Genomic DNA, 42319 nt, shown 5'->3' with positions numbered 1-42319 from the left:
TCCAGCCAGCATCTTGAATCACAAATCCGACCAAACGGGAATCCATTCCGATTCAGTTAGGCCGTGAACCGCTCTAGCTCGTCGTCCGCCCGACCAGCACCGCGGCGCGGTAGGCCGGCGTGCCGTACCAAGCCATTTGGTCCAAAGCCGCCGCCGTGACCGGGAGGTCGAAGACGTCCATCGCCTGTTCGAGCCGATCGGGCTCGATCCATGGATCGTTGATGAAATAGATTCCGTCGCCGTGGCCGTGGACGAGCACCCGGTGGGGGGCAGGTATAGCCCATCATCCGCGCCTGATCGATCAGCACCAGCGCCAAGAAACCGCGATCGAGCGCTTGGCCGATCTCTTCGATGGCAAGCACGCGGGCCTCATTGGTTTTGAAAAATAACGACTTTTATGGAAGTCAGTTGGCGGAGAGAGCGGGATTCGAACCCGCGTTACGGTCTCCCGTAAACACACTTTCCAGGCGTGCGCCTTCAACCACTCGGCCACCTCTCCGTCTCAGCATTTCGCGCGGCCGGTTTCGCCGCGCGGGTTGGGAGATGCGTCTCCCTTGGGGATTCCGGCCCCGGAAACTCCGCGCCGTGGGTGCCGTCAACCAGCCGATACCCTTTCCCGCACCTGAGCCGTCAAAGCAACAGGCGCGGGGCTCATCTAGTCGATCCGACGTCGAATGCCAAGTCATAACGGCACTCTATTCGCTTTGCCGGCCCAGATGGTTTTACGATGCCGCCGGCGCGAGGCTTTGATGCGGTGCCGGCTCCGCCGCAAGAGACCGGTGGCGTCTGTCCCCGCGCGATCGGCGAACGTCGGTCGAGCTTCAAATTCGCGTGTCGCAATTGCGAACTAGGCAAGCGCGCATTATCTCTCTGTTCGAAACAGATATTGGAAGTCCGCTAAAGTTTTGGGGAGGAAGGGTCTGCATGCTTCGCTTTCTTTTCCGTCTTGCGGCAATGGTTGCGCTTTCAGTCTCCGTCATCATGGCGGTGCTCGACGTAACACGCTCGGTGGCGGCCTCCGCGCTGGTCATGACCCCGCTCAACACAAGCTGGCTGGCCGTCTCGCCGGATACACGAATCGCTTTTGAAAGCTTCGTGCGCGGCAAAGCCGGTCCGCTGTTGTGGGACGGCGTCATCGGTTGGGTGCTCAACCAGCCCGGCTTCGCAGTGTTCGCGCTGCTTGCCTTCATCTTTTACATGATCGGCTACAGGCGGCAGCGGCTGACCGGACGGTTCGCCCAGACCTGATGACTTTCCAGTGTCTCCAAACAAAGAGAAAGCCTCAAACAACGAGAAAGGGAGACCGCGCATGTTTTTTCTCAGCGACTTGCTGAACAAGAAACTCAATCTGCCGAAGCCTGCCGAGGCGCTGCCGGGTCGTGCGAAACCTATCGCGACGGCATCCGAACATTTTGTCTCGAAACGGCCGCTCAAGGGGCCCTATCCCGAGGGACTGGAGACGGCGATGTTCGGGCTGGGCTGCTTCTGGGGCGCCGAGCGCATGTTCTGGCAGGTCGAGGACGTGTGGGTCACAGCCGTCGGCTATGCCGGTGGCGTCACCCCCAACCCGACCTACCAGGAAACCTGCACCGGTCTTACCGGCCATGCCGAAGTCGTACTCGTCGTCTACGACCCCAAGATGGTGTCCTATGCGCAGCTTCTCAAGCTGTTTTGGGAAAGCCACGACCCGACGCAAGGCATGCGCCAGGGCAACGATGTCGGCACCACCTACCGCTCGGCGATCTACACGTTCGGTGATGCGCAATACCAGGCGGCGATCACCTCGCGCGATGCCTATGAGGCCTCGTTGCGTGGTGCCGGCCGCGGCAAGATCACCACCGAGATCGCGCCGGCACCTGAATTCTACTACGCCGAGGAAGACCACCAGCAATATCTGGCGAAGAATCCCTATGGCTATTGCAACCTGCAGGGCACCGGCGTCGCCTGCGCCATTCCGGCTGCCGTTTCCGCTTGAGGCCTTTGGCGAGACGATGATCCGTGGCGCCGAAATGCGGCACCACACTTTTCCAAAAGGTCAAAATTCCGCGTGAATTTTGTTTCGGGCCGTGCCAGATTGGCCCGAAGCGGGAGGAAGACACTCCTGTCTGATATCGCATGCTTGCCGGAGAACCGGGCAGGCATGCGGTGCATAACGGAAAAATAACCGACAGGGTGTGGATCACATGAAACGTATCGTTCTCGGCCTGCTGGCCGCAACTGCGATGGTTCTTCCGGCCTTCGCCGCGGATATTCAGCCCGCGCTTCTCTACGATCTCGGCGGCAAGTTCGACAAGTCGTTCAACGAAGCGTCCTATAATGGCGCCGAAAAGTTCAAGGCCGAAACCGGCATTGCCTATGTGGAATTCGAGGTCAGCAACGCGACCCAACGCGAGCAGGCGCTGCGCCGTTTCGCCGAGGATGGCCGCAATCCGATCGCCATGGCGGGTTTCTCCTGGGCGGATGCGCTGGAGAAGATCGCCGTCGAGTTTCCCGACACCAAATTCGCCATCATCGACATGGTCGTCGACAAGCCCAATGTCCGCTCTGTCGTCTACAAGGAGCAGGAAGGCTCCTACCTCGTCGGCGTGATGGCGGCTATGGCCTCGAAGTCGAAGAAGGTCGGCTTCATCGGCGGCATGGATATTCCGCTGATCCGCAGATTCGGCTGCGGCTATGTCGGCGGCGCCAAGGCAGCCGGCGCGACCGATGTCATCCAGAACATGACCGGCGACACGCCGGCAGCCTGGAACGATCCGGCCAAGGGCGGCGAGATCGCCAAGACGCAGATCGACCAGGGCGCCGACGTGATCTACGCGGCGGCAGGTGGAACCGGAGTTGGCGTGCTGCAGGCGGCGGCGGATGCCGGCAAGCTCGGCATCGGCGTCGATTCCAACCAGAACGGACTGCAGCCCGGCAAGGTGCTGACCTCCATGGTCAAGCGCGTCGACGTTGCCGTCTACAACACCTTCATGGACGCCAAGAACGACAAGTTCACCGGCGGCATCAACGATCTCGGCCTCAAGGAAGGCGGCGTCGACTACGCGATGGACGACAACAACAAGGCGCTTGTCGACGACGCGATGAAGGCGGCGGTCGAAAAGGCCAAGGCCGACATCATCGCCGGCACCGTCAAAGTGCACGACTACATGTCGGACAATGCCTGCCCGTATTGATCGACCGACGTCGCTGACATGATCGAAGCCGCCGGGTGAAACCCGGCGGTTTTGCTTATCGGTAAGCTCACCAGTGCGGCGGCTTGGTCACCGGCACATCGGGCGCTGCCTGTTCCTCCAGCGCTAGGAAGCGATCGGTCAGTGCATCGAGCTTGCGCTGCATGCGCTCGATCACCTTCCATTGCTCGGCGATCTGGCCGGATAGCTCCTCGATGGTTTTCTCCTGCTCGGCGGCGCGGATTTCCAGCGTCGTCAGCCGGTCGGCGGGCATGATCATTTGAAAATCCTTGGACTTGCAAAGTGCGACATTAGAGCGACGTGCGTCCACTTGGACGCACAAAGTACGCTCTAAGACTCTTAAATCTTCGCATCGTGCTTTCCGAAAATTGAATCCGGTTTTCCGGCCGATGCGACAGCGAATGTGAAGGCTGCGGCCACGTTCGAAATTGACAAGCGCGCGGGGATTTGTCGAGAGTGAACGCTGCTCCGGCCAATTGGCACAGACGGGGCGTCATGCTAGGCGTTTTGACCAAGCGATAAAAAAATAAGAGTGGGACAGGCTGCATGGCGCAAGCCGCAATCGAGCTGATCGGCATCAACAAGAGTTTTGGCGCCGTTCGCGCCAACCGCGACATCAATCTGGAGATCGTGCGCGGCACCATCCACGGCATCGTCGGCGAGAACGGCGCCGGCAAGTCGACGCTGATGTCGATCCTCTACGGTTTCTATCAGGCCGACAGCGGCGAGATCCGCGTCGGCGGCAAGCCGGCGTCGATCAAGTCGCCAAACGACGCCATAGCGCTCGGCATCGGCATGGTTCATCAGCATTTCATGCTGGTCGACAATTTCACAGTCCTGGAAAACGTCATTCTCGGCGCCGAAAGCGATGCGCTGCTGAAGAAGAGCATCGCCAAGGCGCGGTCGGAACTGGAACGGCTCGAGCGCGAATACGGGCTGGAGGTCGATCCCGATGCGATCATCGAGGAGTTGCCGGTCGGCCTGCAGCAGCGTGTCGAAATCCTCAAGGCGCTGTATCGCGGCGCCGAGATCCTGATCCTCGACGAGCCGACGGGCGTGCTAACGCCCGCAGAAGCCGACCATCTGTTTCGCATCCTCAAGCAGCTGAAGGAGCAGGGTAAGACGATCGTGCTGATCACCCATAAGCTGCGCGAGATCATGGCGATTACCGATACGGTGTCGGTCATGCGTCAAGGCACGATGGTGGCGACCAGGGAGACTAGGAAGACGACAGTCGAAGAACTGGCCGAGCTGATGGTCGGACGCCGCGTGCTGCTCAGGGTCGAGAAGGGCGAGGCGGAAGCCGGCGGCGTCAAACTCGCGGTGAAGAACCTGACGGTGAAGGATTCCCGCGGTGTCACCATGGTCGACGATATCTCCTTCGATGTGCGCGCCGGCGAGATCGTCGGCATAGCCGGCGTTGCCGGCAACGGGCAATCGGAAATGCTCGAGGCGATTTCCGGCATCAGGCGCGCCGTCTCGGGCTCCGTCATGCTCGACGGCAAGCCGATCGATCTCACCGGGGCCGCCGATCCCGGCGAACTGCGCGACCGTGGTCTCGCCCATGTGCCGGAGGACCGTCATCACGTCGGGCTGGTGCTGGCCTTCGAGGAGAACGAGAATTCGATCCTCGGCTATCACGACGATCCGCGCTACCTCCGGGGGCCGTTTCTCAACATCGACGCCATCCGCGACGACGCCAAGGACAAAATTACTAAATACGACATCCGCCCGGCGGACTGCCGGCTCAAGACCGCCAATTTCTCGGGCGGCAACCAGCAGAAGATCGTGCTGGCGCGGGAAATGGAACAGGATCCGGGCGTACTGATCGTCGGCCAGCCGACGCGCGGCGTTGATGTCGGCGCCATAGAATTCATCCACAAGCGGCTCATCGCTATGCGCGACCAGGGCAAGGCGGTGCTGGTGGTGTCGGTCGAGCTCGACGAGATCCGTTCGCTCTCCGACCGCATCCTGGTGATGTTTGCCGGCCGCATCGTCGGCGAGCGCGGACCGGAGGCGACCGAAGGCGAGCTTGGATTGCTGATGGCCGGCGTCGAGCACCGGGAGGCAGCGGAATGAGCACGCCTTACGCCAAGCTGCCGGCCTGGGCGGATTACGGGCTGATCCCGGTGATCAATCTCGCCGTTGCCTTCGTCGTCGCCGGCTTCGTCGTGCTTCTGGTTGGCGAAAATCCGTTCCGCGCGGCCGCCGTCCTGGTCGAGGGCGCCTTCGGCCGTGGGCAAGGCATTGCGTTCACGCTTTTCTACGCCACCACCTTCATCTTCAGCGGGCTTTCGGTGGCGGTTGCGGCGCATTGCGGCCTGTTCAACATCGGTGGCGAGGGCCAGGGCTATATCGCCGGTCTCGGCATCGGCATCGTCTGCCTGGCCTTCGACAGCGTGCTGCCATGGTGGCTCACCTTCCCGCTGGCGATCATCGCTTCCGCGGCAATGGGGGCGCTGTGGGCGCTGATCCCGGCCTATCTGCAAGCCAAGCGCGGCTCGCACATCGTCATCACCACCATCATGTTCAATTTCATCGCTGCCAGCGTCATGGTCTACGCACTGGTCGGGTTCTTGAAGCCGGCCAATTCGATGGCGCCGCAGACGCGTACCTTCCTCGATGGCGCGCAACTGCCGAAGCTCAACTGGGTCATCGAGCTGTTCGGCGCCAAGATACGCTCGGCGCCGTTCAACATCAGCTTCCTGCTGGCGCTGGCCATGGCCTTTCTGGTCTGGGTGCTGATCTGGCGCACCAGGCTCGGTTACGAGATGCGCACCTACGGCCACAGCTCGAAAGCGGCGCGCTATGCCGGCATTTCGGAGACCCGTATCATCATCATAGCCATGATGATTTCGGGCGCGCTGGCCGGCATGATGGCCCTCAACCCGACAATGGGCGACCAGCACAATGTCGCGCTCGAATTCGTTTCGGGCGCCGGTTTCGTCGGCATCGCCGTGGCGCTGATGGGGCGCCTGCACCCGGTCGGAATCGTGCTGGCGGCAATCCTGTTCGGCATGCTCTATCAGGGCGGCGCCGAGCTTGCCTTCGAGATGCCGGCGATCAGCCGCGACATGATCGTCATCATCCAGGGCCTGGTCATCCTGTTCGCCGGCGCGCTCGAGCACATGTTCCGGCCCTATGTCCAAGCGCTGTTCGCTTCGCTCAGCCCGAGATCTGTCGGCATGGAAGCGATCAAGGGGAAGGGTGCTTGAGATGGATTTGTTCAACGCCATCATCCAGGTTCTGGACTCGACCATCCGCCTGTCGGTGCCCTTGCTGCTCGCTTGCCTCGCCGGCCTCTATTCGGAGCGGGCCGGTATTTTCGACATAGGCCTCGAGGGCAAGATGCTGGTCGGCGCCTTCGCCGGTGCTGCGGCCGCATCCGTCTTTCACTCCGCCCTGATCGGCCTTAGCATGGCCATCCTCATCTCGGTCGCCTTCGCGCTGGTCCACGGCTTCGCCTCGATCACCCATCGTGGCAACCAGATTGTCTCCGGCGTGGCGATCAATTTCATCGCCGCCGGATCGACGATCATGCTCGGCCAGGCCTGGTTCAGCCAAGGTGGTCGTACGCCAGCTTTGGCCTCGGACGAGCGGTTCGGGGCGATCGTCTGGCCCGGTGCGGACGCGCTCAGGGGCGTGCCGATCCTCGGTCCGATATATTCGGAATTGATCTCCGGCCATTCCGTGCTGGTCTATGTCGCGTTCCTCGCCGTGCCGTTCACCTGGTGGGTGCTGTTTCGCACCCGCTTCGGCTTGCGGATGCGCGCGGTCGGCGAGAACCCGGCCGCGGTCGACACCGCCGGCATCTCGGTCGCCTGGCTGCGCTACCGAGCGCTGATCTGCACCGGTGTGCTCACCGGCATTGCCGGCGCCTATCTGTCGATGGTGCAGAACGGCGGCTTCGTCAAAGACATGACCGCCGGCAAGGGCTACATCGCGCTGGCCGCGCTGATCTTCGCCAAGTGGAAGCCGGTCAACGCCATGTTCGCCTGCCTGTTGTTCGGCTTCCTCGACGCGCTGTCGATCCGCCTGCAGGGCACGCCGCTGCCGGTGATCGGCAAGGTGCCGGTACAGCTCATGCAGGCGCTGCCCTATATTCTCACCGTCATCCTGCTCGCCGGCTTCATCGGCAAGGCGATCCCGCCGCGCGCCGGCGGCGTGCCCTATGTCAAGGAACGCTAGGCATGGCCGCGAAAAGTGGAAGCCGGTTTTCGGACCGGGCCATGCGAAAAGGAAAATAAATGTCGCATGATCTGTTCGAAGCGGCCAAGGCCGCCATGGCCAAGGCCTATGCGCCCTATTCGAAGTTCCCGGTCGGGGCGGCACTGCGCACCGACGACGGCCGCGTCTTTGCCGGCGCCAATATTGAGGTCGCGTCCTATCCGGAAGGCTGGTGCGCCGAAACCACTGCGCTCGGCCACTACATCATGGGCGGCGGGGGCAGGATCACGGAGATCGCGGTGATCGCCGAGCGCATGTCGAAATGCACGCCCTGTGGCGGCTGCCGGCAGCGGCTGGCCGAATTCTGCCGGCCGGAAACCAAAGTCTATCTTTGCGACAATGGCGGCGTGGTCGAGACCGTAACTATGGGCGAGATGCTGCCCTACGGCTTCCAGGGCGATATTCTGAAATGAAGGAAGCGCTAGATCGTCTCGTCGAAAGGCTGGACGGGCTGGCGCCCGCCACCGCGCTGGTGCTGGGGTCGGGCCTTGGCGGGCTCGTCGACCAGGTTGAGGACGCTGTCCGCATTTCCTATGCCGAATTGCCGGGCTTTCCCAGAGGCGGCGTCACCGGCCATGCCGGCGAGGTGGTGGCGGGACGTTTTGCCGATACACCAGTGCTGATGCTGTCCGGCCGCGCGCATTATTACGAGCATGGAAACGCGGCGGCGATGCGGCCGGCGCTGGAGGTGCTCGCCGGCCTCGGCATCTCGAACCTGGTCCTCACCAATGCCGCTGGCTCGGTCGATCCGGACATGGGGCCGGGCTCGGTGATGCTGATCACCGACCACATCAATTTCTCGGGTTCCAACCCGCTGATCGGCGAGCCGAGCGACCGTCGCTTCGTCGGCCTGACCGAAGCCTATGATGCCGGCCTTCGCGCGGCGATCGAGACGGCCGCGAAGGCTACGGCTACCGCGCTGCACAAGGGTGTCTATATGTGGTTTTCCGGGCCGTGCTTCGAGACGCCCGCCGAGATCCGCATGGCGCGCGTCATGGGGGCCAACGCCGTTGGCATGTCGACGGTGCCGGAGGTCATTCTCGCCCGCTTCCTCGGCCTGCGCGTCGCCGCCTGCTCGGTCATCACCAACCTTGCCGCAGGGATGACCGGGGCGGAGCTTTCGCACCAGGAGACCAAGGACATGGCGCCGGTCGGCGGCGCGCGGCTGGCGACCATTCTGCAGCGTGCGTTCCAGGACGGGTTGCCGGAGAGTAAGGTCCTGGCCTGATGCTTCCCCAGGAAATCATCCGCAGCAAGCGCGACGGCCACAAGCTGTCGGTGCAGGAGATCGCCAGCTTCATTGAAGGCGTGACATCAGGCACCGTCTCGGACGGGCAGGTCGGGGCCTTCGCCATGGCGGTGTTCTTCAACGGCATGAGTCGCGACGAGGCGGTGGCGCTGACGCTGGCCATGCGCGATTCCGGCGATGTGCTCGACTGGTCGGACCTGCCGGGCCCGGTCACCGACAAGCATTCGACAGGCGGCGTCGGCGACAATGTCTCGCTGATGGTGGCGCCGATTGTAGCCGCCTGCGGCGCCTATGTGCCGATGATTTCCGGCCGCGGCCTCGGCCATACCGGCGGCACGCTCGACAAGATGGATGCCATATCAGGCTTTATCAGCCAGCCGGATGTTGCGCGTTTCCGCAAGGTGGTGCTCGAAACCGGCTGCGCCATCATCGGCCAGACCGCCGATCTCGCGCCCGCCGACCGCAAGCTCTATGCGATCCGCGACGTGTCGGGAACCGTCGAATCGGTGCCGCTGATCACCGCCTCGATCCTGTCGAAGAAGCTCGCTGCCGGCCTGCAGTCGCTGGTGCTCGACGTGAAGGTTGGCAACGGCGCCTTCATGGAGAAGTCGCGCGATGCAACGACACTGGCGAACAGCCTGGTCGACGTCGCCAATGGTGCAGGCCTGAAAACCTCGGCGCTGGTCACCGGCATGAACGAGCCGCTGGCATCGGCTGCCGGCAACGCGGTCGAGGTGCAAAATGCCGTCGATTTTCTCACCGGCCGCTTCCGCGATCGACGCCTGGAGGATGTGACGCTGGCGTTGGCCGCCGAGATGCTGCAGCGGGCCGGACTGGTCTCGTCCAACCAGGATGGCATACGGCGCGCCGCCGAGACGCTTGCCGGCGGCCGCGCGGCGGCCGTCTTCGCGCGCATGGTGGCGGCGCTCGGCGGTCCGGCCGATTTCGTCGAGAATCCGGAAAAATACCTGCCGAAGGCGGCGACCGAGTTTGCGGTCAAGGCGACCGAAAACGGCTTTGTCACCGGCATCGCCACCCGCGACATCGGGCTTGCCGTCGTCGGCCTTGGCGGCGGGCGCATCCGGCCGGACGACAGGATCGACCATGCGGTCGGCATCACCCGGCTGTTGCCGGTCGGTGCGGAGGTGCGGCACGGCGAGGCGCTGGCGCTGGTCCATGCCCGCAATGTCTCCGATGCCGAGGCGGCCGCGGCCGCCGTGCTGTCGGCCTACACGATCGGCGCTTCGAAGCCGCCCGCGGAAAAAACCGTCATCCGGCGGATCCTGCCGCGCGGATGATCACTGGACGAGCAGCAGCGCGCCGTTCTCGACCTGGTATTTTTCAAGCCGCTGGAGAAAACTCAGGCCGATCAAATTGGTGCGCAGTGCTTTGTCGTCGAGCACCACCGCCTGGACGCCGTCGACCGTGATCTTGCCGATCTGCAGCCGATCGATAGTCACCACGGCAGCCTTGATCGCCCCGTTGGCGGTGTTGACCGTGTGGCGGAAGTCCGACGCGTTCAGTGAAATGCCGATCCTGCGCGCCGTCGAAGAGTTGATGGCGACCAGCGTCGCGCCAGTGTCGATCATGCCGTCGACCTGACGGCCGTTGAGCTTGAACGCCGACGTGAAATGCCCGCGGGCGTCGGCGGTGACGACGACCTTGCGGCCGAGCGGCTGCGGCGTTGCCGGCCTATCGCGAACCGCAACCAGATCCAGCTCCGTTTGCGGTTCGGCGGTGGGCCTCGCCCCGACCGCCGATTTCAACAGGTTGTCGAGTATCTGGGGATTCGACTGATAGACGATCGGGATCGACGTCGATGTTCCGGCGAGCACGCCAAGGATGAGAAGCTTGCGCAGCATGGACCGGCCTTCGTGAAGGCCCATACCTATCGCGACATGGTGTTTGCCGCTTTAACAGATGCGGAAAGCGGCCGTTTGCGTAAACGATCGGTAAACGAGCGGCACGGTCACTTCGTTCCGTACATGCGATCGCCGGCGTCGCCGAGGCCGGGCATGATATAGCCCTTCTCGTTGAGCTGGCGGTCGATGGAAGCGGTGAACACCGGGACATCGGGATGCGCCTGGGTGAAGCGCGCAAGGCCCTCTGGTGCCGCCAGCAGACAGAGGAAGCGGATGTTGGTGGCACCGCGCCCTTTCAGCTTGTCGATCGCCGCGATCGCCGAATTGGCGGTCGCCAGCATCGGGTCGACGACGATCACCAACCGGTCGGCGAGATCGCTTGGCGCCTTGAAGAAATACTCGACCGCTTCCAGCGTTTCATGGTCGCGGTAGAGGCCGATATGGGCGACACGCGCCGCCGGCACCAGGTCGAGCAGGCCTTCGAGCAAGCCGTTGCCGGCGCGCAGCACCGAGGCGAAGACCAGCTTCTTGCCCTCCAGCGTTGGCGCTTCCATCGTCTCGATCGGCGTTTCGATCGTCGTCGTCGTCAGTTCGAGGTTGCGGGTGACCTCGTAGCCGAGCAGCAGCGAAATCTCCCGCAACAACCGCCGGAAGCCGGCCGTCGAGGTTTCCTTCTTGCGCATGATGGTCAGCTTGTGCTGGACAAGCGGGTGGTCGACGACGGTGACGCCCTTCATGGTGTTCTCCTAGCTGCGCAGGTGAATGGTGAATAGTGAATAGTGAATAGGTTTGCGAGTCCTTGGTTCAGCGGAAAAACCGCGGTTGACGGACCGAGGCGCCGAGTTCACCATTCACCATTCACCATTCACCATTCACCATTCACCATTCACCTGCCCTTGACGTCGAGGCGGGCGAGAAGCGTTGTCCTGGTCTTCTTATCGACGAAGGCGGCCTCGATTGCGGTTCTGGTGACGGCGGCGAGCGCCTTGTCGTCCATCGAAAAATGCTCTGCGGCAATGTCGTATTCGCGCTTCAGCGACGTCCAGAAATAGGGCGGGTCGTCGGAGTTTAGCGTCACCTTGCAGCCCGCCGCCTGCAGTGCCGGAAAAGGGTGATCGGCGAAACTGTCGAAGACCTTCAGCGCGATGTTGGAGCCGGGACAACATTCGAGCACGACGCCTTCGTCGGCGATGCGCCTGACAAGATCGAGGTTTTCGATGGCGCGCACGCCATGGCCGATGCGGGAGGGGCGGATGTGGTCGAGTGCGGCCTTGACGCTCTCCCAGCCCATCAGTTCGCCGGCGTGGACGGTGATGCCGAGGCCGGCTTCGCGCGCGATTTCGAAGGCCCTGACATAGTCCTCCAGATCGCCCATCCGCTCGTCGCCGGCGACGCCGAAGCCGGTGACCAGCGGATGCCCGCAACGGGTCGCAAAGCGCGCCGCCTGCTCGATCGAATAGACGCCGGCGTTGCGCACGCCGGTGACGATCATGCGGCCCTCGATGCCGGTCTTGGCCTTGGCGCGCGCCATGCCTTCGCCGAGCGCGTCCGTATAGGCCTTAGGCGACAGGCCGGCCTTTCCGGCGTGATCCGGCGAGGTGAAGATCTCGGAATAGATGGCGCCGTCGCGGGCGAGGCTGGTCAGGTAATGATCGGCCAGCCTTGCATAGTCCTCTTCCGTACGGAACAGGTCGGAGGAGAAGTCATAGGCAGCGAGAAACGAGGTGAAATCGTGCCAGACGAAAGAGCCATCCTGAATGTAAGGCGAGGTGTCCTTGCCGTATTTCTGCGCCTGGCGGATGACGAGTTCGGGCGCCGCTGCCCCTTCGATATGGCAGTGCAGTTCCGCTTTCAAAGGCATGCAATCATCCCGTCAGGTCAACCCGGGTCGTGGAACCATAACGTGATTCCACACCCGCGAAGCGCGGCCGAACACCGCGCCTTAAACAATAGCGTCGGCACCATCGATCGGCTATGGTCCCGCCGGTTTTATGGCGGATCAAAAATAATGTCGGTTGAGAGAACCACGGCCGTTGGCGGCATGGAGACCTCCTATGGTTTCAAGCGTGTAGGGGCAGGCGAGAAGCAGTCCCTGGTCAATGACGTTTTCCACAAGGTCGCGAACCGCTACGATCTGATGAATGATCTGATGTCGGCCGGGCTCCACCGGCTGTGGAAGGACGCCATGGTCACATGGCTCAATCCACCGAAACGACCGGGCTGGAGCGTTCTCGACGTTGCTGGCGGCACCGGCGACATCGCCTTCCGCATCGTCGAGGCGAGCGGCAGGAATGCTCAAGCCACCGTTCTCGACATCAACGGCTCGATGCTCACCGTCGGCCGCGACCGGGCCGAGAAAAAGGGCCTGGCTGACAATACTGATTTCGTCGAAGCCAATGCCGAGGAGTTGCCTTTCGCAGACGCCACATTCGACGCCTACACGATCGCATTTGGCATTCGCAACGTGCCGCGCATCGATGTGGCGCTTGCCGAAGCCTATCGCGTGCTGAAGCCCGGCGGGCGCTTCCTCTGCCTTGAATTTTCCGAGGTCGACATGCCGCTGCTCGACAAGGCCTATGAGGCGTGGTCGTTCAATGCCATCCCCAGGATCGGCAAGGCGGTCACCGGGGACGGCGAGCCCTATTCCTATCTGGTCGAATCGATCCGCAAATTTCCCAATCAGCAGAATTTTGCGGCGATGATTTCCCGCGCCGGCTTCGACCGGGTTTCTTTTCGCAATTATTCCGGCGGCATTGCTGCGCTTCATTCGGGCTGGAAGCTTTGAGGCTGGCCGGTATTTTTCACACTCGACGTGCCCTTCGCCGGTCTAGGAAACCGGCAGGGCAAGCGCGGCCATGAGCGAGATCGCCGCTGGTTTCAGGCTCGTGCGGGCTGGCTGGGTGCTGGTCCGCGAAGGCGTCGTGGCAGCCTTGCCCGGCGACGAGCTCTCTGGCCTGCCGAAATTCGGCTGGCGCATGGCACGGCTCTTCACCCGCCGCCGCGCGCTTGCCTATGAGCGTGGCGACCGGCTGGCTAAGGCGGTCGTCCGGCTCGGCCCGTCCTATGTCAAGCTCGGCCAGTTTCTGGCGACAAGGCCCGATGTCGTCGGCAACGACATAGCGCTCGATCTCGCCATGCTGCAGGACAAGATGCAGACATTTCCGCAGGCCGAGGCAGTCGCGGCGATAGAGGCCTCGCTCGGGCGCAAGGTCGGCGTGCTCTACGCCAGCTTCGGCGAGGCCGTCGCCGCCGCGTCGATCGCTCAGGTCCATATCGCCGAAACCCTGCAGGACGGCGTCGGTTCGCGGGTGGCGGTGAAGGTCATCCGGCCGGGCGTGCGGCGCCGTTTCTTTCGCGATCTCGAAAGCTATTTCCTCGCCGCCCGCCTCCAGGAAAAATACATTCCGTCGTCGCGCCGGCTGCGGCCCGTCGAAGTAACCCAGACGCTGGCGCAGACCACCAAGATCGAAATGGATCTGAGGCTCGAGGCGGCAGCGCTTTCGGAGCTCGGCGAGAACACCAAGGATGACCCCGGCTTTCGCGTGCCGCACGTCGATTGGGAACGGACCGGGCGCGACGTGCTGACCATGGAATGGGTCGACGGCATCAAGATGAACGACATTGCCGGCCTCACTGCCGCCGGCCATGACCTGAAGGCGATCGCCGTCAATCTGGTTCAGTCATTCTTGCGCCACACGCTGCGTGACGGCTTCTTCCATGCCGACATGCATCCGGGTAACCTGTTCGTCGAGCCCGACGGCACCATCGTCGCCGTCGATCTCGGTATCGCCGGCCGACTCGGCAAGAAGGAGCGCCGTTTTCTCGCCGAAATTCTTTACGGCTTCATCACCCGTGACTATCTGCGCGTTGCCGAAGTGCATTTCGAAGCCGGCTACGTGCCGCGCCAGCACCATGTCGCGGCATTCGCCCAGGCGATCCGGGCGATCGGCGAACCGATCCACGGCCAGCCGGCCGAGACCATCTCGATGGCCAAGCTGTTGACGCTTCTGTTCGAGGTGACCGACCTCTTCGATATGGCGACGCGCTCCGAACTGGTGCTGCTGCAGAAGACCATGGTGGTGGTCGAGGGCGTCGCCCGCACCCTCGACCCAACCTTCAACATGTGGAAGACGTCCGAACCGGTGGTGGGCGGCTGGATATCGGGCAATCTCGGCCCGCGCGCCCTGCTGGCCGACGCGCGCGACGGCGCCGGCGCGCTGCTGGCGCTGGCTCGCCAGGCGCCGGACCTCGCCGCCCGCACCGAGCGGCTGTCGCGTGAAATCGACCTGATGGCGGAACACGGGCTGCGCTTCGATGAAAGAACGGCGCACGCGATCGGCAAGGCAGAGGCGCGCTACACCCGCTCCGGCCGGCTGGCGCTGTGGGTGATCGCGCTGGCGCTGGTCTATATCGCGTGGCGGATCTTCTAACGGCTTGTGCCAAAGTGATAGCATTGCTATCATTGCATTCAGAAGCATCAGCAAAGTGCAATCACGTGGCCAGCATCACCATTCGCAACCTTGATGACGAGGTCAAGGACCTGCTGCGCCGACTCGCGGCAGAGAATGACCGGTCGATGGAAGAACAGGCGCGGGTTATGATCCGGGCTGCGGTCGAAGGGCAGCTCGGTCCGGTCGGCCGCATCGACCAGATCGAGAAAACCCTCCGCGAGTTGACGAGTTCGCATAGTCCGGCAACGCCAATTGCCGCCGTGTCCAGCCAATTCCCGCGAGGCAGCCTCTCCGGCAAGCGCATCCTGCTCATCATCGGCGGCGGCATCGCCGCCTACAAAGCGCTCGATCTGATCCGCCGGCTGCGTGAGCGGGGCGCTGCCGTGCGGGTGGTGATGACGGCTGCAGCGCAGGAATTCGTGACCACGCTGTCGGTCGGAGCGCTCTCCGCTGACCACGTCTTCACCGATTTGTTCGACCGCAATGACGAGCACGATGTCGGCCACATCCGACTTTCGCGCGAGGCCGACCTTGTCGTGGTGGCGCCGGCCACCGCCGACCTGATGGCGAAGCTTGCCAACGGCCACGCCAATGACCTTGCCTCCACCGTGCTTATCGCCACCGACAAGCAGGTTTTGATGGCGCTGGCCATGAACCCGAAAATGTGGTCGCATCCGGCGACCCGGCGCAACCGGGCGACGCTCGCCAAGGACGGCATCGCATTCGTCGGCCCGGCGAAGGGCGAGATGGCCGAGAGCAACGAAGCGGGCGAAGGCCGCATGGCCGAGCCGCTGGAGATCGTCGCTGCGATCGAGGCGCTGCTCGAAGTCAGGCCGAAGCCGCTGGTCGGCAGAAGGATCATCGTCACCTCAGGGCCGACGCATGAGCCGATCGACCCGGTGCGCTACATCGCCAATCGCTCGTCCGGCAAGCAGGGCCACGCCATTGCGGCGGCGCTGGCAAGGTTGGGCGCCGATGTGCGCCTCGTGTCCGGTCCGGTCGGCATCGCCGATCCGGCTGAGGTCACCACGCTGCATGTCGAAACCGCAAACGAGATGAAGGACGCCGTCGAACAACTTCTGCCGGCGGACGCGGCGGTGTTCGTCGCGGCAGTCGCCGACTGGCGCAGCGAGACTTCGGCCGGCGAGAAGATCAAGAAGGTGGCGGGCAAGGCGCCGCCGGCGCTGCAGATGATCGAAAACCCCGATATTCTTGCCGGTGTCGGTCATCACAGGAAGCGGCCCAGCCTGGTCATCGGCTTTGCCGCCGAGACGCAGGATCTCGTCAGGAACGCCGAGGCCAAACTTGCGAAGAAGGGCGCCGATTTCATCGTCGCCAACGACGTGTCGCATGACAGCGGCACAGGGTCTTCGGGCGTGATGGGCGGCGACCGCAACAAGGTGCGGATCGTCTCGAAGGCCGGTGTCGACGAATGGCCCGAGATGAGCAAGGACGAGGTGGCGACGCGGCTCGCCGCCTTGATCGCCGAACGGCTGAAAACGATTATCGTTTAGGCTGAGGACCCTCTAATTTGGGGAATTGTATACTTGACAAGTAAGGCGGCTAGAGCCGCGAATGAAGTCGGCTGAGATAGGCAGAGGCTCGGGCCAATTGGCCTTGCATTTCAGGCGTGTCGTACAGAAACTCACCGCCACCCGGGCGGTATTGGGCGAGCGCCACAACTATCTCTTGGATATAGGCGTCATCAGGAAACGTCTCATCTAGCAGCACCTCTAGGCGGTTCGCCGCAGACAAGCTTGTGTCCGCGCCATCTACGAACTGCTTTATCAAAAGCTGCGGATCGTTGCTCAAATGTCATCTCTTCCGATTGCGTGGCTCTGGCGGCGTCTTTGCCATTCGCTTCATGAGTTCGTCCGCAGCCGATTGTTCTTCGTCCGCTTCGATCTCACGCGCCTTCTCAATGAAGGCTTTGGATTGCTCTTTATCGTCCGGCTTCATTGCTTTTTTCGGAGATCGAGCTGCGGGCTTCTTGCTACTGGTTTGCATATCTTTAGCCGATGGCTGCCAATGTTTTCGGAAAGCGGGGTTAAACCCAAGGATTTGCCGGAGCCATTTTCGTCGAATGTGTGAAACTCATCCGCTCGATAGAAGATGGCGGTAGCCAAATGGATTGCATCCGGGGTGGAAAGCGTCTTGCCTCCAAATTCCACGGGGCGAGACGCGTAATAATTGCGGAGATCATGGGCAATTGTCGAAATCTTGGAATCGACGTTGACGCGATTGACCCGCTTAAGAAGATCGGAAAACAGCGTATCGAATCCTATGGGGATTTTTGCAGAGAGCACTTCGACCAACGTGAGCACAGAAGTCATCAATTTGACTTCGCGGCGCTTGGCCCGATCAATGATCTCGCGGACGCCATCCATTTCCCCGGACTTGCGTTCTTCGTCTTTGAGCCAAGCCAAGAAAAGGCAAGTGTCCCAATAATATAGCGGACTACCTCCAGCCATCACGAAGCTCCCGAACGAAAGCTTCGCTGCTCAACATGCCAGTTGCATCCGGGGCGCGGCCCCTAAGATCTTCCCAGTCTGGAAGGTCACTGTCAGGCGGGAACGCTTCGATCTCCGTTATTCCAATTTGATGTGGGAATTTGGCGTTTGCCCTGTAACGAAGGGTTCCAAAAACCTCGACGCGCTTCCCTACTGCGGAGACAGCTTCGTCATAAAGATTCATCGGGAAATGGCAGGTGACTTTCTTGGGGCCAACGTCCGGGTAGATATGAAAGGTGTTCGCCCCCAGGTGGACATTGATTTGTTCAAGCATCCCCTCAACGGACCCGGAAAACTCTTCGTCAACGGCGAGAGCGGTGTCAATTTGCAGGCCGAGTTTTTCAGTCAGGTCGAGACTGTGACCGTTAAAGAGAAGGGTTGCAGACTTCACGCTCTTGCCGACTGGTTTGGCCAAGCTCCTAATGTCCTCAAGAAGGTCGGCGTCTATTTGCGTGAGATCACCGCCCGTTTCGAACGCTTCCGCAACCCGGTTCAAACTCTCTATGACGAGTTGCCCGACGTATGGATGCTTTGGAAGAGGCTGGGGGTCAATAACGACCCGGATGGGGCTCTTGTAGGATAGTTCGGCAATCCTAAAGTAGCTCGCAGCCTTTCCGTTATTTGCTTCACGATCAAGCCGCGCAACCGCAGCAGTCAAGCCTTGCAGTTGAGACATGAACGCGCCGAGCCTGACCTGTCCATCATCCTCAGGCAAGCCCTCGATAATTAGCGTGATACGGTCATCTACTGCCATCAAACGCACCACAATTTTGGCTTCAGATTCTACCTTACGAATGAGTCCCGGTACATAAGCCTTTTCCCGACGATGCCGGAAAGCGCCTTTGTTGCTCTGGTCGTGTCGTCGACGCCGAGCGCCATGCGATGGTTATACCGAAAATCGAACTCGGCCAAATAGCGCTTCAAATGCTGTTGGCTGACATGGTGATAGGTGCCGATTATGCCGCGCTTCAGGATGCTGAAATATCCCTCAATCGTGTTCGTATGCGCGCCGCCGCGAACGTACTCGCCAGCCCCGTGATTGACGGACTCGTGGCGGTCATACTCGCTGCCGATCTTCTTGGTAGCACCGCCCTCGTCGGTCATGACGAAGGTCGCCATCGACTTGCGCTTGAAGGATAGGGCGCAGCGTCTTTGCCGTGACCTGCGGGACGTGGTGAGAGCGAACGAAGCCGCCACGCTCTATCAAGGAGAAAACGGCCTCTTTGCCAGCGCCGCCAGTGCCAAGATGCTTGCGCTTGCTCTGATGCTTGTTCTTCTCAAGACCGCCCACAAACGTCTCATCGATTTCGACGGTTTTGCCTTCGCCGCCCATGACGAAATGGCCCTCGCGCATGGCTTCGCGCAGCCGGTGTTCCATGAACCAAGCCGTCTTGTAAGTGACCTTCAATGTTCGGTGCAATTGGTGAGCGCTGATGCCCTTTTTGCTGGACGCCATCAAATGCGCGGCCTGAAACCAGAGATGCAATTTGATATGGCTGCGCTCGAATACCGTGCCGACCGTGACAGTGAATTCGCGCTTGCAAGGTCCGCAGCGGCGCAAGCCCGCGCGACCGCCCTTAACCGGGGTAATCCGATCAAATCCGCCGCAACGCGGGCAATGCACGCCGTTCGGCCACACGATTTCCTCAAGCCGGGCTATCGCCGCGACTTCGTTGTGGAAATGAGGTTGAGACAGAACTGACATGGCTAACTCCTTGACTCTTAACATAGAGTCAGCCGCCTTACTTGTAAAGTATACAATTCCCCTAATTTGGTTAGGCGTTACGACCGCTTCGAGCCCGGACTCTCGCCTCGATGCGGCGAATGGCTGCGTCGCAGTCTGATATCAAACTGACCGTAGAACCGATGTAGCTATTCCGAACCGCAGCTCGTTGAGGCCATTGACGTATACCGACTGTATGGTATGTATTGCGTATGTCCAGGCCAACCAAACAGTCTCCCGAACGCGGCGGCGCTCGTCTCAGGCTCCTTGAGGCGGCGCGAGATACCATCCGCGCCAAAGGCTTCGCCGCCACCACCGTCGATGACCTCTGCAGAACGGCCGCCGTCACGAAAGGGGCGTTCTTCCATAATTTTGGCAGCAAGGACGCTCTGGGGATCGCGGCGGCCGATTTCTGGGCAGAGACGACCTCTGGTTTCTTTGCTGCTGCACCGTATCACGATCCGGCCGATGCTCTGGAGCGCGTCCTCGCCTATGTCGCTTTCCGCAAGGCGATCATCGTGGGTGACCTCGCCGAGTTCACCTGCCTGGTTGGCACCATGGCGCAGGAGGTCTACGCAAGCTCCCCTGACATTCGCGATGCCTGTGGCCGAAGCATCTTTGGTCACACGGCCACGCTGGAGGCGGACATCGAGACCGCGCGGCGGGACCACGGCATTACGGGCGACTGGACGGCCGAAAGCCTCGCACGCCACACGCAAGCCGTTATCCAGGGCGGTTTCGTCCTGGCTAAGGCAGGGAATAGCCCCGGCCTCGCCCGGGAAAGCCTCGATCATCTGGATCGATACATCCGGCACCTGTTTCACGTCACGGAGGAGGACGAAACATGAGCGAAACCAAGGAGATCAGTTGCGCCTGCGGGCGGACGCGCTTGGCGTTGAAGGGGAAGCCGATCGTTGTGTCCGAGTGTCTGTGCAATAGCTGCAGGGTTGCTGCGGATCGTCTTGCGACGCTCCCCGGCGCAAAAAAGGTGCTTACCTCCTACAGCGCGACGCCTTGTGCAGAATATCGCAAGGATCGGGTCCGGTTCCTGTCCGGCGCGGAGCATCTGAGTGAATTCCGGCTGTCGGCCGATGCGAGCTCGCGTCGTGTCGTCGCGACCTGCTGCAACACCCCAATCTTCCTGGAAATGAAGGGCGCGCACTGGCTGAGTCTCTATCTGCACCTCTGGCCGAACGAGGCGCGGCCGAGAGCCGAAATGCGAACGATGGCTGGCGACCTGCTCGATGCTTCCAACCTGCCGGACGACATCCCCAATCTGAAAAGCCATACGGTGTCATTCTACGCAAAGCTTCTGGGGGCGTGGGCCGCCATGGGGTTCCGGAGTCCGAAAATCGAAGTGGTGGGAAAGATCGATGCCTGACGACAAAATCGAAATCGAAAACGTCAACATCCCCGGGCGGACCGAACGGGTTGATCGCACGAAATACTTGGCAATACGCGATGCGCTTCTGACCGTTTTGCCGAGTGAGGCGCCGGGACTGACAGTCGCAGGCGCGAAAGAGGCGCTTCTGCCCCTACTTCACGACGACCTCTTTCCACAAGGCAAGACGGCAGGATGGTGGTTGAAAGCCGTCCAGCTCGACCTCGAGGCAAAAGGCATCATCAAACGGGCGCCTCACAAGCCGGTTCATCTCTATAGGCACGGGTCAATCTAAACTCTGATCTGAATCTCAGCGCCTAGCCGGTCGCTTCTTGTGGCCGGGCTGCCGGCCCTGAGATCCTCAGTGCGGCAAGACATCCCAGAATCCCGAGCGGCACGAAGGCGAGGAACAGCCAAGTGGCGACATTCGCTGCCGCCTCGCGGTTCAGGCCTTCAGAAAAACCGCTGGCGTTGGCGACGATGCCGGTCAACGCGGCGCCGACCGCATAGCCGATGCGCTGCATGGTCGGCACGGCAGCGGAGGCGATCGTCTGCTCGCCATCCCTGGCCGATGCCACGATCACGCGGGTGACGAAGGGCCAGGCAATGCCGAAGCCGCCGCCTTGCAGCAAGGCGCAGAACAGGATCAGCGGTATCGAACCCGCCGGCACGGCATAGGCGAAGCCGGCGATGCCGGTCGCGATCATCAGCGCGCCACCGGTGATGATCAGCCTCTCGCGCTCCGGCGGCGCATTGGCGACGAGGATCGACAGGATCGACCAGGCGATCGACTCGGCGGCGATGATATAGCCGGTGGTCAGGATCGGAATGCCATGCAGGCTGGTCAGAAGCAGCGGCCCATAGACGGCGAAGGAACAGGTCGCCACCGAAAATGCGGCGACCATGGTCATGCCTGCGCCGACCGGCGAGCGCCATGAGAACAGCTGCGACGGGAACAGCCGCGAGCGCGGCTTCAGCGCATCGATGCGGACGAACAGCGCAAGGCCGGTGAGGCCGATCGCAAGCAGCAGGGACGAGCGCAGCAGGGCAATGTCGACCCCGGCCATGGCGATCAGCACGACGCTGACGGCAAGGCAGCCGAGCGCGGCAAAGGGAAAGGGCGGCGCTGTCCCGGTGATCGCCTGCGGGCGGGTTGCCTCAGGCGTGTCGAGCACGATGAAGCTCGCCAACGCCATGGCCGTGCCGCCGAGCGTGAAGACGCCGAAAGCCCAGCGCCAGGAGAGCAACTCGGTCATCACCGCACCGAGCACCGGCCCGCTGAAGGCGGCGACGCCCCAGATCGCCGACATGATACCGAAAAGCTGCGGCCAGATGGCGCGTGGAAACAGCCGCTCGACCGAGACGAAGGCCAGCGACACCAGCGCGCCGCCGCCAAACCCCTCGATCAGGCGACCGGCCAGGAACAGCGGCATGGAGGGCGCAATGGCGCAGACCAGGGCGCCGGCCGCATAGAGCAGGGCGGCGACCACCATGTTGGTGCGCAGCGCGACATAGCTCACAAGGCGCCCGGCGGCAGCGCCGGCGACGATGGCACCGAGCTCGTAGATTGCCAGCGACCAGCCGACCAGCTGAACGCCGGCGAGTTCGCCGACCATGGCCGGCATCACCGTTGCCACCATGGTTTCGTTGGTGGCGTGCAGCAGGATACCGAGGCTGATGAAGCAGAAGCGCGCCAGATCGCCGTTCGCCCACAGCGCGCGCCAGTCGACCCTGTTTGTGCTGGTTTCGGTCACCCCGTCCTCCCGAATTTTCTTATACGCCAATTCAAAAAATGGTGGAGCGCTCTTCGTCTCCAAATGGGCCGCGGCGCTTCGGGACGGGTTGTAAAACCTCAACCGCAGTTGAGCTCAAGCGGTTTTTTTGCGGGTGCGCCGAGAATACTGACGAGGCGGGAAGTCGGCGTGATCGAAGATGGGCGCCGGCGGTGATCAAGGCGGCCGCGATGAACATATAGGTGTGGTGGTCCCAAAAATGATGCGGCGCGGAACAGTCCTATCCTGTTCCGCGCCGCGCAGAGCTACGCCTTGCCGCTTATTTGAAAGAGTGGATCAGCTCCAGCGAGGTTACGGCGACTGCCAGGTTGACGCCGGTCTGCGCCTGCACGTTGAGCGGCTGCAGCGAGAAGGCGCTGTTCAGTCCGCCAACCAGAAGGTTGGCGCCACCGCCGGTCACCAGGCTGGCCTCGGCGTTGACGCCATAATAGCTGCCTGCAAGATCGCCAGAATTGCGATCGCGAGTGGCCGCCAGAACAGCCCATATCAACTCGCCCTGGTGCGTCTTGCCGACGTCGACGCCGAGCTTGGAAATGATACCGGTATAGGCTTCGGGCGGACCGCCATGATGGGGGCGAAAGGTGCAGGCCACGCCTTTGTTGGAGGTGATGATGTAGCCGGTGCCGCCGTCGATGGTGCAGTCGAGCACGCCGAGCTCCAGCTTGCCCGCGCTGGCAGGGGAAGCCAGCACCGTGGCGGCAAGGGCGGCGCAGGCGAGTTTCTTGATCATAGGAGTGGTCCTTTTCGCGAATAGCCTTGAACAACGGCTGAGCATCGCGAGCGTTCCGCCGAAAACTTGGCGCGATCAAGGCGGGCGTCAATGCATAGTCATTGAAGGCTTCGAAGGCATGCCAAACGTCAGGCCTGCCATATGAGGCCGAACGCCGCCGTTGGTCAGCCGGCGCTGGTGCGCGCTAGGCCGTCCTTGGCCGGCTGGTAGGTCGGGTTGAGGCGCACCGCCTCGCGGTAGGATTTTGCCGCCTTGGCCTTGTCGCCGCGCCGCTCGTAGATCAGCGCCTGGTTGGACCAGGCCTCGGCATTCTTGCCGTCGAGCTTGATTGCCATGTTGATGTCGGCGAAGGCGTTGTCCTCGTCGTTCATGGCGAGATAGGAGAGGCCGCGCCCATTGTAGGGTTCGGCGGCGTCCGGCGCCAGCGAGATGGCAGTCGAGAAATCCTCGATAGCGAAAGCGTGCTGGCCCTGGCTCTGATAGATCAGGCCGCGATTGTGGTAGGCACGCGCATCGGTCGTGTCGAGCTGGATCGCCTTCTGGAAATCGTTGAACGCTTCCTGGGTACGGCCGGCTTTGCGGTAGAGATTGCCGCGGCCGATATAGGCGGCGTCATAGTCGGCATTGATCTGGATCGAGCGGTTGTAGTCGGCAAGCGCGGCCGCCTGGTCGCCGAGGAAGCGCTGGATGAGAGCGCGGTTCGAATAGGCCTGGTAGAAATTCGGATTGAGCTGGATGGCGGTGTTGAAGTCCTTGAGCGCCGCCTGATACTGGCCACCGCGGCCATAGGCCGAGCCGCGCACATTATAGCCTTCCGGATCCTGGGGACTGCGCTGGATAACCGCCGACAGCGAGGAGATGTTCTCGGCCGACCCCTGTGCCTTGTCGATGTTGGTGAATTCGCCGGTCGGGGCTGTCTGGCAGCCGGCGAGCGCCAGCCCGGAAAGCAAGGCTGCCGTCAGTGCAAAGCCGCGCAATGCGGTTCTGCGCTCCACGCTTATTGCATTCATGTCTGCTCTGTCCTCACTGCCCGCCGCGCCGCCAGGTCTGTTCCCCTCCGAACCGGTCCTCTGCGAACCGGCCTATCCGAATAGGGAGGAATTCAAAACAAAAAGGTGGCGGCGATTACACATCGCGCCACCTTGGATATCCTTCGAAAAGGACGAAAAATTGGCGTTAGAACCGCGGCGGACGCGGAGCACCGGCACCAGCAGCACCACCAGCCGCCACCGGGCGCGGCGTCATCGGCAGCAGGCCTTCGCGCTGGGCGCGCTTACGGGCCAGCTTGCGGGCGCGGCGAACGGCTTCCGCCTTTTCGCGGGCACGCTTCTCGGACGGCTTCTCGTAATGTCCGCGCATCTTCATTTCGCGGAAGATGCCTTCGCGCTGCATCTTTTTCTTGAGCGCGCGAAGCGCCTGGTCAACATTGTTATCGCGGACGAGTACCTGCACGGGCAATCCTGTCTTTCGTGTTTGATATCAACAGGCAAGCGGCCATAGCCGCTAGCCTCCGCGGCGATCTACACCACGAATTGTGGCGGCTGATAGCAGAATCATGCCGCTCTGTCCACTGCCGAAACGAAAAACCCGCCTCGGCGGCGGGTCGTCGGCGCAAATCAGCACCATGCCAAAACACTTAGCATAGCTGCCGTCAAAAAGCAAGAATCACGACCTCGGGCGGCGGTGTGTCGGTCTTCTCGATAGGGGTCCCTGTCGCGCGGATGAGCGATCGGTGGCATTTCTCCGTCACCGATAAATTTCTGCTGCCTCAATCCGACAAAAACGGCCCGCCTGGCTTTACCGATGAAGGAACCAACTTCGCTCCCCGGTGGTTGTTGCGGCGACGCAAGCAGAGGAGAAAACCGATGTCAGACACCCGTGAATGGCTCGTCCAGTGGCTCCGGGACGCGCATGCGATGGAGGAGCAGGCCGAAACCATGCTGAACGGACAGCTGAGCCGGCTGGAGAGCTATCCCGAGCTCAGTAAGCGCATCAGGCAGCACGTCGACGAGACGAAGGGGCAGGCAGCACGCCTCAGAACCTGCCTGGAAGGGTTAGACGAGGATACATCCACGCTGAAGGACGCCGGCGGCAAGCTGATGGCGGCGGCGCAGTCCCTGAGCGGCGTTTTCGCAGGGGACGAGGTGATGAAAGGCTCACTCGCGAGCTACACTTTCGAGCATATGGAGATCGCCTCCTACAGGATCCTCATCGCGGCCGCCGAATCTCTTGGCGAAACAGAGGTCGCCCGCGCCTGCGAACAAAACCTGCGCGAAGAGGAGGCAATGGCCGAGTGGCTGAAAAACAACCTGCCCGCGACCACTAAGCAGTTCCTGGCTCGCACGGCGTCGGACAGCGACAATGCCAAGCGGTGACGACAGCAGGCCGGCGGCCAAAGTGAAGCCGTCCTCTATCTGGCGAGCTTACAGCTATGCCTGGATCACACTCGGCTTCTTCATCATCTCGCTTGTCGGTCACTGGGTTTTCGGCTGGTTCGCCTATCTTGACGAGCAGCAAGCGCTTGGTCAGCCGCCCGAATTAGGCGGCTATCTGATCGAGATGAGTCGCGACACGCTCGAAAACTGGCAATCGGAATTCCTGCAGCTGCTCTGGCAGGTCGGTGGCCTGGCGTTCCTGCTCTTCGTCGGCTCGCCGCAATCGAAGGAAGGTACCGACCGGATGGAGGCCAAGATCGACGCGCTTCTCACGCTTGTCGATCCGAAGAAAGGCAAGGAGGCGATTCGCGCGTTGGACCTGCAGTATGACGGCCGACACACGGACGAGCCGCACGCCCACCGGAACTAAAGCTGAGGGCGGAAATTTGGCCCGGAGCCGATCATCGCTCCGAGTTTTCTTCAACGACGCAACCGGATCGCTATGACGCCGTGGCGAGGTGAAGCCGCTCGAAATCCTCGAAGAACTCGCCGTAGTCGCAGGTTATTTCCTCGCCCGCCGCTATGTCGCGGGTCGCAGTTGCTCCGCCATACTGAGAAAAATCCGTGTTCGGCCTCTCGGCATGGTTCATGAAACGGCCATTGTCGACTTCATAGACCATGAAGCCGGGCCGGTCCGGACTTGGATAGGCATATCTGTCGAGCAATTCCCTGAGGTGCGGCGGCGCGGCCTCGTACTTTTCCATCGGGATCAACCGGTCGAAATCCGGATCGAGCTGCCAAATCGAGGCTCCCTTGCTGATCGGCTCGGCGGCGAACACGCCTACGCCCTCGATTGCGCTCGCAGCGATGTAGGTCCTGATCAGCAGCATGTTTTAGGCCTGTCTTCGAACGGAAGTGTCCGAAGAAATCGCCAAATCGCGCGGGAAGCAAGACCGCTTTTGCGATATTGCGGCTCGCTCACCCGCGCGGGAAATGCCTCACGTCCGGTTGATCGAGACGCCGCCATCGGCAAACAGCGCTGCTCCGGTGGTGAAGCTCGACGCATCCGACGCCAGATAAAGCGCCGAGCGGGCGATCTCTTCCGGTTGCGCCATGCGCTTCAGGGCGTGAAGACCTTCGACGAAAGCCCGGGCCTCAGGTGTGGTCGTCGTCGCGCCCGGCGTGTCGGTGCCGCCGGGCAAAAGTGCGTTGACGCGCAACCCTTGTGCTCCGTATTCGGCCGCCAGAACCTGCGTCAAACCGATCAGCCCAGCCTTGGCCGCGGCATAAGCGGCCATGCCCGGCATGCCGGCGGTGCGACCGACGAAGCTGGAGGTGAAGATCAGCGAACCGCCACCGCGCTCCAGCAGCGCCGGCACCTGGTATTTCGCACCGACAAAGGCGCCGGTCAGATTGATGTCGATGGTCTCGTGCCACGCCTCCAACGACATGTCGGGAACCGGTCCCATCTGGCCGACGGAGCCGGCATTGTTGAAGGCGATGTCGAGCCCACCGAACCTGTCCACCGCAAGAGCGACAAGCGCCTTGGCATAGGCCTCGTCCCTGACATCGCCGGCAAGGGCGATCGCGGTGCCGTCGGCTTCCTCGATTTCGCCGACAAGCTTGTCGAGCTCCGTCTGACGGCGGGCGGCAATTACAAGTATAGCGCCTTGTTCGGCGAAGAGCTTCGCGGTGGCGCGGCCAATGCCGGAACTGGCGCCAGTGACGATAGCGACCTTGTTGGTGAGTGCGAACATTTTCTGCATCCTTTTTCTTCGTGCCAGCTTGGCCGGCAATCGTATACTTGATCGCAGCCCGGGGCAGCGCGAGCCACCCGATACCTGCGAACGCGTCGTCGCTTGAACATGTCTTTTTTGTCGCGGCGCAAAACGGCAAGCGCCGTCGCAAACAGCGCAAGGCTGGCAGCGCGGTTTCGCTAGTGATACACCTCGCGCGCCGAGGCTGACTGACTGCCCGGCCGCAATCCGCTACAGCGCCGCGCGTCCATTCGGACGCGCAAAGGACGCTGTAGCACTTTGATTTACGCATGATCCTTTCCGAAAATCGATTCCGATTTTCGGGGTCATGCGAGACCTTTGGCGCGAGGCTGGAACGTTGAAGAAATACTCGGTATTCGCCATCGCCCGTGAGGCTATGCGCGGCCATAAGGGCTGGGAGGAACAGTGGTCCTCGCCTGAGCCGAAGAAGGAGTACGACGTCATCATCGTCGGCGCCGGCGGCCATGGTCTGGCCACCGCCTACTATCTCGCCACGGTGCACGGCATCACCAATGTCGCGGTGCTGGAAAAGGGCTGGCTCGGCGGCGGCAACACCGGCCGCAACACCACCATCATCCGCTCCAACTATCTCTATGACGAGAGCGCCGGCATCTATGATCACGCGCTGAAACTGTGGGACGGGCTCAGCCAGGAGCTCAACTACAACGTGATGTATTCGCCGCGCGGCGTCATGATGCTGGCGCACAATGTCCATGACATCCAGGTGCTGAAGCGCCACGTCCATGCCAACCGGCTGAACGGCATCGACAATGAATGGCTGACGCCGGAAGCGGCGAAGGAATTCTGTCCGCCGCTCAACATTTCGCGCGATGCCCGCTATCCGGTGGTGGGCGCCACCCTGCAGCGTCGCGGCGGCACCGCCCGCCACGATGCCGTCGCCTGGGGCTATGCGCGCGGCGCTTCGGCGCGCGGCGTCCACATCATCCAGAATTGCGAGGTCACCGGCGTCAAACGGGCGCCGAACGGTGCGGTCATGGGCGTCGAGACGACGCGCGGCTTTATCGGCGCCAAGAAGGTCGGCGTCGTTGCCGCGGGGCATTCGTCCGTCATCATGAACATGGCCGGCGTGCGGATGCCGCTGGAAAGCTATCCGCTGCAGGCGCTGGTGTCGGAACCGGTCAAGCCGGTCTTCCCTTGCGTGGTGATGTCGAACACGGTGCACGCCTATATCTCGCAGTCCGACAAGGGCGAGCTGGTCATCGGCGCCGGCACCGACCAGTATGTTTCCTATTCGCAGACCGGCAGCCTGCACATTCTACAGCACACGCTCGACGCCATCTGCGAGATGTTCCCGATGTTCACGCGCATGAAGATGCTGCGTTCGTGGGGCGGCATCGTCGATGTGACGCCCGACCGCTCGCCGATCCTGGCCAAGACGCCGGTACCTGGCCTCTATGTCAATTGCGGCTGGGGCACGGGCGGCTTCAAGGCAACGCCGGGCTCCGGCCATGTCTTTGCCCACACCATCGCCAGGGACGATCCGCACCCGATCAACGCGCCCTTCACCATCGAGCGCTTCCGCACCGGTCGCCTGATCGACGAGGCAGCGGCGGCAGCGGTGGCGCACTGATGATGGCCGAGATGGCTGTTGCGATGCCGTTGATGCTCGCGGGAGAGCAGGGCCTGTTTCATTTTCCCTCGGTCGAAGAGGTGCGCTTGCAGCCGATCAGCCGCGCCGAAAACGAGACCGGATGGCCGTTTTCCGTCGATGCAGGCGTGCTCGCCTGTGTCTGGAGCGGCGGCCAAAAGGTGGTCACCTTCCTGGAAAACAGGCCGATCGACTTTGAGGACGACCAGATTTTCCAGCCGCGCCACGTCATCGTGACCACCGACCCGTTTCAACTCACGATCGGCAACATGGCTGATCGCGACCTTTTCCGCACGGCGGCAAGTGTCGAGGAACGCATCCGGCTGGTCGCGCCGTTCGCGACGCTGGGCCAGAAGCTTTGCGACCAACCAGCCGGCGCCCATGTCGGCCACGGCGAATTGTAGGAACAAACATGCTTCTCATCCGCTGCCCCTATTGCGAAGAAGAGCGTCCGGAACTCGAATTCCGCAACGCCGGCGAGGCGCATATTGCGCGTTCGGCAGATATGGCCGCGACAAGCGATGACGACTTCGAAAAGTTCTTCTTCATCCGCTCGAATCCCAAAGGCATCATCTATGAGCGCTGGCGGCACATGCATGGCTGCGCACGCTTCTTCAATGCTGTGCGCGACACCGTCAGCGACAGGTTTCTGATGACCTACAAGGCCGGCGAGCCGAAGCCTGCGAAGCTGCCGGGAGCCTCCAAATGATAGCAGCGTTCCGCATTCCCGGCGCCGGGCGCCTCACGCAGGCAGAGACGGCCCGCTTCAGCTTCGACGGTCAGTCCTATGCCGGTGTCGAGGGCGATACGCTGGCCTCGGCGCTGCTCGCCAACGGCGTCCATCTGGTCGGCCGCTCGTTCAAATATCACCGGCCGCGCGGATTTCTGTCCGCCGGGGCGGAAGAGCCCAATGCGCTGGTTGAGATCAAGCGCGACGCAGCGCGCAAGACGCCGAATGTCCGCGCCACCGTGCAGGAGCTCTATGACGGGCTGGCGGCGCAGTCGCAGAACCGCTGGCCTTCGCTTTCCTTCGACGTCAGCTCGCTTGGCGACGTCGCTTCGCCGCTGCTTTCGGCCGGCTTCTACTACAAGACCTTCATGTGGCCGAAGTCTGCCTGGAAAAACCTCTACGAGCCGAAGATCAGGGCCGCGGCCGGCCTCGGCGTTGCCCCCGACCAGCCGGATCCGGACCATTATTCGGCGCGCTACGCCCATTGCGACGTGCTGGTGCTGGGCGGAGGTGCCGCCGGCATCGCCGCCGCACTTGCCGCGGCCGAGACCGGCGTGCGCGTCATCCTTGCCGACGAGCAGGCGGATTTCGGCGGCAGCCTGCGTTTCGAGAGTGGCGCCAAGGTGGACGGCCAGGACGGTTTTGCCTGGGCGCAAGGTGCAGTCGCCAAGCTCAAGGCCATGGACAACGTCCGCGTGTTGTCCCGCACGACGGCTTTCGGCTATTACGCGCAGAATTTCGTCGGGCTGGTCGAGCGCGTCAGCGATCATCTGCAGAACCCCGGCCGCGATTTGCCCCGCGAGCGGCTGTGGCAGGTCCGCGCCAGCCGCGTGGTGCTGGCGACCGGCGCCATCGAGCGGCATATGGTGTTTGCCGACAACGACCGGCCCGGCATCATGCTGGCTTCGGCCGCGCGTACCTATCTCAACCATTACGGCGTCGCGGTCGGCAGGAATGTCGGCGTTTATACGGCCAATGATTCCGCCTATGCGGCGGCGATCGACCTGAAGAAGGCTGGCGTCAACGTGGCGGCTATCGTCGATTTGCGCGACAACCCGACCGGACCGGTGATCGACGAGGCGAGGGGGCTCGGCATCGAGGTCAATTTCGGCCGCGCGGTGATCCGCGCCGGCGGCAAATTGCGGGTGTCGTCGATGACCGTGCAGCCGAAGAATGGCGGCGGCGAGCGCACTATTCCCGTCGACGCGATCCTGATGTCGGCCGGCTGGACGCCATCGGTGCATCTGTTCTCTCAGTCGCGCGGCAAGGTCGCCTTCAACGACGAGACCAAGCGCTTCGTGCCCGGCGCGTATGCGCAGGACTGCGTCTCCGTCGGCGCCTGCAACGGCACGGACGGGCTGTCGGCGACGATCGACGAGGCCTATGCGGCGGGTGCCAAGGCAGCCAAGGATGCGGGCATCAAGAATGCCGTCGCCAACGCCGCCAAGGGAGCCAAGCCGAAGGTCGACGCCAGCGAGAACTGGTCGCGCGGCATGCTGGGTGCGGCGCCCGGCGCCGGTGCGGACACGACGGTAAAGGCCTTCGTCGATTTCCAGAACGACGTCACCGCCAAGGACATCCGCCAGGCCGTGCATGAGGGCATGCACTCTATCGAGCATGTCAAACGCTTCACTACCAATGGCATGGCGACCGACCAGGGCAAGACTTCGAACATGCACGGGTTGGCGATTGCCGCCGAAACGCTGGGCAAGCCGATCCCGCAAGTCGGGTTGACGACATTCCGGGCACCCTACACGCCGGTGACCTTCGGCTCGATCGTCGGACACGCGCGCGGAAAATTGTTCGACCCGACCCGCAAGACGGCGATCCATCCCTGGTCCGAGGCTCAGGGCGCCGTGTTCGAGGATGTCGGCCAATGGAAGCGCGCGTGGTATTTTCCCAGGGCGGGCGAGGACATGCACGCCGCCGTCGATCGAGAGTGTGTCACGGTGCGCAAGACGGCCGGCCTGTTCGACGCCTCGACGCTGGGCAAGATCGAGGTGGTCGGGCCCGATGCGGCCAAGTTCATGGAACTGCTCTACACCAACCCCTGGGAGAAGCTGGAACCCGGTCGTTGCCGCTATGGCATCATGCTGCGCGAGGACGGTTTCATCTATGACGACGGTGTTGTCGGCAGGCTGGCGCCGGACCGGTTCCATGTGACGACGACGACCGGCGGTGCGCCGCGCGTCATGAACCATATGGAGGATTACCTCCAGACCGAGTTCCCGCATCTCAATGTCTGGCTGACCTCGATCACCGAGCAGTGGGCGGTGATCGCCGTGCAGGGGCCGAAGTCACGGGACATCATCGCGCCGCTGATCGAAGGCATCGACATGTCGGACGAGGCACTGCCGCATATGTCGGTGCGCGAGGGCAAGATCTGCGGCGTGCCGACAAGGCTGTTCCGCATGTCGTTCACCGGCGAACGCGGCTTCGAGGTCAACGTGCCGGCCGACTACGGCCAAGCGGTCTGGGAAGCGCTGTGGGCCGAGGGCCAGAAGCATGGCGCCACCGCCTACGGCACCGAGGCCATGCACGTGCTGCGCGCCGAAAAGGGTTACATCATCGTCGGCCAGGACACCGACGGCACGGTGACGCCTGGTGACGCCGGTCTCGACTGGGCGGTCGGCAAGAAGAAGACCGATTTCGTCGGTATCAGGGGCATGGCGCGGCCGGACCTTGTCGCCAAGGGCCGCAAGCAGCTTGTCGGCCTGAAAACCAAGGATCCGAAAGTGGTTCTGGAAGAGGGCGCGCAGGTCGTCGCGGATCCGAAGCAGGCGATCCCGATGAAAATGATCGGCCATGTCACCTCGAGCTACTGGTCGCAAAATTGCGGCCGCTCGATCGCGTTGGCTCTGGTTGCCGGAGGCCGCGACCGGACGGGCGAGACGCTTTACGTGCCGATGCCCAATGGGACGATCGAGGTGGAGGTCACCGGCATGGTGTTCTTCGACGAGAAGGGAGAGCGCCTCAATGGCTAAGGCTGCCGCGAAGAAAACCTCCGCTCCCGCCCCATCGGCCGAACGCCGCGCCGCGCTTGCTGGTCAGGAACTTTCCGCCACGGGCGTCAAGCTCGCCGTGATGCCGCCGGCGGAGCGCATTTCGCTGCGCGCGCCGGACGCCTCTGTGGCCGCGCTTTCGAAAGCGCTTGGCGTGACCTTGCCACGAAAGCCGAAAACCTCGGCGGCAAAGGCCGGGCGCACGGCATTGTGGCTTGGGCCGGACGAATGGCTGGTCATCGACGAGGCGGCAAAGGACCCGCTCGCCGACTGCGCCAAGGTTACAGCACTGCATTCGGCGGTCGGCGTCTCGCATCGCAACGTCGCCATATCGGTCACCGGCCCGGCGGCTGCGGCAACAATCAATTCAGGCTGCCCGCAGGATCTGTCGCTCGATGCATTTCCCGTGGGCGCGGCGTCACGCACCATTCTGGGTAAGGTCGAGATCGTGCTGTTGCGCACAGCGGCCGACGCTTTCCGGGTCGAATGCTGGCGTTCCTTCTCCGATTATGTCTTTACTTTCCTGTCGGAGGCGGCAGGCGACGCAGCGGCTTAGGAACATTCGCTGCGCCCGGCCGTTTGCCGGAGCAAGTCGAGGGAGAATGTCGATGCCGTCGAAATCCGCGCCGAATCCTCCGGTTCAGAAGACGCCTGCCGTGCGTTCTCTCGAACACGAGCAGCACGAAGGATCGAACGCTGAAGAGGAACTCGAGGAAGGGCTCGAGGATACGTTTCCGGCCAGCGATCCGGTGTCGATCACCGGGACTTCCATTTCCGGCGCTCCCGCGAGGCCCGGCAAGGCCAAGACCGTGGCCGGAATGAAGAAGCGCAGGAAATAACATCCTTGCGCGTCAAAGCGGACGCGCCGCGCTTTAGGGACTAAATCTCAGAACGTGCTCGGCACAATCCACGGATTGATCTCGATACCGAGTCTTGGGCCCTTGCTATCGGCCGAGCCGGTCTTGGTCGCCGCGCCTGTCTTCTCGACCGAACCGGTCGCGCCGCAATCGAGCTTGACGTCGGTCCTGGTCTCGGCGCAGGCCGCAGCAGGCGCCTGCTTGGTGTGCTGGCCGGCAAATGCCGCGCTTGAGAATGCCAGCACGGCCGCGAGGGTGAGAACGGTCTTTTTCATCATCTGTCTCCGGTTAAATCTTTTCCGTACATGTACGATGCGACGTACATATACGCCCGGAAGATCGAAGCTTCAAGTCAGAATCGTACACGTACGATAAAATTTTCCTAAAAAACCAAGATGTCGCAGGGCGCGCCTAAACGCCGTGCTTCTGAAAGGATCACACGACGTGCCTCGGGTTCTATACGCGTCGCCCTCCCAAAACCGCTGCACACCCAGGCTCCGGCTGGGGTCAAGCTTTGGAGCGACACGCACGAGGCGCCGGCCGGATCAAATTGCGCGGGAACGCAGGCCGGTCAGCAGTTGGGCGGCGTTTCGGTCAGTGGCGAGACATCTTGAGTCATCAGACCGGCGAGCGTGAAGTCGCACATCCGCTTGACGAAAGCCTGCTGGTCGCCGAACGGATAGAAGGGAAAGGTGATCAACAGCGAGATCGTGCCGTGGCCGACCGCCCACAGCATGGTGGCGATGGCGCGCGGATCGCCCTTGAGCTTGCCGGCGGCAACGCAGGCCTCGACCCTTTTGATCAGCACCTTCATCAACGGGTTGCCCTCTTGCATCTCGGCGAAGGTCCTGCCTTCCGGGGGCTTGACCTTTTCGGTCATGAACACCGTGCGATATTCGTTGGGATTGCCAAGGCCGAAGGCCGCGTATTCGGTCATGACCACCTGCAGCGCCTCGATCGGATCGTCGGCCGGGTGATCTTCTATCCGCTTAGCCAGAGTCTCGAACGCATCCTCAGCCAGCGCGAACAATATGTCCTGCTTGTCGGCGAAATAGGAGTAGACCGACATCGGCGCATAGCCGACGCGCTTGGCCAGCTTGCGGATTGTGAGCCCCTCATAGCCCTCCTCCTGCACGAGCTTGTGCGCCGCATCGACAAGTTCGGAGCGCAGTTCGGCCTTTTGTTTCTCGCGGCGTGTCCGGACGCTGAGCGGCAATTTTCGTCTGCCTTCATCTGTTGGTGGCTGGCTAAATTATATATACGCTGTACGGAATCGGACAAGGCGCCCGTCAGAATCGCTTGCAGCGTCCGACATGTCCGTTTTCTTCACACGTGAAGTGTTACTCGTGCCCAGACGGGCAACATCGGGCTGTTACAAACGACCGATAGTTCGCGGCTCTGCAAGAAATTTCCGTTTTTGGGGAGGCCGATATGGCTCCGACTGAGCTTTTGTCCGCCGTGCCGGACGTGGATCCACTTTCTCATGCTGCCAGGCAGGCACTCAGGCGAGTCGTCATGATCGCATGGTTGGCGATCGCACTCGGCTTTGCCATGGAAGCCCTTATTCTGGCTGTCAGATTTGCAGCAGGTTCCTATCCTGCTACCGCCCAGGTCCTGATCGAATTGGCGCAAGGCGTGACATGGGCGTTCTTCGTCTGCGCCGGCGTCAGCCTCGGCACGGCGATCGCCAAAGTACGAGCCTCGCTGGGCGGCCTGATCAGCGCAATCTCGGCGCCGCTGGCGATGGGCATCGCCAAGGGGACGCAAAAGGTCATGGTAAGTGCGCTTGATGCGGCCGCAAAGCCGGCCATCCTCTCGCTCACGACGCTGGGTGTGCTGCGGGCGATCGAATACGGCCTGCTCGGCTGGATACTGGCCTCGCTGGCGTCGAAGGAAGAACCTCGTCCGCTCCATTTCGGGCTGGCAGGCGCCTTGATAGGCGCGGTGTTCGGCGGCGGAATCACGGTGCTGACGATCGAGACGGCCGCGGCGAGGGACGTTGCGCTCGCACTGCCGCAGGCTGTCGCAACCGGCCTCAACGAGATCGTGTTCCCGATCGGCTGCTCACTGGTCGTCTATATCGCGCTGCAGGTCGGCCGGCACATGAAGTTCATCTCTACCGAAGCTCGTTGAGCCGTTCATGCCGCCTCTGGCTGGCGCTCTATCAGCGTCAGCGTCAGCCAGCGGGCGGTCAGCGCCGGCTTTTTCGAGCCCTCGATCTCGATCGTCACGTCATGTGCGGTCTGCACCCAGCCCGACGGCCTTACCTTGACGTCGGCCAGCACGAAACGGGTGCGGATGCGCGAGCCGGTCTTTACCGGCGCCAGGAAGCGCAGCGAATCGAAGCCATGGTTGACGCCCATCTTGCTGTTTTCGAGCGGCGGCATGGTTTCGAAGGTCATCGCCGACAACAACGAAAGCGACAGGAAGCCGTGCGCGATGGTGCCGCCGAACGGCGTCTCTCGCTTGGCGCGCTCTGGATCGCAATGAATGAACTGGTGGTCGTCGGTGGCATCGGCAAACTGGTCGATCATGCGCTGCGAGACCACCCGCCACGGCGACACGCCGACTTCCTTGCCGACGCTGGCCAGAAGCACATCGAGACTGATCGGTTCCACGCTGATGTCCTCCATTTCAACCGTCCGGAGCGCGAGCGGCTTCATTCCTTGAACAGTGTCAGCCCATGCTGCACCGACTGCCCGCCATCGATCGGCAGGATGGCGCCGGTGACATAGCTGCCGGCACGGCTGCACAAATAGAGCGTTGCGCCCGCAATGTCATCCGTCGCACCGATGCGACGAAGCGGAACATGATTGCCGACGTGGTTGGCCTGTTCCTCGGTCGCCGTGGCGAAGGCGGTCATCCGGCTCTGGAAGGGGCCGGGGGCGAAGGCGTTGACGGTGATGCGACGGGCGGCGAACTCGATCGCCAAGGTGCGCGTCAGATGGTGAACCGCTGCCTTGGAAGCAGAGTAGGAATAGGCGTCGTCGGCCAGCGGCTGGGTGCCCATCACCGAGCCCAGATTGATCACCCGGGCCGGATCGACGTCGCTGGCGGCGGCGTCGAGCAGCGGCAGGAGCTCGCGCGTCAGATGGAAGACGGCGGTGACGTTGACACCGAATACCTTGGCCCAGGCATGGTACGGGAAGTCCTCCAGCGGTGCGCCCCAGGAGACGCCGGCATTGTTGACCAGGATGTGCAGCCGCTCGGTCCGCGCCTTGACCTCGGCGACCAGCGCGGCGATGCCGGCCTCGCTGGAGACATCGCCGGCAAAGCCATCGGCCCGGCCGGAGCCGCCGAGGCCGTTCAATTCGGCGGCAACCCTGATGCAATCCTCGCCCTTACGCGAGGCGATCATCACTGTAGCGCCAGCCCTGACCAAAGCGGTCGCCGCCATCCGACCGATGCCGGTCGCAGCCCCGGTCACCAGCGCGGTCTTGCCGGCAACGGAAAACAGCTCGTCCAGATAGCTCATTGTATTCCTCGCGGCATTCCTTAGCGCTTTACCTTGCTGCCTGGCGAACGGGCTCGCGTTGACAAGGCTACCCGAAGTACGGGCATCCTTGCCACGGGTAAAGAGCCTGCTTGGAGGTAGAGATGATGGCGAGGTTTTGGGCATCGGTGCCACCCTTCGGCCGTGACGTGCACCCCACCCGGGCCTGCGGTCCGACCTCCCCTCAAGGGGGAGGTAAGGCGCTACTCCGCCGGCTCGACATTGGTGTAGGCGGCTTCCTCGAGCTCGCGCTTCAGCCGTGATGCCTCTTCCACCTTGGGTGTGACGAAGCGACCGAGCAGGAGATAGGCGACCGGGGTCAGGAATAGCGTCGAGACGGTGGCCAGACCCAGACCGCCGACGATCACCCAGCCGAGCGCGATACGCGCCTCGGCACCGGCGCCGCTCGCCAGCACCAGCGGCACGCCGCCGAGCACGGTGCAGATCATCGTCATCATCACCGGCCGCAGCCGGATAATGGAGGCCTGCTCGATTGCCTCGCGCACGCCAAGCCCGCGATCGCGCAACTGGTTGGCGAACTCGACGATCAGGATGCCGTTCTTGGCCATCACGCCGACCAGCAGCACCAGGCCGATCTGGCTGTAGGCGTTGAGGCTGGTGCCGCTGAGCAAAAGCGCAAAGATCGCGCAGGCGAGGCCGAGCGGCACGGTAGCCATGATGATGATCGCGCTAACGAAGCTCTCGAACTGGGCGGCGAGCACCAGAAGTATGATGACCAGCGAGAAACCGAAGATGGTGATCATGGCGCTGTTGGTCTCGCCCAGCGTCGCCGCCTCGGCCAACGGGACGATGCGGCTGCCCGACGGCAGCAGCGGCGTGGCGATTGCCTCGGCGCGGGTGAGCGCCTGACCGAGCGCGAAATCGCCGCTGAGATTTGAGGTGATCGCTACCGACGGCTGTTGCTGCTCACGGGTCAGCGAGGGCGGCACGGCGCGCTCGGTCAGCGAGGCAATGGTCGACATCGGCACGAAGCGGCCATCACCCGTCCTCAGGAAGACGTTCTCCAGGTCGGTCGGATCGTTGATCGGGTTGGTCGTCGAGACCAGCTTCACGCCGTAACTGCGGTCGGCGATATAAACGTCGACGACATCGTTGCCGTCGAGCATGGCCTGCATGGTGTCGGCAAGCCCTGATATGTCGATGCCGAGGTCGGAAGCGCGCTCGCGGTCGATGGCCACGGCAAGCTGGGGTTGCGTCGGGTCGACGGAGAGCCGGGGCGACTGGAAGCGGGGATCCTTCTGCATCTCGGCGATGATCTTCACCGCAGCGTCGCCGAGCGCCGCGCGATTGTTGCCAACCAGCGCGAACTGCAGGCCGTTGCCTGCGCCGCGAATGCCGAGGCTGTTGGGCTGCATCGGAAAGACGCGCACGCTCGGCACCTGTTTGGTGAGCCGGCTGATCTCGGCCATGATCTCTTGCTGGCTGCGCGTGCGCTCGTCCCATGGCGCCAGCGTCATCACCATGAAGCCGGCATTGTAGGCGCCGTTCCGGCCGGCGCTCTCGAACGTGTTGCGGATTTCGCCGGAATCGCGCAGCGGCTGGATCAGTTTTTCGATCTTCTGCATCTGCTGCGTCGTGTAGTCGAGGCTGACCCCTTGCGGTGCGTCGACGCGCATGAGCACGACTGCACGGTCCTCGGTCGGTGTCAGTTCCTGGCGGATCGTGCCAAACAGCGTGAAGGCGGTGGCTGCAAACAGCAGCGCGACAAGAAGCACGATCCACGGCGCGTCGAGGCAGATGCGCAGGCAGCGCCGGTAGAGAGTGTTCAGCGCGCCGGCGATGCGGGCGCCGATGCCGCTGCCGCCTTCGTGGTGAAGCGGCGCGACCGACAGCATGCGTGATGCAAGCATCGGACAAAGCGTCAGCGCCACGACGGCGGACAGAAGCACCGATATGGCGAGCACGAAGCCGAATTCGCGGAACAGGCCGCCGGTCTGGCCGGGCAGGAAGGAGATCGGCACGAAGACGGCGACCAGCGTCAGCGTGGTGGCGATGACGGCGAAGAACACTTCCTGGGCGCCAAGCACGGCTGCGGCGCGTGGCCCCATGCCTTGGTTGCGTCGTCGCACGATGTTTTCCAAAACGACGATGGCGTCGTCGACGACCAGGCCCGTCGCCAGCACCAGGGCGAGCAGCGTCAATATGTTGACCGAGAAGCCGGCGAGATAGATTGCGGCGATCGTCCCGATCATCGCGACCGGCATTGCGAGGCCCGGAATGAGCGTCGCGCGCCAGTCGAGGAGAAACACGTAGATGACGATCAGCACGATGGAGACGGACAGGCCGAGTGCGATCTCGACCTCATGCACAGCGCCGTTGACGAAGACCGCATCGTCGCTGGTGACCTTGATCGACATGCCCTGAGGCAGATCCGCCTGCAGTTTGTCGACGGCGGCCCTGACGCCGGTCGAAATATCCAGCGTGTTCGATTCCGCCTGGCGGATGATGCCGAGACCGATGCCGGTCTTGCCGTTCGAACGCAATGTGGTCTGGCCGATGTCGGGGCCGAGCGTGACGGTGGCGACGTCGCGGATGCGGGTCGTGCCGCCGATGATGATGTTCTCGAACTCCTCCGGCGTGGTCACGTCCGCCGTCGTGCGCACGATGAGGTCCTGGTTGGTCGTGGTGATCGAGCCGGCCGGCGAATCGAAGGCAACCGAGGCAAGGGCAGTTCTCAGATCCGCGACCGTGAAGCCAAGGCTCGCCAGCTTGGTCTGGTCGACGTCGATGCGGAAGATCTTGTCGCGATCGCCATAGACCTGGACGTCGGCAACGCCGGGCACGGCGGCAAGTTCGTCCTCGATCTGGTCCTGGACCAGCACCGTCATGTCCTGCACCGACATAGTGTCGGAGGTGACGGCCAGCCGCATCACCGGCTCGGAATTGGCATCGGCCTTGACGATGCGCGGCGCATCCGCCGTGTCCGGCATCTGGTCGGCGACGCGGCCGACGCCATCGCGCACATCGGAGGCGGCGACGTCGAGGTCGACGCCGTCGTTGAATTCGATGGTGACGCGGCTCGTGCCGAAGGACGAGGTGGACGAGATCGACTTCACACCGGAGACGCGGGCGACCGCGCCCTCGATCACGTCGGTCAGTTCGCGGTCGACGGTTTCGGACGCGGCGCCTTCAAAGACTGTGTTGACGGTGATGACGGGGCGGTCGACATCCGGCAGTTCGCGGATTTCGACGCCGTAGAAGGCGGCGAGGCCGGCGACCGCGATCAGCGTGTTCAAGACGAAGGCCATCACCGGCCTGCGGATGAATAGCGCGGTAAAGCCTGTGTCGCTGGCGGCGTTGTTGGAAGCGGTCATTAGCTGCCGGCGTCCGCGGCGCGCTGTTCTTCGCCGGCGATGCGGACCTCGCCGCCTTCGCTGATGCTCTGGGTGCCTTCGGTCACCACCATATCGCCGCTGACGATCGGGGCGTCGATCAGCACGGTCTCGGTGTTGCGCTGAATAATGCGCACAGGCACCCGCTTGGCCTTGCCGTCCGCGATTGCCCAGACATAGGCACCATCAGAACCCCACTGGATCGCCAGCGGGCTGACGGCCGGATAACTGTCGCCGGGGAATTTCATGGTGATCCGGAAGGACATGCCGGCACGCAGCGAATCGGCGGGATTGGCGATCTTTGCCTTGACCAGAAGGGTACGGCTGGCTTCGTCGATGTGGTTGTCGATGGCAGCAACCGTGCCGGTGTAGGCTTTGTTGGGGTTGGCGATCGGTGTCGCCGACAAGTCCGCGCCGATCTTGACGGCGGCGGCGAAGCGCTCCGGCACCCAGAATTCGACCAGTATGCTGGAGCGGTCGTCGAGGGTGGCGACCGCCGACTGGCTGGTCACATAATTGCCGGCTGCTATCGGCAGGATGCCGACGACGCCTGATATCGGCGCGACGATGGAGCGGCGCTGCAGGGCCAGTTCCGCATCGCGAAGCGCCAGCTTGGCATTGGCCAGCACCACTTCGGCATCGGCAACGGCGACCGCCGTCGCGGCGTTGGAAGCCCGCAGCGATTTGACCCGGACGAGCTTGGCCTGCGCGTCCTGCAACGCAACCTTGGCACGATCCTGCGCGATCACCTCGGTGTCGGAATCGAGGGTTGCGATCACCTGTCCCTTTTCGACATGGGCGCCGGCTTCGACCAGGAATTCGACGAGACGGCCGGAACTGTAGGGATTGACCGTCACCGACGCATTGGCGCGGCCGGTGCCGATCGCCTGCAGGCGGTCATTGATGATGGCTGCGGCCGCCGGCAATGCGACGATGGTTACCCGCTGGCCAGCGGCGTTGCTGCTGCCTGTCTGCCCGCCGTTACCGACGGCGCCCGTCGGAGGTGTCGCGGCATAAGCCCAGTCGAAGCCCCAGCGCGCCAGCACATCTGGCGCACCTGGGAAAAAGCGAACCCAGGCGGCCGCGGCCGCGACCAGGATCACAAGTGCAAAAACGATCTGTTTCCAGGTGGCCATCGGCGCTCCGGTTGGCAAATATACCGTCTACGGTTCCCAAGGTGAAGTAGACGCGACGGCACACTCCGACACGCAGGATGACTCGTCGATATCAAAGCTTTATGGCAATTCTCCCACTCGCTTGCACATTAAATCGGTGTAATCTTGATAAGGGCTACCCTTGGGTCAAACTGGATCAGCCGGCTGCCGCCAATTGGGGGTGGTGGGTCAGTTTAACGCCCAGTGATGCGGCTGGAAGAAGCGCTTGGTACGTAGGATCGGCTTCAGATGTGGCTCCTTGGCTATCAATCTTCTTCAAGTCGAGCCGCGGAATGAGAAAGTCCAAGAACGCCTTAACCTTTGGGGCTGAACGCCGCCTCCTGGCCAGATCGCATAGAGGGTCGGTCGGGCCTGCCCACTCGGCCTGGACACGAACCAGTCTTCCAGCGTGAATCTCCCTGTTCGTGCCCGGAACGGCACCCACGCTGCGGTCATCGAGCGAGATGTCTGGAGGACTTGTTGAGGGCCTCAAGTCTGTTGCGCTGCGACGCCCGCTCGGCGGTCCCGTTCTTCGCTGATGGAACTAACAGCCGGGACGAATGGTTCCAGCCGTTCGGTCGCGCCGCCATGCAGATCCGCCGGAACCGTCGGGCTCCAGTCCCCGTTTGCCGTGAATACCCCTTGCAAACCGGACACGGGGCGCTTGATCCTTGAAGTTTCCCGCTTTGTTCCCATATAAGTTGACAGGACTGGAGACGGTTCCGCCGCATGGGACAGGCCAGTTCTTGGCTGTGCGCGGCTAACAGTTCTTCGCAAAAAAGATTGAAATGGTTGTTGACAGTTTGGAGGGGTGGCGACTATATACGCCTCACCAACGAGGGCGGCGCGCC

At 62.6% G+C, this 42319-nt stretch carries 45 protein-coding genes, 1 tRNA gene and 1 pseudogene; 24 read left to right on the top strand and 23 right to left on the bottom strand.

Annotated features, from left to right (window positions below; all coding sequences use genetic code 11):
• Positions 1-73: 73 nt before the first annotated feature.
• Together AC0L26_RS30745 and AC0L26_RS30740 are read right to left on the bottom strand one after the other, a co-directional pair.
• A complete protein-coding gene (locus AC0L26_RS30745; protein WP_473635927.1) occupies positions 74-259 on the bottom strand; it encodes a peptidase C39 family protein in 186 nt (61 codons plus the stop codon).
• Positions 260-409: 150 nt separating this feature from the next.
• Positions 410-499, bottom strand: a tRNA-Ser gene (locus tag AC0L26_RS30740).
• A gap of 425 nt (positions 500-924) precedes the next feature.
• Here AC0L26_RS30740 and AC0L26_RS30735 point away from each other — a divergent pair.
• The 3 genes from AC0L26_RS30735 to AC0L26_RS30725 all read left to right on the top strand — a co-directional run bounded on the left by AC0L26_RS30735 (position 925) and on the right by AC0L26_RS30725 (position 3173).
• Positions 925-1248: a hypothetical protein gene (locus AC0L26_RS30735; RefSeq protein ID WP_473635926.1), complete on the top strand. Its 324-nt coding sequence runs from the start codon at positions 925-927 to the stop codon at positions 1246-1248.
• Between the two features lie 61 nt (positions 1249-1309).
• A complete protein-coding gene (msrA, locus tag AC0L26_RS30730; RefSeq protein WP_473635925.1) occupies positions 1310-1975 on the top strand; it encodes a peptide-methionine (S)-S-oxide reductase MsrA in 666 nt (221 codons plus the stop codon).
• A gap of 208 nt (positions 1976-2183) precedes the next feature.
• Positions 2184-3173 (top strand): BMP family lipoprotein, encoded by a 990-nt coding sequence (locus tag AC0L26_RS30725; protein ID WP_352935217.1) that lies wholly within the window; start codon positions 2184-2186, stop codon positions 3171-3173.
• A 67-nt stretch (positions 3174-3240) separates the two neighbouring features.
• On the opposite strand, the gene AC0L26_RS30720 is transcribed toward AC0L26_RS30725, so the two are convergent.
• Positions 3241-3447 (bottom strand): SlyX family protein, encoded by a 207-nt coding sequence (locus AC0L26_RS30720; protein WP_123151274.1) that lies wholly within the window; start codon positions 3445-3447, stop codon positions 3241-3243.
• Between the two features lie 290 nt (positions 3448-3737).
• Here AC0L26_RS30720 and AC0L26_RS30715 point away from each other — a divergent pair, with 290 nt between their 5' ends.
• Genes AC0L26_RS30715 through deoA form a run of 6 tightly spaced genes read left to right on the top strand, consistent with a single transcriptional unit; the run spans position 3738 to position 9965 of the window.
• Positions 3738-5270 (top strand): ABC transporter ATP-binding protein, encoded by a 1533-nt coding sequence (locus AC0L26_RS30715; RefSeq protein ID WP_473635924.1) that lies wholly within the window; start codon positions 3738-3740, stop codon positions 5268-5270.
• Positions 5267-6406, top strand: coding sequence for an ABC transporter permease (locus AC0L26_RS30710; protein WP_352935212.1), 1140 nt, complete (start codon positions 5267-5269; stop codon positions 6404-6406). Before AC0L26_RS30715 ends, AC0L26_RS30710 begins: the two co-directional genes overlap by 4 nt.
• 1 nt (position 6407) lies before the next feature.
• A complete protein-coding gene (locus tag AC0L26_RS30705) occupies positions 6408-7379 on the top strand; it encodes an ABC transporter permease (RefSeq protein ID WP_473635923.1) in 972 nt (323 codons plus the stop codon).
• Between the two features lie 59 nt (positions 7380-7438).
• Positions 7439-7831 (top strand): cytidine deaminase, encoded by a 393-nt coding sequence (cdd, locus tag AC0L26_RS30700; protein ID WP_473635922.1) that lies wholly within the window; start codon positions 7439-7441, stop codon positions 7829-7831.
• Complete coding sequence (locus tag AC0L26_RS30695; protein WP_473635921.1) at positions 7828-8646, top strand: purine-nucleoside phosphorylase; 819 nt, start codon at positions 7828-7830, stop codon at positions 8644-8646. The genes cdd and AC0L26_RS30695 overlap by 4 nt, the downstream gene beginning before the upstream one ends.
• Positions 8646-9965 (top strand): thymidine phosphorylase, encoded by a 1320-nt coding sequence (gene deoA / locus AC0L26_RS30690; protein WP_473635920.1) that lies wholly within the window; start codon positions 8646-8648, stop codon positions 9963-9965. The genes AC0L26_RS30695 and deoA overlap by 1 nt, the downstream gene beginning before the upstream one ends.
• On the opposite strand, the gene AC0L26_RS30685 is transcribed toward deoA, so the two are convergent.
• From AC0L26_RS30685 to AC0L26_RS30675, 3 genes are all read right to left on the bottom strand, one after another.
• Positions 9966-10529 (bottom strand): TIGR02281 family clan AA aspartic protease, encoded by a 564-nt coding sequence (locus tag AC0L26_RS30685; protein WP_473635919.1) that lies wholly within the window; start codon positions 10527-10529, stop codon positions 9966-9968.
• 107 nt (positions 10530-10636) lie between these two features.
• Positions 10637-11266, bottom strand: coding sequence for a uracil phosphoribosyltransferase (gene upp / locus AC0L26_RS30680; RefSeq protein ID WP_473635918.1), 630 nt, complete (start codon positions 11264-11266; stop codon positions 10637-10639).
• Between the two features lie 149 nt (positions 11267-11415).
• Positions 11416-12390 (bottom strand): adenosine deaminase, encoded by a 975-nt coding sequence (locus tag AC0L26_RS30675; RefSeq protein WP_473635917.1) that lies wholly within the window; start codon positions 12388-12390, stop codon positions 11416-11418.
• Positions 12391-12537: 147 nt separating this feature from the next.
• On the opposite strand from AC0L26_RS30675, the gene ubiE reads away from it, so the two are divergent.
• From ubiE to coaBC, 3 genes are all read left to right on the top strand, one after another.
• Complete coding sequence (gene ubiE / locus AC0L26_RS30670) at positions 12538-13314, top strand: bifunctional demethylmenaquinone methyltransferase/2-methoxy-6-polyprenyl-1,4-benzoquinol methylase UbiE (RefSeq protein WP_473635916.1); 777 nt, start codon at positions 12538-12540, stop codon at positions 13312-13314.
• A 70-nt stretch (positions 13315-13384) separates the two neighbouring features.
• Positions 13385-14959: a 2-polyprenylphenol 6-hydroxylase gene (gene ubiB / locus AC0L26_RS30665; protein WP_473635915.1), complete on the top strand. Its 1575-nt coding sequence runs from the start codon at positions 13385-13387 to the stop codon at positions 14957-14959.
• Positions 14960-15024: 65 nt separating this feature from the next.
• Positions 15025-16494 (top strand): bifunctional phosphopantothenoylcysteine decarboxylase/phosphopantothenate--cysteine ligase CoaBC, encoded by a 1470-nt coding sequence (gene coaBC, locus AC0L26_RS30660; protein WP_473635914.1) that lies wholly within the window; start codon positions 15025-15027, stop codon positions 16492-16494.
• 49 nt (positions 16495-16543) lie between these two features.
• Here the strand turns inward: coaBC and AC0L26_RS30655 are convergent, their stop codons facing one another.
• The 5 genes and pseudogenes from AC0L26_RS30655 to AC0L26_RS30635 form a co-directional block, all read right to left on the bottom strand.
• Positions 16544-16792 (bottom strand): hypothetical protein, encoded by a 249-nt coding sequence (locus AC0L26_RS30655; protein WP_473635913.1) that lies wholly within the window; start codon positions 16790-16792, stop codon positions 16544-16546.
• A gap of 3 nt (positions 16793-16795) precedes the next feature.
• Entirely contained in the window at positions 16796-16939 is a 144-nt protein-coding gene (locus AC0L26_RS30650; RefSeq protein WP_473635912.1) for a hypothetical protein, read from the bottom strand.
• Positions 16936-17451 (bottom strand): type II toxin-antitoxin system VapC family toxin, encoded by a 516-nt coding sequence (locus AC0L26_RS30645; protein ID WP_473635911.1) that lies wholly within the window; start codon positions 17449-17451, stop codon positions 16936-16938. The genes AC0L26_RS30650 and AC0L26_RS30645 overlap by 4 nt, the downstream gene beginning before the upstream one ends.
• The gene (locus AC0L26_RS30640; protein WP_473635910.1) at positions 17438-18244 is read right to left on the bottom strand and encodes a hypothetical protein; all 807 of its coding nucleotides are present in this window, start codon (positions 18242-18244) and stop codon (positions 17438-17440) included. Before AC0L26_RS30640 ends, AC0L26_RS30645 begins: the two co-directional genes overlap by 14 nt.
• A 29-nt stretch (positions 18245-18273) precedes the next feature.
• A pseudogene (locus AC0L26_RS30635) lies at positions 18274-19195 on the bottom strand (IS1595 family transposase).
• A 230-nt stretch (positions 19196-19425) separates the two neighbouring features.
• Between AC0L26_RS30635 and AC0L26_RS30630 the strand changes: the two are divergent.
• From AC0L26_RS30630 to AC0L26_RS30620, 3 genes are read left to right on the top strand one after another with little or no spacing between them, the layout of a single operon-like run.
• Entirely contained in the window at positions 19426-20061 is a 636-nt protein-coding gene (locus tag AC0L26_RS30630; RefSeq protein WP_473635909.1) for a TetR/AcrR family transcriptional regulator, read from the top strand.
• On the top strand, positions 20058-20594 hold the full coding sequence (locus AC0L26_RS30625) for a GFA family protein (RefSeq protein ID WP_473635908.1): 537 nt from the start codon (positions 20058-20060) through the stop codon (positions 20592-20594). The genes AC0L26_RS30630 and AC0L26_RS30625 overlap by 4 nt, the downstream gene beginning before the upstream one ends.
• Entirely contained in the window at positions 20587-20889 is a 303-nt protein-coding gene (locus AC0L26_RS30620) for a DUF6958 family protein (protein ID WP_473635907.1), read from the top strand. The genes AC0L26_RS30625 and AC0L26_RS30620 overlap by 8 nt, the downstream gene beginning before the upstream one ends.
• Positions 20890-20911: 22 nt before the next feature.
• Here the strand turns inward: AC0L26_RS30620 and AC0L26_RS30615 are convergent, their stop codons facing one another.
• The 4 genes from AC0L26_RS30615 to rpsU all read right to left on the bottom strand — a co-directional run bounded on the left by AC0L26_RS30615 (position 20912) and on the right by rpsU (position 24569).
• Positions 20912-22348 carry an MFS transporter gene (locus AC0L26_RS30615; protein ID WP_473635906.1) on the bottom strand — a complete coding sequence of 479 codons (1437 nt, stop codon included), beginning with the start codon at positions 22346-22348 and terminating at the stop codon, positions 20912-20914.
• Between the two features lie 298 nt (positions 22349-22646).
• A complete protein-coding gene (locus AC0L26_RS30610) occupies positions 22647-23117 on the bottom strand; it encodes a DUF992 domain-containing protein (protein WP_473635905.1) in 471 nt (156 codons plus the stop codon).
• 164 nt (positions 23118-23281) lie between these two features.
• On the bottom strand, positions 23282-24127 hold the full coding sequence (locus AC0L26_RS30605) for a tetratricopeptide repeat protein (protein ID WP_352935182.1): 846 nt from the start codon (positions 24125-24127) through the stop codon (positions 23282-23284).
• Positions 24128-24293: 166 nt separating this feature from the next.
• Positions 24294-24569, bottom strand: coding sequence for a 30S ribosomal protein S21 (gene rpsU / locus AC0L26_RS30600; protein WP_095488505.1), 276 nt, complete (start codon positions 24567-24569; stop codon positions 24294-24296).
• Positions 24570-24982: 413 nt separating this feature from the next.
• Here rpsU and AC0L26_RS30595 point away from each other — a divergent pair, with 413 nt between their 5' ends.
• Together AC0L26_RS30595 and AC0L26_RS30590 are read left to right on the top strand one after the other, a co-directional pair.
• A complete protein-coding gene (locus AC0L26_RS30595) occupies positions 24983-25492 on the top strand; it encodes a ferritin-like domain-containing protein (protein WP_473635904.1) in 510 nt (169 codons plus the stop codon).
• A complete protein-coding gene (locus AC0L26_RS30590) occupies positions 25479-25922 on the top strand; it encodes a DUF6766 family protein (protein WP_352935178.1) in 444 nt (147 codons plus the stop codon). The genes AC0L26_RS30595 and AC0L26_RS30590 overlap by 14 nt, the downstream gene beginning before the upstream one ends.
• A gap of 70 nt (positions 25923-25992) precedes the next feature.
• Here AC0L26_RS30590 and AC0L26_RS30585 read toward each other — a convergent pair whose 3' ends face one another.
• The gene (locus tag AC0L26_RS30585) at positions 25993-26382 is read right to left on the bottom strand and encodes an SET domain-containing protein (protein ID WP_473635903.1); all 390 of its coding nucleotides are present in this window, start codon (positions 26380-26382) and stop codon (positions 25993-25995) included.
• A 108-nt stretch (positions 26383-26490) separates the two neighbouring features.
• On the bottom strand, positions 26491-27249 hold the full coding sequence (locus tag AC0L26_RS30580) for an SDR family oxidoreductase (RefSeq protein ID WP_473635902.1): 759 nt from the start codon (positions 27247-27249) through the stop codon (positions 26491-26493).
• Between the two features lie 358 nt (positions 27250-27607).
• Between AC0L26_RS30580 and AC0L26_RS30575 the strand changes: the two genes are divergently transcribed.
• From AC0L26_RS30575 to AC0L26_RS30550, 6 genes are read left to right on the top strand one after another with little or no spacing between them, the layout of a single operon-like run.
• Positions 27608-28861: a sarcosine oxidase subunit beta gene (locus AC0L26_RS30575; protein WP_473635928.1), complete on the top strand. Its 1254-nt coding sequence runs from the start codon at positions 27608-27610 to the stop codon at positions 28859-28861.
• Positions 28861-29283: a hypothetical protein gene (locus tag AC0L26_RS30570; protein ID WP_473635901.1), complete on the top strand. Its 423-nt coding sequence runs from the start codon at positions 28861-28863 to the stop codon at positions 29281-29283. The genes AC0L26_RS30575 and AC0L26_RS30570 overlap by 1 nt, the downstream gene beginning before the upstream one ends.
• An 8-nt stretch (positions 29284-29291) precedes the next feature.
• A complete protein-coding gene (locus tag AC0L26_RS30565; RefSeq protein WP_292403913.1) occupies positions 29292-29588 on the top strand; it encodes a sarcosine oxidase subunit delta in 297 nt (98 codons plus the stop codon).
• A complete protein-coding gene (locus AC0L26_RS30560) occupies positions 29585-32593 on the top strand; it encodes a sarcosine oxidase subunit alpha (protein WP_473635900.1) in 3009 nt (1002 codons plus the stop codon). The genes AC0L26_RS30565 and AC0L26_RS30560 overlap by 4 nt, the downstream gene beginning before the upstream one ends.
• Positions 32586-33167: a sarcosine oxidase subunit gamma gene (locus AC0L26_RS30555; RefSeq protein ID WP_473635899.1), complete on the top strand. Its 582-nt coding sequence runs from the start codon at positions 32586-32588 to the stop codon at positions 33165-33167. The genes AC0L26_RS30560 and AC0L26_RS30555 overlap by 8 nt, the downstream gene beginning before the upstream one ends.
• Before the next feature lie 52 nt (positions 33168-33219).
• Complete coding sequence (locus tag AC0L26_RS30550; protein ID WP_473635898.1) at positions 33220-33450, top strand: hypothetical protein; 231 nt, start codon at positions 33220-33222, stop codon at positions 33448-33450.
• A gap of 47 nt (positions 33451-33497) precedes the next feature.
• Here AC0L26_RS30550 and AC0L26_RS30545 read toward each other — a convergent pair whose 3' ends face one another.
• Both AC0L26_RS30545 and AC0L26_RS30540 read right to left on the bottom strand, forming a co-directional pair.
• Positions 33498-33743: a DUF680 domain-containing protein gene (locus tag AC0L26_RS30545; protein WP_473635897.1), complete on the bottom strand. Its 246-nt coding sequence runs from the start codon at positions 33741-33743 to the stop codon at positions 33498-33500.
• A gap of 296 nt (positions 33744-34039) precedes the next feature.
• A complete protein-coding gene (locus AC0L26_RS30540; protein WP_473635896.1) occupies positions 34040-34684 on the bottom strand; it encodes a TetR/AcrR family transcriptional regulator in 645 nt (214 codons plus the stop codon).
• A 299-nt stretch (positions 34685-34983) separates the two neighbouring features.
• Here AC0L26_RS30540 and AC0L26_RS30535 point away from each other — a divergent pair, with 299 nt between their 5' ends.
• Positions 34984-35601: a hypothetical protein gene (locus tag AC0L26_RS30535; protein ID WP_473635895.1), complete on the top strand. Its 618-nt coding sequence runs from the start codon at positions 34984-34986 to the stop codon at positions 35599-35601.
• Between the two features lie 5 nt (positions 35602-35606).
• Here the strand turns inward: AC0L26_RS30535 and AC0L26_RS30530 are convergent, their stop codons facing one another.
• From AC0L26_RS30530 to AC0L26_RS30515, 4 genes are all read right to left on the bottom strand, one after another.
• A complete protein-coding gene (locus tag AC0L26_RS30530; RefSeq protein ID WP_280954153.1) occupies positions 35607-36101 on the bottom strand; it encodes a MaoC family dehydratase in 495 nt (164 codons plus the stop codon).
• A 26-nt stretch (positions 36102-36127) separates the two neighbouring features.
• Complete coding sequence (locus tag AC0L26_RS30525; RefSeq protein WP_473635894.1) at positions 36128-36943, bottom strand: SDR family oxidoreductase; 816 nt, start codon at positions 36941-36943, stop codon at positions 36128-36130.
• Positions 36944-37164: 221 nt separating this feature from the next.
• Entirely contained in the window at positions 37165-40296 is a 3132-nt protein-coding gene (locus AC0L26_RS30520) for an efflux RND transporter permease subunit (protein ID WP_473635893.1), read from the bottom strand.
• Positions 40296-41450, bottom strand: coding sequence for an efflux RND transporter periplasmic adaptor subunit (locus AC0L26_RS30515; protein ID WP_473635892.1), 1155 nt, complete (start codon positions 41448-41450; stop codon positions 40296-40298). The genes AC0L26_RS30520 and AC0L26_RS30515 overlap by 1 nt, the downstream gene beginning before the upstream one ends.
• Between the last annotated feature and the right edge of the window lie 869 nt (positions 41451-42319).

The organism is Mesorhizobium sp. WSM4823, assembly GCF_055811195.1.
This window is presented reverse-complemented; position numbering and strand designations above follow the sequence as displayed.

Bases quoted from the DNA above. Each gene is read 5' to 3' on its own strand.
- AC0L26_RS30725 (WP_352935217.1), top strand. From the start codon at position 2,184: ATGAAACGTATCGTTCTCGGCCTGCTGGCCGCAACTGCGATGGTTCTT.
- AC0L26_RS30630 (WP_473635909.1), top strand. From the start codon at position 19,426: ATGTCCAGGCCAACCAAACAGTCTCCCGAACGCGGCGGCGCTCGTCTC.
- AC0L26_RS30605 (WP_352935182.1), bottom strand. From the start codon at position 24,127: ATGAATGCAATAAGCGTGGAGCGCAGAACCGCATTGCGCGGCTTTGCA.
- AC0L26_RS30525 (WP_473635894.1), bottom strand. From the start codon at position 36,943: ATGAGCTATCTGGACGAGCTGTTTTCCGTTGCCGGCAAGACCGCGCTG.
- AC0L26_RS30710 (WP_352935212.1), top strand. From the start codon at position 5,267: ATGAGCACGCCTTACGCCAAGCTGCCGGCCTGGGCGGATTACGGGCTG.
- ubiE (WP_473635916.1), top strand. From the start codon at position 12,538: ATGTCGGTTGAGAGAACCACGGCCGTTGGCGGCATGGAGACCTCCTAT.
- msrA (WP_473635925.1), top strand. From the start codon at position 1,310: ATGTTTTTTCTCAGCGACTTGCTGAACAAGAAACTCAATCTGCCGAAG.
- deoA (WP_473635920.1), top strand. From the start codon at position 8,646: ATGCTTCCCCAGGAAATCATCCGCAGCAAGCGCGACGGCCACAAGCTG.
- AC0L26_RS30735 (WP_473635926.1), top strand. From the start codon at position 925: ATGCTTCGCTTTCTTTTCCGTCTTGCGGCAATGGTTGCGCTTTCAGTC.
- AC0L26_RS30550 (WP_473635898.1), top strand. From the start codon at position 33,220: ATGCCGTCGAAATCCGCGCCGAATCCTCCGGTTCAGAAGACGCCTGCC.
- AC0L26_RS30560 (WP_473635900.1), top strand. From the start codon at position 29,585: ATGATAGCAGCGTTCCGCATTCCCGGCGCCGGGCGCCTCACGCAGGCA.
- AC0L26_RS30620 (WP_473635907.1), top strand. From the start codon at position 20,587: ATGCCTGACGACAAAATCGAAATCGAAAACGTCAACATCCCCGGGCGG.
- AC0L26_RS30580 (WP_473635902.1), bottom strand. From the start codon at position 27,249: ATGTTCGCACTCACCAACAAGGTCGCTATCGTCACTGGCGCCAGTTCC.
- AC0L26_RS30590 (WP_352935178.1), top strand. From the start codon at position 25,479: ATGCCAAGCGGTGACGACAGCAGGCCGGCGGCCAAAGTGAAGCCGTCC.
- AC0L26_RS30535 (WP_473635895.1), top strand. From the start codon at position 34,984: ATGATCGCATGGTTGGCGATCGCACTCGGCTTTGCCATGGAAGCCCTT.
- AC0L26_RS30515 (WP_473635892.1), bottom strand. From the start codon at position 41,450: ATGGCCACCTGGAAACAGATCGTTTTTGCACTTGTGATCCTGGTCGCG.
- AC0L26_RS30610 (WP_473635905.1), bottom strand. From the start codon at position 23,117: ATGATCAAGAAACTCGCCTGCGCCGCCCTTGCCGCCACGGTGCTGGCT.
- AC0L26_RS30585 (WP_473635903.1), bottom strand. From the start codon at position 26,382: ATGCTGCTGATCAGGACCTACATCGCTGCGAGCGCAATCGAGGGCGTA.
- AC0L26_RS30715 (WP_473635924.1), top strand. From the start codon at position 3,738: ATGGCGCAAGCCGCAATCGAGCTGATCGGCATCAACAAGAGTTTTGGC.
- AC0L26_RS30530 (WP_280954153.1), bottom strand. From the start codon at position 36,101: ATGGAGGACATCAGCGTGGAACCGATCAGTCTCGATGTGCTTCTGGCC.
- AC0L26_RS30520 (WP_473635893.1), bottom strand. From the start codon at position 40,296: ATGACCGCTTCCAACAACGCCGCCAGCGACACAGGCTTTACCGCGCTA.
- AC0L26_RS30645 (WP_473635911.1), bottom strand. From the start codon at position 17,451: ATGGCTGGAGGTAGTCCGCTATATTATTGGGACACTTGCCTTTTCTTG.
- AC0L26_RS30640 (WP_473635910.1), bottom strand. From the start codon at position 18,244: ATGGCAGTAGATGACCGTATCACGCTAATTATCGAGGGCTTGCCTGAG.
- AC0L26_RS30650 (WP_473635912.1), bottom strand. From the start codon at position 16,939: ATGAAGCCGGACGATAAAGAGCAATCCAAAGCCTTCATTGAGAAGGCG.
- cdd (WP_473635922.1), top strand. From the start codon at position 7,439: ATGTCGCATGATCTGTTCGAAGCGGCCAAGGCCGCCATGGCCAAGGCC.
- AC0L26_RS30625 (WP_473635908.1), top strand. From the start codon at position 20,058: ATGAGCGAAACCAAGGAGATCAGTTGCGCCTGCGGGCGGACGCGCTTG.
- AC0L26_RS30695 (WP_473635921.1), top strand. From the start codon at position 7,828: ATGAAGGAAGCGCTAGATCGTCTCGTCGAAAGGCTGGACGGGCTGGCG.
- AC0L26_RS30595 (WP_473635904.1), top strand. From the start codon at position 24,983: ATGTCAGACACCCGTGAATGGCTCGTCCAGTGGCTCCGGGACGCGCAT.
- AC0L26_RS30555 (WP_473635899.1), top strand. From the start codon at position 32,586: ATGGCTAAGGCTGCCGCGAAGAAAACCTCCGCTCCCGCCCCATCGGCC.
- AC0L26_RS30570 (WP_473635901.1), top strand. From the start codon at position 28,861: ATGATGGCCGAGATGGCTGTTGCGATGCCGTTGATGCTCGCGGGAGAG.
- AC0L26_RS30565 (WP_292403913.1), top strand. From the start codon at position 29,292: ATGCTTCTCATCCGCTGCCCCTATTGCGAAGAAGAGCGTCCGGAACTC.
- AC0L26_RS30705 (WP_473635923.1), top strand. From the start codon at position 6,408: ATGGATTTGTTCAACGCCATCATCCAGGTTCTGGACTCGACCATCCGC.
- ubiB (WP_473635915.1), top strand. From the start codon at position 13,385: ATGAGCGAGATCGCCGCTGGTTTCAGGCTCGTGCGGGCTGGCTGGGTG.
- AC0L26_RS30685 (WP_473635919.1), bottom strand. From the start codon at position 10,529: ATGCTGCGCAAGCTTCTCATCCTTGGCGTGCTCGCCGGAACATCGACG.
- AC0L26_RS30545 (WP_473635897.1), bottom strand. From the start codon at position 33,743: ATGAAAAAGACCGTTCTCACCCTCGCGGCCGTGCTGGCATTCTCAAGC.
- upp (WP_473635918.1), bottom strand. From the start codon at position 11,266: ATGAAGGGCGTCACCGTCGTCGACCACCCGCTTGTCCAGCACAAGCTG.
- AC0L26_RS30675 (WP_473635917.1), bottom strand. From the start codon at position 12,390: ATGCCTTTGAAAGCGGAACTGCACTGCCATATCGAAGGGGCAGCGGCG.